Annotated in this window: 36 protein-coding genes and 1 pseudogene (1 of these 37 only partly in view); 28 read left to right on the top strand and 9 right to left on the bottom strand. The window is 43.0% G+C overall.

The features are described 5' to 3' along the window. Positions 1-137 precede the first annotated feature (137 nt). The 3 genes from JOC33_RS10340 to JOC33_RS10330 are packed head-to-tail and all read left to right on the top strand — an operon-like array spanning position 138 to position 2,986. On the top strand, positions 138-716 hold the full coding sequence (locus tag JOC33_RS10340; protein WP_205092393.1) for an ECF transporter S component: 579 nt from the start codon (positions 138-140) through the stop codon (positions 714-716). Positions 717-725: 9 nt separating this feature from the next. Continuing rightward, on the top strand, positions 726-2,180 hold the full coding sequence (locus JOC33_RS10335) for an ABC transporter ATP-binding protein (RefSeq protein WP_205092392.1): 1,455 nt from the start codon (positions 726-728) through the stop codon (positions 2,178-2,180). A gap of 11 nt (positions 2,181-2,191) precedes the next feature. Then, complete coding sequence (locus tag JOC33_RS10330) at positions 2,192-2,986, top strand: energy-coupling factor transporter transmembrane component T family protein (protein ID WP_205092391.1); 795 nt, start codon at positions 2,192-2,194, stop codon at positions 2,984-2,986. Positions 2,987-3,123: 137 nt separating this feature from the next. On the opposite strand, the gene JOC33_RS10325 is transcribed toward JOC33_RS10330, so the two are convergent. Then, on the bottom strand, positions 3,124-4,176 hold the full coding sequence (locus JOC33_RS10325) for a tellurite resistance/C4-dicarboxylate transporter family protein (RefSeq protein WP_239534085.1): 1,053 nt from the start codon (positions 4,174-4,176) through the stop codon (positions 3,124-3,126). Between the two features lie 408 nt (positions 4,177-4,584). On the opposite strand from JOC33_RS10325, the gene JOC33_RS10320 reads away from it, so the two are divergent. The 15 genes from JOC33_RS10320 (at position 4,585) to JOC33_RS10250 (ending at position 30,099) form a co-directional block, all read left to right on the top strand. Then, entirely contained in the window at positions 4,585-5,580 is a 996-nt protein-coding gene (locus JOC33_RS10320) for a substrate-binding domain-containing protein (RefSeq protein ID WP_205092389.1), read from the top strand. Then, a complete protein-coding gene (locus tag JOC33_RS10315; RefSeq protein ID WP_205092388.1) occupies positions 5,561-7,900 on the top strand; it encodes a beta-galactosidase in 2,340 nt (779 codons plus the stop codon). Before JOC33_RS10320 ends, JOC33_RS10315 begins: the two co-directional genes overlap by 20 nt. Before the next feature lie 89 nt (positions 7,901-7,989). Further along, positions 7,990-9,360, top strand: a complete 1,371-nt coding sequence (locus JOC33_RS10310; protein ID WP_205092387.1) for an ABC transporter substrate-binding protein — start codon at positions 7,990-7,992, stop codon at positions 9,358-9,360. Between the two features lie 27 nt (positions 9,361-9,387). Beyond that, the gene (locus tag JOC33_RS10305; protein ID WP_239534084.1) at positions 9,388-12,330 is read left to right on the top strand and encodes an extracellular solute-binding protein; all 2,943 of its coding nucleotides are present in this window, start codon (positions 9,388-9,390) and stop codon (positions 12,328-12,330) included. Then, entirely contained in the window at positions 12,323-13,210 is an 888-nt protein-coding gene (locus tag JOC33_RS10300) for a carbohydrate ABC transporter permease (protein ID WP_205092386.1), read from the top strand. The genes JOC33_RS10305 and JOC33_RS10300 overlap by 8 nt, the downstream gene beginning before the upstream one ends. A gap of 32 nt (positions 13,211-13,242) precedes the next feature. Further along, on the top strand, positions 13,243-14,121 hold the full coding sequence (locus tag JOC33_RS10295; protein WP_205092385.1) for a carbohydrate ABC transporter permease: 879 nt from the start codon (positions 13,243-13,245) through the stop codon (positions 14,119-14,121). An 18-nt stretch (positions 14,122-14,139) separates the two neighbouring features. Then, the gene (locus JOC33_RS10290; protein ID WP_205092384.1) at positions 14,140-16,161 is read left to right on the top strand and encodes a YIP1 family protein; all 2,022 of its coding nucleotides are present in this window, start codon (positions 14,140-14,142) and stop codon (positions 16,159-16,161) included. Continuing rightward, positions 16,154-18,424: a DUF5696 domain-containing protein gene (locus JOC33_RS10285; RefSeq protein WP_205092383.1), complete on the top strand. Its 2,271-nt coding sequence runs from the start codon at positions 16,154-16,156 to the stop codon at positions 18,422-18,424. Before JOC33_RS10290 ends, JOC33_RS10285 begins: the two co-directional genes overlap by 8 nt. Continuing rightward, positions 18,421-19,287: a carbohydrate ABC transporter permease gene (locus JOC33_RS10280; protein ID WP_205092382.1), complete on the top strand. Its 867-nt coding sequence runs from the start codon at positions 18,421-18,423 to the stop codon at positions 19,285-19,287. Before JOC33_RS10285 ends, JOC33_RS10280 begins: the two co-directional genes overlap by 4 nt. 17 nt (positions 19,288-19,304) lie before the next feature. Then, on the top strand, positions 19,305-20,264 hold the full coding sequence (locus JOC33_RS10275; RefSeq protein ID WP_205092381.1) for a carbohydrate ABC transporter permease: 960 nt from the start codon (positions 19,305-19,307) through the stop codon (positions 20,262-20,264). 170 nt (positions 20,265-20,434) lie between these two features. Next, positions 20,435-23,779 (top strand): GH36-type glycosyl hydrolase domain-containing protein, encoded by a 3,345-nt coding sequence (locus JOC33_RS10270; RefSeq protein ID WP_205092507.1) that lies wholly within the window; start codon positions 20,435-20,437, stop codon positions 23,777-23,779. A 111-nt stretch (positions 23,780-23,890) separates the two neighbouring features. Further along, on the top strand, positions 23,891-26,305 hold the full coding sequence (locus tag JOC33_RS10265) for a beta-galactosidase (RefSeq protein WP_205092380.1): 2,415 nt from the start codon (positions 23,891-23,893) through the stop codon (positions 26,303-26,305). Between the two features lie 169 nt (positions 26,306-26,474). Next, entirely contained in the window at positions 26,475-27,938 is a 1,464-nt protein-coding gene (locus JOC33_RS10260) for a sulfatase family protein (protein WP_205092379.1), read from the top strand. Positions 27,939-27,959: 21 nt separating this feature from the next. Next, the gene (locus JOC33_RS10255) at positions 27,960-29,243 is read left to right on the top strand and encodes a hypothetical protein (RefSeq protein WP_205092378.1); all 1,284 of its coding nucleotides are present in this window, start codon (positions 27,960-27,962) and stop codon (positions 29,241-29,243) included. A gap of 64 nt (positions 29,244-29,307) precedes the next feature. Beyond that, positions 29,308-30,099, top strand: coding sequence for an endonuclease/exonuclease/phosphatase family protein (locus JOC33_RS10250; RefSeq protein ID WP_205092377.1), 792 nt, complete (start codon positions 29,308-29,310; stop codon positions 30,097-30,099). Positions 30,100-30,167: 68 nt separating this feature from the next. Here the strand turns inward: JOC33_RS10250 and JOC33_RS10245 are convergent, their stop codons facing one another. Next, a complete protein-coding gene (locus JOC33_RS10245; RefSeq protein ID WP_205092506.1) occupies positions 30,168-31,292 on the bottom strand; it encodes an MBL fold metallo-hydrolase in 1,125 nt (374 codons plus the stop codon). A 319-nt stretch (positions 31,293-31,611) separates the two neighbouring features. Between JOC33_RS10245 and JOC33_RS10240 the strand changes: the two genes are divergently transcribed. The 6 genes from JOC33_RS10240 to JOC33_RS10215 all read left to right on the top strand — a co-directional run bounded on the left by JOC33_RS10240 (position 31,612) and on the right by JOC33_RS10215 (position 37,913). Next, positions 31,612-31,857: a hypothetical protein gene (locus tag JOC33_RS10240; RefSeq protein ID WP_205092376.1), complete on the top strand. Its 246-nt coding sequence runs from the start codon at positions 31,612-31,614 to the stop codon at positions 31,855-31,857. A 3-nt stretch (positions 31,858-31,860) separates the two neighbouring features. Next, positions 31,861-33,348: a sodium:solute symporter family protein gene (locus JOC33_RS10235; RefSeq protein WP_205092375.1), complete on the top strand. Its 1,488-nt coding sequence runs from the start codon at positions 31,861-31,863 to the stop codon at positions 33,346-33,348. Positions 33,349-33,531: 183 nt separating this feature from the next. Further along, entirely contained in the window at positions 33,532-35,520 is a 1,989-nt protein-coding gene (locus tag JOC33_RS10230) for a tetratricopeptide repeat protein (RefSeq protein WP_205092374.1), read from the top strand. Positions 35,521-35,523: 3 nt separating this feature from the next. After that, entirely contained in the window at positions 35,524-36,252 is a 729-nt protein-coding gene (locus JOC33_RS10225; protein ID WP_205092373.1) for a glycosyltransferase, read from the top strand. Next, a complete protein-coding gene (locus tag JOC33_RS10220; protein ID WP_205092372.1) occupies positions 36,249-37,376 on the top strand; it encodes a glycosyltransferase in 1,128 nt (375 codons plus the stop codon). The genes JOC33_RS10225 and JOC33_RS10220 overlap by 4 nt, the downstream gene beginning before the upstream one ends. A 12-nt stretch (positions 37,377-37,388) precedes the next feature. Beyond that, complete coding sequence (locus JOC33_RS10215; RefSeq protein WP_205092371.1) at positions 37,389-37,913, top strand: hypothetical protein; 525 nt, start codon at positions 37,389-37,391, stop codon at positions 37,911-37,913. Positions 37,914-38,189: 276 nt separating this feature from the next. Here JOC33_RS10215 and JOC33_RS10210 read toward each other — a convergent pair whose 3' ends face one another. The 6 genes from JOC33_RS10210 to JOC33_RS10185 all read right to left on the bottom strand — a co-directional run bounded on the left by JOC33_RS10210 (position 38,190) and on the right by JOC33_RS10185 (position 51,260). Continuing rightward, on the bottom strand, positions 38,190-40,085 hold the full coding sequence (locus JOC33_RS10210; RefSeq protein WP_205092370.1) for a tetratricopeptide repeat-containing glycosyltransferase family 2 protein: 1,896 nt from the start codon (positions 40,083-40,085) through the stop codon (positions 38,190-38,192). Next, positions 40,078-41,757, bottom strand: a complete 1,680-nt coding sequence (locus JOC33_RS10205; RefSeq protein WP_205092369.1) for a glycosyltransferase — start codon at positions 41,755-41,757, stop codon at positions 40,078-40,080. The genes JOC33_RS10210 and JOC33_RS10205 overlap by 8 nt, the downstream gene beginning before the upstream one ends. After that, the gene (locus JOC33_RS10200; protein WP_205092368.1) at positions 41,726-43,747 is read right to left on the bottom strand and encodes a TPR domain-containing glycosyltransferase; all 2,022 of its coding nucleotides are present in this window, start codon (positions 43,745-43,747) and stop codon (positions 41,726-41,728) included. The genes JOC33_RS10205 and JOC33_RS10200 overlap by 32 nt, the downstream gene beginning before the upstream one ends. Before the next feature lie 69 nt (positions 43,748-43,816). Further along, a complete protein-coding gene (locus JOC33_RS20320; RefSeq protein WP_239534082.1) occupies positions 43,817-49,054 on the bottom strand; it encodes a DUF6385 domain-containing protein in 5,238 nt (1,745 codons plus the stop codon). Positions 49,055-49,240: 186 nt separating this feature from the next. Further along, positions 49,241-49,879 (bottom strand): BMQ_0737 family morphogenetic spore coat protein, encoded by a 639-nt coding sequence (locus tag JOC33_RS10190; protein WP_205092367.1) that lies wholly within the window; start codon positions 49,877-49,879, stop codon positions 49,241-49,243. A 208-nt stretch (positions 49,880-50,087) separates the two neighbouring features. Beyond that, a complete protein-coding gene (locus JOC33_RS10185; protein ID WP_205092366.1) occupies positions 50,088-51,260 on the bottom strand; it encodes a M20 metallopeptidase family protein in 1,173 nt (390 codons plus the stop codon). Positions 51,261-51,393: 133 nt separating this feature from the next. On the opposite strand from JOC33_RS10185, the gene JOC33_RS10180 reads away from it, so the two are divergent. After that, on the top strand, positions 51,394-52,743 hold the full coding sequence (locus JOC33_RS10180; RefSeq protein ID WP_239534081.1) for a sensor histidine kinase: 1,350 nt from the start codon (positions 51,394-51,396) through the stop codon (positions 52,741-52,743). Continuing rightward, the gene (locus JOC33_RS10175; protein WP_205092365.1) at positions 52,724-53,344 is read left to right on the top strand and encodes a response regulator; all 621 of its coding nucleotides are present in this window, start codon (positions 52,724-52,726) and stop codon (positions 53,342-53,344) included. Before JOC33_RS10180 ends, JOC33_RS10175 begins: the two co-directional genes overlap by 20 nt. Before the next feature lie 73 nt (positions 53,345-53,417). Here JOC33_RS10175 and JOC33_RS10170 read toward each other — a convergent pair whose 3' ends face one another. Further along, positions 53,418-56,162 (bottom strand): pullulanase, encoded by a 2,745-nt coding sequence (locus JOC33_RS10170; RefSeq protein WP_205092364.1) that lies wholly within the window; start codon positions 56,160-56,162, stop codon positions 53,418-53,420. Positions 56,163-56,470: 308 nt separating this feature from the next. Between JOC33_RS10170 and JOC33_RS20565 the strand changes: the two are divergent. Together JOC33_RS20565 and JOC33_RS20560 are read left to right on the top strand one after the other, a co-directional pair. Continuing rightward, positions 56,471-57,070: pseudogene (locus JOC33_RS20565) on the top strand (Na+/H+ antiporter NhaC family protein); the annotation flags it as partial. Next, positions 57,044-57,671, top strand: the 5' portion of a protein-coding gene (locus JOC33_RS20560; protein WP_338054504.1) for a Na+/H+ antiporter NhaC family protein. It continues 311 nt past the right edge of the window; the window shows 628 of its 939 coding nt (coding positions 1-628); it begins with the start codon at positions 57,044-57,046; the stop codon falls past the right edge of the window. The pseudogene JOC33_RS20565 and the gene JOC33_RS20560, both read left to right, overlap by 27 nt.

Raw genomic sequence — 57,671 nt, 5'->3', positions numbered from 1 at the left:
AAGCCGATCCTCTCTGTGACAAAGAACGTCACGGCGAGGCTTGGCTTAAGCTTGTCGGGGGTGAACGAGGCGCTTCCGCTTTTGTACCGTTAGGAAAGTCCAAATCACAAATTTTTAACAAAAGGGAGAGAAGATGTATGGAAAAAGGGCTGAAACTGACAGACATTCTGGTGACAATTGTCATCTCTTTGATTTTTGGGGTGATTTATAAGCTGTGGGGGCCGTTGTACGGTGTCGTGGCAACGCTCGGTCTTCATATCGAGCAGCTGATCTATGGCATGTGGTTCATTGCGGCTGTGGTTGCCTATTTGATTATTCGAAAACCTGGTGTAGCTCTGCTTGCGGAAGTAGCGGCAGCCCAGGGAGAGTTCATTTTCGGCGGGGAATGGGGAGTAGCTACGTTAATATTCGGGCTTGGCCAAGGTTTGGCTGCGGAATTGCTGTTCGCCGCCTTCCGCTACAAGCGATTCGATATGCTGGCTGCATCTTTAGCAGGTGTTGCTTCTGCCATTGCTTCAATTGGAATCGATTTTTATTACGGCTATATCGGTGATCTCGCCCTTTGGAATTTGCTTATTCTGATTGGAACGAGGCTGCTTGGTGCTGTTCTCATTTCTGGAGTATTCGCTTATCTGCTTGTCCAGGCGTTAGAGAAAACCGGTGTCACAAACCTTGTACGCCCCGCTTCTGAAGAAGATTATCGGGCATTAGGGTAGGGTGATGAAATGAATATTGCCAGTGTGACGAATATGAGATTGAAATTTCCCGGAAAGGAATCTCTACTGTTCAGCGATTTCTCCCTCTCTATCAAAGAGGGGGAGAAAGTGTTAATACTCGGTCCGTCAGGCTGCGGGAAATCGACATTGCTGCAGGTGTTATCCGGACTGATTCCTAAGACAGTGGATGTGCCGATGAAGGCAGATGAAATCACGGTGCCACATTCGTGGGGATACCTATTTCAAGATCCGGATGCGCAGTTTTGCATGCCATATGTAGATGAGGAAATTGCTTTTGTACTGGAAAATCTCGAGGTTCCTCGTGAGAAAATGCCGGACTGCATCACCTCTTATTTGCGTCAGGTCGGCCTTGCTTTTGAAAATAACCATACGAAAATCAGCACCTTATCTGGTGGGATGAAGCAGCGGCTGGCACTTGCTTCTGTACTCGCCCTGGAGCCTGAGGTGATTTTCCTCGATGAACCGACTGCGATGCTCGACCCGGATGGAACTACACAAGTATGGGATACGATAAAACAAATCGGTGATGACAAAACGCTCATCATTATCGAGCACAAAATCGATCAGATCGTCGATGTTGTCGACCGGATTATTCTGCTTGGAAAAAATGGAAACATCATTGCCGAAGGACCGAAGCAGGTCATTTTTGAAGGGTACAAGCAGAAATTAAAAGAAGCGGGGATTTGGTATCCCGGTGTCTGGGATGATTATTTGGAGGAGAACCAGCCAGACAGAACAATAGAGCCAGTCAATAACCAACCACCTGCGATTACCCTGTCTGATTTTTCCGGCTATCGCGGAAAAAAGGAAATCGTTCATATAGATTACGCAGAAGCCCGGCTTGGGGAGTGGATAACGGTAATCGGTGAAAATGGAGCAGGAAAAAGCACACTTCTGCTTGCGTTGATGAACCTGGTGCAGTCAGCAGGTACGTACGATATCAATGGTCGTGACCATAAAAAAGTCACAAACTTCGCTGAGGAGATGGCGTTTGTTTTTCAAAACCCCGAATACCAATTTGTGACGAATTCCGTCTATGATGAGGTGGCGTTTACACTCCGGCTGGAAAAAAGGGAGGAGGCGGAGATTTCTTCACGAGTGAGCGATTCCCTTCACTTTTATCAGCTGGAAGAGGAACAGGACAACCATCCTTATCAGCTATCCATCGGTCAAAAACGGCGGCTGAGTGTCGCTGCTTCCCTCATAAAGGACCAGCCGATCCTGTTATTGGATGAACCGACATTCGGCCAGGATGCGAAGAACACTTTCGCCATCCTGGAGCAGCTTGAACAAGTGCGGAAAAGAGGAGCGGCTATTCTCATGGTGACTCACGACACCAAGGTTGTAGAGCATTTTGCCACCAGAGTCTGGCAGCTGGAAGATGGAAAACTTATTAAAAATGTGCCAGCTTCAGAGTATCCTCAAGAGCCGGTACATGCCTAGGAGGGAAAGGAATGGATTTTTCACACCAGGAAACCTGGCTCCATCACATTAATCCGAGTCTGAAATTGCTTATCCTTGTAGTCCTGTTCATCCAGATACTGATGATTCACAATATCAACTTTCTTCTTAATGAACTGATCGGTATGCTCATTCTTTACCTATTCTTTACCGGCCATCCATCGAAGCGGCTAGTCCTGATTTCCCTGCCATTCCTGTTGATTTTCCTCACTTCCTCTACGTCGATGATTTTTTTCGGGAAAGGGGAAACGACCTGGCTGCATTGGGGGCTGGTGCACATCACGGAGGAAAGTTTCACCAGAGGGCTGCACCTCGGGTTTAGGGGAATTGTCTTCGCTGTGTTAGGCGTTGTCTTTGCCTTGACGACAAGGCCGGTATTTCTGTTTTACTCCCTGATGCAGCAGCTGAAGCTGAAGCCGAAATTCGCATACAGCTTTATGGCTGCTGTCAGATTACTGCCACTGATGGCAGAAGAGATGCAGACATTGAACCATGCCTTAAAAGTCCGTGGTGTCCAAAGGAAAAAGGGGATCACAGGTTTTTATCACAAGCTTAAATCTTATTCGATTCCTCTCCTGTCCCAAAGTATCCGGCGTGCCCACCGGATCGCCGTTGCCATGGAAGCGAAGCGTTTTTCAGAAGCAAAAAGCCGGACTTACTATTACCGGTTAGGCTTTTCTAAATACGATGGACTGTTTCTGATTTATCTGCTGGGCGTGACGATGCTCGCCTATTACATGGCTGTACATTTTCCTTACTTTTCCACTACGGATGTGCGTTATCTGTGATGATTAACAGAAAAACTTGGCCTTGTCACAAAGTCCGTATGGCGAAAGCCTTTGTTTTACTTATACTTTAATCCTTCAACAACGTTCAACTTTCTTAACGTGTAAAAAAGCTGACCTTGTCACGGGTCAGCTTTTCTTTAGGCATTCTTTGATTGATAGTGGTTCAGTAAAGTGAAAAATATACGATGAACAAGTCCGATAAATCCCGGTATCCATGCCGCCAGGGCGACAAAAACCATGAATTTTGGAATCACGGTTAAAAAGGGGAGTTCCAATGCCTTGGATAGCTGATAAGTGCTTGATGTGTACATGGACAACGGGAACACCATCCCCCAGAATTGAGGATCGTATCCAAGCGGGTAGCGGTTGTATATATGACGCCAAAACATAAGGATGATTAATAAAGGAATCCACCACGTTCCGGCAATCCAGAAAAACAAGGTGAATCCTTTGATGAATGGTGTGATTTCACCAAGCAGCGACCACTCTTCCGCGTGCAAAATCAAGGTGGATCCCGCCAATGTCGCAATAGCGACCGCACCCATGTTGATCCAGTAGGGAGGGGTGAGGGCATCAAATTTGAAATTGACGAAGGTGAACCGGTAAAAGATAAGCGTCATGATGTTCAAGTAAAGCATACAGCCCAAAAAATACATACATAAAGTGATGAATAATATAATAGTCTGCCCATTTTCAACATAAGGGCTGAGAAGTGTGCCGAGAATCGAAATCGATTGGGTGGCCACGGATGCAATCAGCCACGCGCCGTTGACTCCCTCGGCAATCGTAGGTTTATCCCGCCGTACCGTTACTGCTGTAAAAAAGGTGTACATTATGATCAGCCATAGGAAAATGGCAAGTAACCATAAATACACAGGGAATGTATGATTGCCGGCGACAATGATTAACTGACTGCCGAAAACATTCGTGGCAGCAATCAACGTAAAGAAACCTGGCCCGCGGGCATGGCTTGTCAGGTCAGCTTTCAGATTCCGGAAATAAAATAGTATCCGGATAATGGTAAGCAGCCAAAGGGTGAGATAGGCAGCAACATTTATGTATAGCAGGAGTTCAGCAATGAAAATCATATCAAGCAGGTACGTACCGATCGACAGTGCACCTGAAGCCATAACTAGGGCGAAATATCCCGGAAATAGGTGTTCTGCCTGTTTTTTGAGATAACTGAGCAATAGTTTCAACCCCTAAATTTTGTAAGAAGTTTATTTTCTACACTTTATAGTACCTTACTTTTTACTAAGTATCTCTTTATTTGTCATTTCGTCATAAATATTTCATTTTTCCTAACAACTTCCAACCGCTCGCTTCATCTCCATATTCGACACATGAAGGTTCCTCCCCTTTTGAAAGTATGAAAAATAAATTCCACTCGCTAGCCGATATGCTGGTATAGAAATATTTCAAGCACTCCTGTGTAATTTCTCCCATGAGTAATAGTAAAAAATTACTGAATAGCAATTAATTGTGATAAAATTCAGAAAACAATATTGTAATCGCTTTCTTAATTCGTTATACTTTCAATTGAAACGTTTCAATTAAACTATTAATAGTAGCCGTAAGGTAAGAGAAGAGGGAAAAACGTGACTACGTTAAAAGATGTTGCGAGAAAAGCGAAGGTAAGTTTAGCCACTGCATCTTATGTTATCAATGGCAGTGACTTAATATCTCAACCAACCAAAGATAAAGTACTGTTTGCGGCAAAAGAACTCGGTTACCGTCCAAACGGAAATGCTAAAAACTTAAAGAAAAACAAGAATGAGATCATCGGCCTCTTCTTAAGTGGATTTACCGGACCGTTTTTTGGTGAATTGCTGGAAGGTATCCAGGATACTGTTATAGAGAAAGGTTATGAGATGGTAGTATGCGCTTCGGATGATAAACATCGGCTGTTGATGGAACGATATGTGGATGGGGCAATCATCTTAAACTATCATATTAAGGACGAATTGCTGAATTATTTAGCAAGTGATAAGTTTCCGATCGTAGTATTAGACCGAGAGATAGAAAATCCATTCATAAAACAAATAACACTGCCGAATTCACTTGGGGTAGAGCATTCGGTAAATCATCTAGTAGAACTGGGACATAAGCGTATTGGATTTATCACTGGTTCTGAAGAATCTTATGATGGTGAAATGCGTTTGAAGGGATTTAAAAAGACCCTGTCCCAAAGAGGGTTAATCTATAGAGAAATAGACTTAATCAGAGCTGATTTTACGGAAACTAGTGGTTTGTTAAGTATGAAAACATATTTAGATGAACATGAGGAGTATCCCACGGCATTCATTTCTGCCAATGACGAAATGGCAATGGGGGCGATCAAGGCTGTACAGCAAAAAGGTCTTCAGGTTCCGGATGATATTGCATTTGTAGGGTATGATGACATTGATTTGTCCAAGCATTTTCATCCCCCGTTGTCTACTGTCCGTGTTCAAAAAAAACTGTGGGGAATAACCGCGGCAGAAACGTTATTCAAAATGCTGGATAAAGAAACCGGTTTTGAAGTGGAAGATATTCCAATTGAATTTATTCCGCGTTCTTCAAGCTTGAAAGGGGGTGAAAGAGATTCGGGTTGAAAGTGAAAAGATCATCATTAATGGCAAAGAAACTATTGTTTTTGGAGGGGAGCTACATTATTTCCGAATCCCTAAAGAAGAATGGAAAGACCGTATCCGGCAAGTGAAAGAAGCGGGGATCAATATGATCAGCACCTATGTTCCTTGGATCTTCCATGAATACGAAGAAGGTTACATAGATTTGACAGGGGAGACGAGGGCAGAGCGGGACTTCCGGGCATTTTTACAACTTATATCCGAAGAAGACATGTACTGTCTTGTTCGCCCAGGACCTTACGTCATGGCCGAAATTGTTGATCATGGTGTGCCTACCTGGTTCCTGGAAAATTATCCGGATGCGATGGCGCAGACAGAAGATGGAAACCAGCACCCGACCCGTGTAGTCAGTTACATGCATCCTGCCTATTTAAGAAAAGTCGAAACCTGGTATCACGCTGTATGCTCTGTCATTAAACCATTTCAGGCAGCACAGGACGGCCCTGTAATCATGTTCCAGCTTGATAATGAAGTCGGTATGTTTCATTGGGTGACCAATGAAGGGGATTATAACGAAGTGACAAGAAAACATTACGAACAATACTTAGAAGAAAAACCAAATGTTGCATCGAGCAATCATGAGACACAAGAAAACATTGCCTCAGATTTTCCAGTAGATAGAGAAGAAAGAAATCAGGATTACTACTTATTTATGAGGGAGCATTACCGTACTTATCTGGAATTCTTAAAAGAAACAGCCCAAAAAGAAGGGATAACCGTCCCTTTCCTGATCAATATTCACGGTTTCCATACAATCGACTTTTTGAAAAGGGGCACAAGGTATCCAGTAGGAATATCGCAATTACTAGAAACATCCAAGATGAAGGACACCATGCTTGCAGGTGACTATTATATTGGAAATATTGAATACGACAATTATGTAGATGTAGTACTGGCTAACGCATTTACCAAAGCTATCCAGCCTTCGGATCAGCCGCTGTTCTCAGCCGAATTTCAGGGCGGGTCTGCATCGGATAAGCCCAGACTGCAGCCTGAAACCTTCGACTTGACCACCCGCCTTTGCTTTGCAAATGGAATGAATGCCGTCAATTATTACATGTTTGTCGGTGGAGAAAACTACGAAAATATCGGTCTGAATGGAAGAAGGCATGAATGGCAGGCACCACTGTCAGCTTCCGGAGAAAAACGCCCCCATTTCCATGTCATTCGCCACTTAGGAAAAATGTTCCACACCTATGAAAAGCCATTATTAAACGCCAGGCAAGTAACTAATACATGTTTTGCTTTTTATCCTGATTACTACATGACGGAGTATAGTAATCATTTTTCTTCACCCATAATTGAAACGTTTCAACGTGAGCGAGACTTGAATATTTTTAATGGTATGGCGAAGGGGTTGCGTGTAAATAATATTGTTTTTGAAAGTCTGAATATTCAAAATAACGGTCGGATAAATGTAGAAAAAACACCGACCTTGTGGATGTTCTCCATGAATTGGATGGGGAAGGAAGTTCAGCAGAAACTGGTGGATTATATAGAGGATGGTGGTCAGTTGATCCTGTTTCCATCTATTCCAACGAAAGATCTACAAGGCATGGAATGTACCGTGTTAAAGGATTACCTTGGAGCAAGTCCGAAAGGCAGAAAGACTGGATTTGCCAAAGTAGGTGAGCTTGATAGTGTTCAAGTCCAATATATGGAAGCGTTTGATGTGGAAGAAGGGGCGTTTGCCTGGTCTGAAGATGAAGCAAAAGAAGTTGTAGCTTTTGAGAAAAGGGCAGGTAAAGGGAAGGCCGTTGTATTTGGAATTGGAATGGATATAGATTTTGATTACAAAAAAGAGGTAATCAGACAACTTGCTGAACGGGTGAATGTCAGAAGTGATTTCTCTTTGGAGCAGGAAGTAGATATTTCCATTCGATCAATGACAAAGGACAGTTATTTCGTCTTTCTCCATAACTTTGATGGATACAAGAAGAAAACTACTGTCCATATGAAGAATCAAGCCTTGTTTGGCGGAGCAGCTGTTACGATTCCACCAAAAAGCGGCTTGATGCTTCCGGTTAATGTCCCGATAAAGGAAAATTTGACCTTGCTATATGGAACGGCAGAAGTGTTTGATTCAGCGGAATCTGTCAATTCTCTAACCATTAAAGTGCGTTTGAAGCAGGCAGAGGAATTGCTCGTAATCAATTCTGACAAGTGGGAACCTCACGAAAATCCTGGTATGGATGTAAAAAGAAGGTCGCAGGGTCTGTATGAAATAACATTGCACCCATCATTAAAAGAGGAAATGAATATAACTTTTACTGCATCGCCCTGATCTCTGATACAGAAATCATTAGTTGGAAGGTATGGAAGCTGTTTGTGATTCAAGTGAGATTTTCAAAAAAAATATAAGAGGTGTATGGAATGAAAAAATGGTTTTCTCTCGTAACATTGTTAACAGTCTTTACTCTTCTAGCTGCTTGCTCCAGTGATTCTTCATCGGAAAGTAAAGAATCATCCGATAGTGGAGAAGGAGAAATCACATTATCGATTGCTAGCTGGTCATTCGGTACAGAAGGAGAGCCGAACCTGAATCGAATGCTGGTGGAAGCCTTTATGAAAGAACATCCGGACATCAATGTGAAAATTGATGAATCAATTGCTGATCCTTGGCAGGAATCGTTAGCTTCTGCAGCAAGTGCAGGTGAAATGCCGGACGTCTTTTCCTTAACAAATGTCCCAACTGCCATTGCAAATGATTGGACACTGGATGTCACGAAATATGTGGAGGCAGATGAAGATTACAAATTACTTCCAAAATCAGTTAGGGAAGCTATTACGTATAATGGGAAAGTTTATTCCGTTCCCTCTTCTCAGCACATATTAGGCTACTTCGTAAACAAAGATCTTTTCGCACAAGCGAACCTAGATGTACCCTATCTTGGCATGAGCGTAGAGGAGTTTGAGTCGGCAGTAAGCAATATTACAAATATCAATCAAGGTGTCATCGGTTTAAATGAAGCTAACGCTATTCCGGAATGGTATCCAGCTGCTGTCAGCAAAGACCTGGGCTGGTATACATTCCATGATGGCTACTCTTTAGATAGTAAAGAATTTATCAACGGAATCGAGCTGGCGAAAAGAATTAATACTAATGGTTATTCGTATGCCACGCTGACAGAAGATGATAAGGCTAATTTTAATGGAAAAAACGGTAATGAAGTCTGGTTCAACAGTGGTGTCGGCATCAAATGGGATGGGACTTGGGCCATAGGCGGCTATGAACAAAATGCAGATTTCGAATGGGATTTCATCGGAATTCCAGGGGACAGGACGGTAGTCACTCATGATTACTTTGGCATTTCCAGTTCCACGGAGCATCCAGAAGCTGCGTATAAGTTAGCCAAGTGGATGGGCTTTGGCAAAGATGGGTACATGAAACGAATGGAAATTGCTGAAAAAGAAGAAGCTGTAAGTTTATCAGGTGTTCCATTGATCACCGACCAGGAAGTGCTTGACACCTATTTTGAAAATGTAGACGTGCCAGGCCTCGTTGAAGCTTATAAAAATATCGAAAATGCAGTTGTTGAACCATTTAAAACGACTCCTGGCTATGGCCAATCACGCTGGGAAGCTCCTACAGGCGTATCGGTAGGGGATAAGGCTAATGCAACAATTGGTGAATTGATCAATGCAAGTACGCAGGGTAAAGTGAAATTTGAAAATTACGCTAAGCAAATAAATGAGCTGGCAAATAAGAAATATCAAGAAGCACTGGAAGCAATGGGTCAGTAACGAAAGAAATGTTGAGGAGGTAACAACATGAAGTCAAAAGTGTTGTTTTGGTCGCTATTGGTTTTATATTTAATCCCATTAACCTTTGTTCAAGCGGAAGGTGAACAAGGTGATAAGGATGCTGCTGATTCTGCCGATCAAATCCGTGAACAAAGTTATCACCTCTTACTCAACGAATGGAAGAAAAAAGGTTTGGATAGCACCGCTTCATTGGAGCGTGCTATCCCCCCTTCTTCATTTTCAAATATGGAGGATGATGCATTATTACCAGCTTCAGAAAGTCAGGGGTATGGGGATCGTGTATTCTATTGGCGTAACCAAAATTCATTAACGGTTGAAGTCGAGGTGGAAAGAGAAGGTTTATATGAGATTGGGTTTGATTATTTCCCCAAAGGTAATTTGATTATGCCAATAGAGGGTGCTATCCAGGTTAATGGTGAATATCCATTCTCAGAGAGCAGGCAAATTAACTTTCCAGCCAAATGGAAGAACGCAAGCGAGGATTTTCAAAAAGATAGCTCAGGAAACGAAATCATCCCGGACCAGCAGCCAGTCCGCAGATGGCTGCATGTGAAAGCAGAAGATTCTACATATATGTACAAGCGTCCTCTTAAATTCCATTTAAAAAAAGGAAAAAACACAATTACCTTAATAAATCTAAGGGGGGAGATGTTAGTAGGGGAGGTGTATGTGACTTCTCCTGATCCCGTTCCTGCTTATGATGACTATATAGACAGTTATCCTGATGCAGAGAAGCGAAAGGGACTTAAGGTTTATGAGGCTGAGCATCCATCGGAGAAAAATAGCTCCTATATCAGACCGGTTGCAAAAGAAAATCCGTCTGTTTCTCCCTATGATGAAAACAATCTTCTGCTCAATACAATCGGTGGCGACTCCTGGAGTAAGCCAGGTCAGAAAGTCAGCTGGAAAGTTGACATCGATAAAGCAGGATTCTACAAGTTGACCTTTAAGGCTAATCAAAATAAAGAATCAAGGTCACCTGTATATCGTACAGTATTAATCAATGATCGAGTTCCCTTTAAAGATATGGAACAGTACCAGTTCAAATATAGTGAAAATTGGTATAACGAAACATTGAGTAAAGAAGATGGAAAGCCTTATTACTTTTATTTCCATGAAGGAATAAACAAGATCAGCCTTAAGGCAGACCCTTCTATCCATGCCCGTGTATTATTTGAAATTGATGAAGTGATGCAGGGCATTGATGAACTGTCTTTATCGATAAGAAAATTAGTGGGTAATCAACAGGGATCCCGTGACTGGAACATCGAAGAATACATTCCCGGTATTGAAAAGAAATTACTTGACTGGGCGGACAGGCTAAAGGAAGAAGTGGACTATCTTCTTTCTTTGAGTAACGGACAGGAATCAACGGAGATTGCTTCATTACAAATAGCGATTGATAGATTAGAAGCTTTAGCTGAGCAACCGGATGAAATACCGAACAGCCTTACCCAGCTATCTACAGGATCGAATTCTGCTGCCCAATTGTTGGGGAAGGTGGCAACGGACCTGACTGCACAACCACTATTACTCGACCGGATCTATCTTCACGGAGATACATCCATACCTGACGCGGAGGCTGGATTTTTTACCAAGGCGAAAGATTCTGTGGTCAATTTTTTTCAATCCTTTTCAGAAGATAATCTGGCGACAGCTGAAGTGTCCGAAGATACCCTTGAAGTATGGGTGAACCGTCCGAGGCAGTACGTGGAATTGCTGCAGAATATGACAGATCAGAATTTTACACAGGAAACGGGTATCAAAGTCAAATATTCTCTCATGCCGGATGAACAAAAACTAGTATTGGCAAGCGCTGCGGACACTCAGCCGGATGTAGCATTAGGGATCAGTAACTGGGTGCCTTACGAGCTGGCCATTCGTGGAGCGGCAGTAGATTTACGGCAATTTGAGGATTTTGAGAAGGTTGGAAGGCAATTTTCACCTGGTGCTTTTTTACCTTTAGTTGTGGAAGACGGCATTTATGCTTTGCCTGAAACCCAAGACTTCTTTGTGCAATTTTATCGAAAGGATATTATGCAAAAATTAGATATCCCCATACCTGGTACATGGGAAGAAGTCATTGAAATACTTCCTGAACTACAACGATATGGAATGAACTATTATATACCATTGGCTGGGGAGTCTGCGTTTAAGGCTTTCCAAACGACAGCACCATTTATTTATCAGTTCGGCGGAAAACTATATGAAGAAGATGGGATTGGTACGGCGATCGATGAAGAAAACGCTTTAAGAGGAATTCAATTCATGGCGGATTTAAGCACCATTTATAGTATGCCGCTTCAAGTTCCTCGATTTTATAACCATTTCCGATATTCTACCCTGCCAATTGGTGTAGCTCCTTTTAGTACTTATGTTGAACTGACAACAGCTGCTCCTGAAATCTCCGGGTGGTGGGACATTACCCCGCAGCCTGGCGTAAAACAAGACGATGGCACAGTTGTACGATGGTCACCTGGTTCTGGACAGGCTTCCATGATATTTAAAGGAACAGATAAAAAGCAAAAAGCATGGGAACTGTTGAAATGGTGGATGTCCAAAGAAACACAGACGGAATTTGCTACATCGTTACAAACGTTATTCGGACCTGAATATATGTGGAATACGGCGAATCTGGATGCTTTTGCACAGTTGCCACTGCCAGAAGAACATAAACAAGTTGTGTTGGAACAATGGAAGTATTTAAGAGAAGTGCCAAAGACCCCATATGCTTATATGGTAGAAAGAGAGATAAGCAATGTGTGGAATAGGGTGGTTTTCGAAGGGGAGAATGTCCGTGCTGCCGTAGATGACAGTGTAATACGCATCAACCGGGAAATGCGGAGGAAGCTAGAGGAGTTTGGTTATATGGAAAATGGCAAAGTGGTCAAACCATATAAAATTCCAACCATCGAAACGATTGAAAGGTGGCTAGGAGGAAATGAATAGCAAAAATTATTTTAGTACTTCCGTATTTCTGGCGCCTTATTTAATTTTGTTCACTACATTTATCATTATCCCGGTGGCTATCGCTGTCGGTTTATCATTTACGTACTTTAATACCATCGAGACACCAACGTTCATCGGATTGGATAACTACGTCAACATCATTACACAGGACAATATATTTATGCGTTACGTTTTACCTAATACTCTCATATTCTCGCTCATTGTAGGGCCGGGCGGATACATATTAGCCTTTCTGCTGGCCTGGATGTTAGCGCAGATTTCTAAAGGCCCGCGCACTGTCCTTGCTTTAATACTTTTTTCACCTTCGATGACAGCTGGGGTTGCGATGGCGGTTGTGTGGAAAATCATTTTCAGTGGGGATCAAACAGGATATTTGAATAATTTGTTGATCTCGACGGGGTTTATCAACGAACCCATTCAATTTCTTCAGTCACCTGACTATTTGATGACCATTATGATTCTAGTAACGTTATGGGGAAGTATGGGAGTAGGGTTTCTGGCGATGCTCTCGGGTGTGTTGAACATTGATAGAGAAATATATGAAGCCGCCTATATCGACGGGATCAGAAACCGCTTCCAGGAAATCATCTATATTACCATTCCATCGATGAAGCCTCAGATGCTGTTCGGTGCCGTCATGGCTGTCGTAACAACTTTCCAGGCAGGAGCGATCGGGGTGGAACTCTCCGGCCAAAACCCTACTCCCCAATATTCCGGTCAATTGATTGTAAACCATTTGGAAGATTACGGATTCATTAGGTATGAAATGGGATATGCTGCTGCTTTATCTGTATTATTACTGTTGTTTATCTACTCTTTTTCAAGGGTGGCTGTGAAATTATTCGGGGAAAAGGATTAAGTTTTTACTCATTCTGTAAGGAGGGATGAATAATGGCGTCATTTCATGGTACGAAAATAAATCCAGACAGATTTCATAAAAGCCAACTGAAGTTTTACTTCATTCTTATACCTATAGCGCTGTTAATGATCATGCCGATAGTTTATATTTTTTCACACGCGTTTAAACCCATTGATGAGCTGTTTGCTTACCCACCCAGATTCTTTGTCCAGAAACCAACGTTGCAGAATTTCCAGGATCTTGCGAGTAATACCACGGCCACGGGAGTGCCCATGTCACGATATCTATTCAACAGCATTGTCGTAACTGTCATTGTAGTATTTTTAACTGCACTGATCAGCACCATGGCAGGTTATGTCCTGTCAAAGAAACAATTCAAGTTCAAGAAAACCATCTTTGAAATCAATACCATTGCATTGATGTTTGTACCAGCAGCCGTTGTTATTCCGCGTTATTTATTGATTGACGAGGCAGGTTTATTGAATACTTTTTCCGCCCACATTTTCCCGTTATTAGCCATGCCGGTAGGACTGTTTCTTGTAAAACAGTTCATTGACCAGATTCCCAATGAATTGATAGAAGCAGCGAAGATAGATGGAGCGAATGATTTTCAAATTTTTGGAAAAATCATTGTTCCGTTAGTAAAACCAGCAATTGCGACGATATCGATACTTTCTTTCCAGGCAGTTTGGAACAATGCAGAAACATCGACATTATTTATAGATGATGAAAACTTGAAAACGTTTGCCTTCTTCATGTCAACCTTAGCTGGTGATACAGGAGGAAACACGGTAGCCGGCCAGGGGATGGCTGCCGCAGCTGCTTTGATCATGTTTGTTCCCAACTTGATAATATTCATCTTTTTACAAAGTAAAGTCATGAATACAATGGCACACTCTGGAATCAAGTAACTATGAGGAGGAAGGGAAATGAGCGAATTATTAATTGCCGTTTTTTGCTTATGGTCCATCATATTGTTTCCCGAACTTTCCTCTGCTTCCGTTTCTGTTCCATACGAAACAGAAACATTAACAGCTGATGGAAATGTTATTGAAACACAAACAGCCTATGTTCCTATTGGATTGTTCGCCAAAGGGGAAAATATCCTGAACCCAGAGGATATCTATATCGACGAAAATAATAATGTATACATTGCTGATTCCGGTACAAAAACCGTCACTAAGTTTGACGAAAATGGAAACGTCCTGCAAGTCTATGGAAAAAATCTATTAAAGGAACCACTGGGTGTGTACTCAGATAGAAACAACAACGTATACGTAGCGGATTATGGTAACCAGAAAGTATACAAATTCAAGGGAAATGGAGAACTAGTCCAGGAATATGGAAAGCCTGATTCTCCGTTGTTCGGGAAAGATGCCCCATTTAAACCAGAAAAGGTAGCTGTAGACAAACGCGGTAATATCTACATCATTGGAGAAAGCGCAAACAACGGTATTATTCAATTGAGTCAGGACGGCACATTTCTAGGCTATTATGGAGCTAATACGTTGAAACCATCGGTAGGGAAATTTCTGCAGGAATTGATCACTACAGAACAGCAGCAAGCAAGACTGTTTATGAAAAAACCTCCAGCTCCCAGTAATATATCAATAGATGAACAAGGATTAGTATATACGGTCACTTCGGGTACCGCCTGGGAGGCTATACGGAAACTTAATATTGCAGGTGGAAACTTATTACCACCCGATATAACCGAAGAGACTAATTTAGTAGATATTGCGACAGGAGCACTCGGAAATATTTATGCCGTTGGTAATGATGGCATTATTTATGAGTATGACAGCTCCGGGAACCTGCTGTTTTCTTTTGGGGGAAAAACCAATGAAACAAACCGGCTTGGTCTGACCATGCAGCCATCGAGTATTGCAGTGGATGATTTAGGCAGGCTTTATGTGACAGACCGGGAACAGGGGAAGATTCAGGTTTTTGAACCAACGGAATTTACTACCACCCTACATCAGGGTTTAGCACTTTTTGAAGAAGGGTTCTATGTCGAAAGCGAAAAATATTGGGATGAAATACTTAGGTTGAACTCATCTTTTGGCCTTGCACATATGGCGAAAGGAGAGGCGCTATATAAACAACAGAAATACGAGGAGGCATTAAAGGAATTCAAATTGGCCCATGATAAAGAAGGTTATTCCAATGCTTTCTGGGAACTGCGATACCGCTGGATGGAAGAGCACCTGGCAGGCACGTTTCTCATTGTCTTCGCTTTCTTTATTACCGGATCTGCAGTTAAGTTCGTCGACAGAAGAAGAAATTTTCTGCAGCCTGCAAAAGACATTTCCTCCGGTATGAAACGACAAGGTCTGATTCAAGAACTTCTCTTTTTACCTAGATTTATCAAACGTCCGATAGACAGTGTCTATTATTTGAAATCCTATGAACGTGTATCGATTCTATCAGCTACCATATTGTATCTCGTTTTAGTAGTGGAATACGTATTGACGATTTATTGGACGGGCTTTCTTTTCACCAATCGAATGACAGAGAATGTGAACATCTTCATGGAAATCGGGACTGTGCTGCTTCCCCTCTTCCTGTTTATTACTGTGAATTATCTCGTCAGTACCATCACAGACGGGGAAGGAAAGTTCAGGGATGTATATATTGGCACGATATATTCGCTTGCACCGACACTTTTATTCTTGCTGCCAATCACATTGGTTTCCAACATACTCACCTATAACGAAGCGTTCATTTATACATTTTCCATGCAGGTGATGATTGCGTGGTCGGTCATCATTTTATTCACTACGATCAAAGAAATCCATGACTTTTCCTTTTGGGGAACAGTCAGGAATATTCTCATCACATTATTCGGTATGTTCCTGACAGTATTGGTGTTTTTCGTGCTCTATGTGTTAGTTGATCAACTCTATCAGTTCGTTACTTCAGTTATAGAGGAGGTGCTTTTACGTGTTTAAACGATGGAAATGGCTTGTGCTGATACTAATAGTGTTTTTTCCGATTCAGGTAATTGCCAATACCCTTACTACTAATGAACCAGAAACAGAAGTTTCCGAAAAGGAATCAAGACGCTCGAATGACATGCTTCGATATAAATCGAATCAGTACACACAACCTGAAAGAAATGGCAATGCAGTAAAAGCGGAGACCTCGCTGGATGGGTACGAACTAATGGCCGAAAATGAAGAACTGGCGCTTTATGTCGAAGAAGAATCCTTGGCTCTGAAAATAGAAAATAAACAAACGGGTTATATATGGAGTTCAGGACTCGATGCCAACAAAGAATATGACTTGAACAAAACATGGAGGAGCATGGCTCATTCTGCCATAACCATCGACTATATCAAGGAAGAAGATAAAACTTCTTCAGAAAGTATTCTCACGAATCAATCGGATGTAACTTTGACGAAAGTCAAAAACGGTTTTACAGCCTCTGTTGATTTTAAGGAAGCCGGTATCACCATTCCATTGGAAGTGACGATTGAAGGAAGTTCGCTTGTGCTTTCTGTGCCGCATAGCGGTATAGAAGAGGGAGAGAATAGATTGGTTGCTATGCGTATCTATCCATTTCTAGGCGCAGTAGAGGGCAAGGATAAGAATGGTTATATGTTCATACCAGATGGCAGCGGTGCACTCATGCGTTTCGATGAAAAACAGGTAGCCTCTATATCTCCCTACCGGGCAGCAATCTATGGAGAAGATAAAGGGTTCCAACGAAGCAAAAAGGAAGTAAAAAAAGAAAGAGTAAAACCTCCCTATAAGGTAACGATTCCCGTGTATGGAGTTACCCATGGAGTCGATCACAACGGATTTGTCACCATCCTTGACGAAGGGAAAAATTTCGCTGAAATCATTGCTTACCCTTCTGGGGTCGCCACTGATTTCCATTGGATAACGGCCAAGTATAATTATCGCTACCAATACTTTCAGCCAACGAGTCAGGATATGGAAGGCTTTAATACTTTCCAGAAGGAGATGAATGAATTTGATATCAAAAAACGTATCTCATTCCTGAGCGATGAGGAAGCTGATTATGTCGGGATGGCACACACGTACCAGCAATATTTGATTGATAATGATATGCTCTCAGCTAAAAAGGATCAGGTGGATATCCGGCTGGAATTTTTAGGCGGAGAAGTGAAAGATGGCTTGTTGTGGGACTCTGTGTACCCGATGACACCAGTCAAAGACCTGCCTGGATTTGTATCTCGCTTAAAGAAGGAGAATGTTGATAATATGCATGTCGTCTATCGTGGCTGGGCAGAAGGTGGACTGACTGGAACCTTACCGGATAAGTTTCCACGTGAGGAAAAGCTGGGCAGTAAAGACGATTTTGAAGAAGTACATGATTTCTTCAAGGAAAAGGGCATTCCCTTGTATTATTACACAGATTATACCAAAGCTTTCGAGGGAGCTTCCGGTTTCTCCGGAAGAACGGATGTAGCAAGGAAAATCAATTCTGAGCCGATCAAAGGGAGCAGTGGAGAAACTGAGTACTACTATCTAAGTCCCCAGAAGGCATTGGAAATTGCCAAGCAAGACAGGAAGAAATATGAGGAAAATGATATAGCGAATCTTGCAGTCGATACGAGTGCCAACGCGCTGTTTTCGGACTTCAACCATCATACTCTTAGGCCAGAAGCCATTGATATGTATCAAGAAATGTTTGGTGTTTTACAGTCAAGCATCGATTCTATTGCTTTATATAGGCCGAATGACTATATGCTGTCTGAAACGGATCGTTACCTTGATATTCCGATGTATTCCTCCAATTATATTTTTGTAACAGACACAGTGCCTTTTATACAAATAGTATTGAAAGGATATATACCTTATTACGCATCCTTTTCCAACTACCATCATAATCCTGTAGACGAGGTTCTACGTATGATTGAATTTGGTGCCTATCCATCTTTCTATTTGACATCTGAACCTTCTCATAAGCTGATGCATACCCCATCCGAAGATTTGTACACTTCACAATTCGACGATTGGGAAGATGAAATTATTGAACAATATGAAATGGTGAAAGAAAGCCTTGGGCAGGTAGAAGGTGAAACCATCCGTTTTCGCACTGTGCATGATACCGGTGTCGTAGAAGTCGGGTATTCGAATGGGATATCTATTTTTGTCAATTATACGAGCGAGGACGTTCATGCCGCAGGAGTAAAGATAGAAGCAGATGGATTTAAGGTTATTGAGCGGGGGAATCAATCATGAAGCAGCTATCGTTAAAAAGGAAAAAAAGTTTGATAGGAATCTCTTTTTTATCACCCTGGATTGTTGGTTTCTTAGTCTTCACTGCTTTTCCGTTAGTGTATTCCCTTTACCTCAGTTTTCAAAAGGTCAAAATAACCCCGAACGGTATTTTGACGGAATATATTAAATTTGAAAATTATGCTTATGCCTTTACGGTGGATGCCGAATTTACACAAATACTGCTCAAATTTGTACGCGAATTAGTCATTTCCACCCCGATAATTATTGTCTTTTCTTTAATCATTGCTTTGTTATTGAATCAGCCGATTCGGATGAAAGGTTTTTTTCGGACGGTATTCTTTCTCCCTGTCATTATAGCCAGCGGTCCGGTCATCACTGATTTAATGGAGCAGGATGTTACATCGATTCCATCTATTGAAAATTACGCCATCTTTGAAACTTTTTTAGCGAATAGTGATGGCATTTGGAATACGATCCTGCTTTATCTCATGAATAATTTGATTATTATTTTATGGTATTCAGGGGTGCAGATATTAATCTTTTTAGCCGCACTGCAGAAAACGGACCGGCAAATTTACGAAGCAGCTAAGATAGACGGTGCATCCAATTGGGAATGTTTTTGGAAAGTGACACTGCCTACGCTGTTTCCGATGATCATTGTAAATTTGATTTATACGATTGTCACTTATTCTGTATTCGCACTGAATCCAGTAGTTGAGCACATTCAAAGTAATATGTTCGAACTTTCAACTGGCTATGGTTACGCTTCTGCACTTTCCTGGGTATACTTTCTAGTCATCACTGCTTTATTAGCCGTGAGTGTGGGGATTATGGCTGTGAGAGGTAATAAAAAGTACCGTTAAATAAAGGTGGAAAAATTATGCTGGAGACTAAATTATCGCAGGATCAAAGAAAAAGAATAGACAAGTATACGACCAAAACCAAGAGGTACCTGCTTGGGGTACAAGGGAATAATGGTTTTTTATTCAAACTTTGCGTGTACAGTTTATTGATTGTAATTGGGTTTGTTTATCTATATCCGATTATTTATATGGATTCGTATAGTTTCAAGTCATTAGAAGATTTATTGAATCCATTGATCAGCTGGATACCATCAACCTTTTATGTGGAAAACTATCAAGTTGCTTATCAGGTGCTGGACTTGATTCCAACACTGGTAGAAACATTGTATGTAACCGTAATTCCTTCGATTGCTCAAACTGCCGTCGCAGCCATCATCGGTTATGGTTTTGCAAGGTACGATTTTCCTCTTAAAAAAACTTTATTGGTGCTGGTGTTAATTACATTTATCATACCGCCCCAGGTAGTTATGATTCCGAGATATGTCTTCTTTAATGAATTGGAGTTGATCGGAAGTATTCTATCTTTTTTACTTCCGGCAATGTTTGGCCAGGGGTTGAATAGTGCCATTTTCATTTTGATATTCTATCAATTTTTCAGAATGATTCCTAAAGCATTAGAAGAAGCAGCCCACCTGGACGGCGCAGGAAATTTCCGTATATTTATGACAATCGCTATTCCGATGGCTGTTCCGGCTATCATCATTTCTTTTCTGTTTTCATTCGTGTGGTACTGGAACGAGACGGCCCTCGCCAGTCTGTATTTTGGAAACGAGTTGACAACCTTACCGATTCAGTTAGGAAAATTCAATGCAACATTCGAAAAATTATACACGGGGGATACGACTACCCAAAACATCAACGAAGGGATCAGTATGGCCGGGACAATGCTATCCATCCTGCCTTTGCTCATTGTTTATTTTTTTACACAACGTTGGTTTGTAGAAGGCGTAGACAGATCAGGGATCACTGGGGAATAGATTTCCATACAGCATTGATTTCCACGTTGACGTGCGCTTTTTGAAAGTAATTCACATGGTTTTTTCAGGCAAAGGATGAGTTGTAATAGTTTTTGTATGAGTTGAAACGTTTCAATTTTTGGTAACTAAGTTTACATGTATGACAATTACTAACAAGGGAATGTGATGTGATGATAACGAAGGATGCAACAATTAAGCTGACCGCAGGTGATCATAGTTTTTCCTTTTTTCCTAGCGGGGATATTTTCGAAGCTAACAACCAGTCAATCATGATCAACCAGCTCATGTCTAATCCAATAGATGGTTCGCTGAATAACCTCTACTTGCGTATTCATCAAGAAGGTGCTATGGAGTCCTTTCCATTAATAGGCATAAATTCGCAAAGTGAAGTAGGGTTTGGGGAGAATCATGTAACTTGGAAGGGGGCAATCGGAGACATACACTATAGCGTTATATTTCATTTAACGGAGCAAGGGGTTTGGTTTTGGGAGGTTACATTGGATGGCCATGGCCCTGAAGTGGATGTCATTTATGGACAGGATATGGGACTGGCGGATAAAGGCGCCCTCAGGAATAATGAAGCCTACATATCCCAATATATTGACCACCAGGTTTTCGAGGATGACCAAAGAGGTTATGTCATCTGCTCACGCCAAAACCAGCAGCAATCGACAGGGTTTCCATATTTACAGCAAGGTTCTCTGACAAAGTCAGCAGGCTATTCCACCGATGGGTTCCAATTCTTTAATAAGTCTTATAAGGAAACGAATCTTCCCGCTGCTTTATCAGATCACTCTCTCGCCAATGAGGTGTATCAGTATGAGTTTGCTTATACAGCCTTGCAATCAGAAAAAATAAAGCTATCCGGAAGAGAACAATTTATATTTTATGGTTTATTTCGGGAAAACCATGAAACAGCCGTTACCGAATTAGAATATGAATCTATTATTACAGATGCCTGGAATCAAATTAAAGCTTACGATCATATTTCATCAGAGTCTATGGACAAAGTTAAAATTGTGGATGAAATTGGCGATCCGTTGTGTGGGGATCCGATCACGAAAGAGGAGCTTGATCAATACTTTCCGAACCGTCATCAGGAAGAGTGGGAAGGGGAGGAACTGCTTTCTTTCTTCACCGACAGCTATGAACACGTGGTTTTAAGAGAAAAAGAAAAGCTGGTGGAACGTCCACACGGTCATATTATTATGTCTGGACAAAATCACCAATTACAGGAAAATACGTTAACCTCCACTTCCTGGATGTACGGGATCTTCCATGCACAACTGGTTGTAGGAAATACGAATTTTAATAAATTGCTTACCAATGCACGTAATCCGCTAAATGTGCTGAAGACTTCAGGACAGCGCATCTATGTAGAAATAGACGGGATTTACCAATTGCTGACGCTGCCCTCATTTTATGAGATGGGCTTTAATTACGCCCGCTGGTATTACAAAACACAGGCGGAGACATTCATCATTACAAGCTACACAACCATAGACACACCAGAGGTACGGTTACACGTGCAAACAACAAGCGGTAAAGAATATCGCTGCTTAGTGACTAATCAAATAGTGATGCACGGGAATGAATATGAAGTGCCGTACCATGTGGAGAAAAAAGGCCAGGTTATCACGGTGACAGCGGATGATAAGTCCATGAGTAACGAAGTGTATCCTGATTTAACATATAAATTCCATATGGAAGGCACTACGTTTGATTTAAGAGATGAACAGAAACTTGCCACAAATGTCAAAGCTGGATCCGCTTCCTTGATGGTCATGGAAGTAGATGCTTCAAATGAATGGGAATTGACAATGCAAGGCCTTCTTCACGGGGAAGAATTACCGGTCGAGAATCGGAATGCAGAGACAGAAATAGAACAGTATCGCAGGTATTATCGGTCTGTCATGAACGGATTTCATTTATCTCACCAGGAAAAATGGGCTAGTGAGATGAAAAAAATGAATGCCCTTGCGTGGTGGTACACACATAATATGCTTGTTCACTTCTCTGTACCACATGGTCTGGAACAGTACAGCGGGGCTGCCTGGGGAACGCGGGACGTATGTCAAGGACCAGCGGAGTATTTCCTGGCAACCCAAAAATACGAATCTGTAAAAGAAATTATTAAAACGGTATATACTCACCAATTTGAAGAGGATGGTAACTGGCCTCAATGGTTCATGTTTGACAAATATGCGCATATTCAAGCCGGTGAGAGCCATGGGGACATCATCGTCTGGCCATTGAAGCTGTTAAGTGATTATTTAACTGCTACTAGAGATTATCAGATTCTTCAGGAAAAAGTTCCGTACACCAAACGGGATGATAACTTTGCGCTTACGGAAGAGAAAGCCACGATTCAGGATCATGTCCAAAAAGAAATTAATTATATGAAGCATCATTTTTTACATGATACTTATTTATCCTCCTATGGAGACGGGGATTGGGATGATACCTTACAACCGGCAAATACCCAATTGAAACAATATATGGTAAGTAGTTGGACGGTCGCCTTGACTTATCAGGTGGTGGCTGCGTTATCTGAAGTCCTGCAAGAGGACAACCAACAGGACGCAGATGAGTTGGCATTATTGGCCTCCGGTATTAAACAAGACTTTAAAAAGTATATGCTGCAAGCGGAAGTAATCCCTGGCTTTATTTATATGGAGCAACCAGGGAAATCTGAAATGATGCTGCACCCCGATGATACAAGAACTGGGATCAGTTATCGTTTACTGCCTATGCAACGCAGTATCATCAGTGAACTATTGAACTCGGAACAGGCAGAAAAACATTACCAATTAATCAAAGAAAAGCTGTATTGCCCGGATGGTGTGCGATTGATGAACCGGCCGGCCAACTATGCAGGCGGTATCAGCAAACATTTTAAGCGTGCCGAACAAGCATCTAATTTTGGCCGGGAAATAGGCTTGCAATATGTCCATGCCCATATCCGTTTCGTCGAAGCGATGGCAAAGCTGGGAAAAGATAAGGAAGTATGGCAAGGATTACAAATGATTAATCCAATCGGGATCCAAAATGTTGTACCCAACACTGAAATAAGACAAAGCAATGCCTACTTCAGCAGTTCTGACGGGAAATTTAATACACGGTATGAAGCTGAGGAACATTTTGACAAATTACGAGAAGGTACGGTTGCAGTCAAAGGAGGGTGGCGTATTTATTCCAGCGGTCCAGGAATCTACATGAATCAGTTAATTTCTAATTGCTTAGGTATTCGTCAAGAAGGGGGAAGATTGGTGATCGACCCGGTGCTTCCTGAGAAATTTGATGGCCTGACCTTTGACTTTCAGGTGAACAATAAAGCTGTTTCATTCGTCTACCATCTGGGTCATGGTGAAAAACGCCTCCTGATCAATGGCCATCCCATCACTGAAGCCCAACCTGTTTACAACAGCTATCGTCAAGGAGGGCTCAGCATCAGTGAAGAAGAAGTAGAAAATAGGTGTACGCGTGAAAAGAATGTAATGGATGTTTATCTTTGATAAGAATTAACGTGATAGGAATAATAGATCCCCTATTTTAAGCAGGGTAGGGGACCTTTATATATAAAAGAAGAACATAGATAAACAGATTTTTCGAGAGGAGTAACGGCAATGATTGAGATAAAAAACAAACAAATCGTCATTGATGGAAAACCTCAGATTATTATGTGCGGAGAAATTCACTATTATCGACTCGATCGCTCTGAATGGCAGGATCGGATCAATAAGTTGAAAGATGCAGGATGCAATGCTGTGGCTGCTTATGTCCCCTGGCTGTGTCATGAGGAAATGGAAGGGGAGGTGGACTTAGAGGGGAAAACAAGACCCGAATTGGATTTGGCTGGATTCATCGATTTGTGTGCAGAAAATGATCTTTACTTCTTTTTACGGCCGGGACCGTTTATTATGGCGGAAATGAAAAATGAAGGCATCCCTTACTGGGTCATCGACAAGCATCCGGAAATCGTACCGGTTACATGGGATGGGAAGGAAACTTTAGCGAAAACTCTGGATTATATGGCTCCCAATTTCTTGAAAGAAACATATAAATGGTATGCTGCTGTAATGACTTTGGTGGCCCCAAGATTACATACCAATGGCGGGAACATCATCGGCGTCCAGCTGGATAATGAAGTGGGCATGCTTTCCTGGGTGAGTAACTGTCCAGATTTGACCGAAAATGTCCTTCATGATTTTGTCGACTGGTTAAAAAAAAGGTACGACGAAAGGACATTGAAGGAAACTTATCCGTTTAAACTTGATCATTCAGCAGAGTGTTACGCTGCCATTCGATCACCAGAAGAAGACTATGTGACGAGTCTTCATTTTGACCTTGGTTATTTCATGCGGAAACGGTTTGCGGATTATATTGCCAGATTAAGAGAATATGCGGAAGAATTCGGAATCAAGGATGTTCCATTTGTCGTTAATATCCATGGAACAGGCGGTGGGCGTGGGTTCACGTTTCCGATCGGAATCAGCCAGTTGTATGAATCGTATACCCAGTCCGCCGGTTACTTATCTGGATCGGACATTTACTTTGGCGATTTGAATATGGAAAGCTTTCAGGATCTCTATTTGATCAATGGGTTTATGGATGCTGTGCATAACCCGGATCAGCCATTGACTTCCGTCGAATTCAATTGTGGAGATGGTAATTTCGGCAATAATTTCAGTGGTCGTCTGGATCCGTCTGCCGCTGATTTTAAAACCCGGATGTGCATTGCGCAAGGAAACCGGCTGATTAATTATTATTTGATGACAGGTGGGAGAAATTATCGCTTGAAGAAAAAGCCGGGTGACGGTAATGACAGAATTGCTTCTACTGGGGAGCGTCATGGTTTTGCGGCACCAATCAATCCCGAAGGAGAGCTGAATTATACGTTTCCGCGTATGGCACGTGCTATTAAAGCAATGATGGCCGTATCAGATAAACTTGCAATCATGGATGAAGAACGAGATAACGTTGCTTTCGCTTTCATCCCTGACTATTATATGACTGAATCATGCTATCCGAACAGTACGAGGATGCGGGAAATTTATCAAAACCTGGAGGCAAATCGATCTACTGCTGCATGGGAAAATATGGCTCGAGCTATGCTTCTATCAGGCTATCGGTTTGGTTCGATAGATATTCAAAATAAACCGATTAATGTAGAGGATAATCCAGTACTGGCAGTACCATCCGCCCGCTATATGGATAAAGGGATACAAACTAAATTGACTGATTACATGGTAAATGGAGGGTCTTTACTTTTATATGGAGAGCTTCCGACACACGACATGGTCGGGGATCCATGTCATATACTGGCTGATGCCATGCATGTAAAACCAGGCAGAATGCATCTGGCAGGTCCGGGTCATGAGTTATCGGTTTATGCTGATGGTTGGGCAAAGGGAAGAGCTGAATTACGTGTGCACAAAGCACAAGTATTTGAAATGGATCAGCAGGCAGAGCCCATTTTCCGTGTCTATGGAACAGATGAAACGTGCGGATTTGATACCAAAGCTGGCCGAGGAAGAGCTATAGTAATCGCGACACCTTATACCTGTGATATCCGTTTTTTTAATCAGGCAATAGAAAAGCTTGGCGCTAAGGCAGGTTTAACGAATGATAGTGCGTATCATGGAATTTTCATGACTTCTACAGCTACAGAAAAAGGGGAAAGATTCCTTCATCTTCTTAATTTAGATGGATTTGATAAAGAGCTGCACATTTTGGAGGATGGCAACAAGCTGTTTGATGGCCGAAAGCTGGAGGTCCAATCTAAAGATGGCCTGATGCTGCCTATTAATATCGTAAGCGGTGACGTAACGATTGCTTATGCGACGGCAGAAATCAGGGAAATATCTGAGCATGCAATGGCATTTCGCCTCACTCAGTCAGAGGATGTGATTGTATTGAGGACAGATCGTCAAATTGTCCCGAGTAAGGATTATACTGTGCAAAGAAAAGGAGAGTTAACTTATGTTGTATCACAAAAGCATGCACAGGTGGATGATCATTTAGTTGTTAACTTCCAGTAGATTATCACATGTCAAAAGGGGTGATTTTTATAAAGGAATTCGTTTGTTTGGCAATGGTACCAGATAATTTATCAAGGCTTTCGAATGATAACTTCCCCCCAATAAAGATTCCAGGGAATGATGCATTCGAAGTTATCTAAAATTCTCTATTAATGAAAGGAAGAGGCATATGAAGATTCTTTATATTGATATTGACTCCTTACGTCCAGACCACCTCGGAACCTATGGTTACCACCGCAATACGTCACCCAATATTGACAGGATTGCTGAAAAAGGTGTGACATTCACCAATTATTATGCTTCTGATGCACCTTGTGCTCCATCGCGGAATGCTTTGTTCAACTCCAGGTTTGGTATTCATACCGGTTCGATTAATCATGGCGGATTAGAAGCGGATGTAAGACCAATTGGAGCAGATCGCCCGTTTAACCATCATCATAGCCCATATCAGGCGTGGGTAGAGGAACTGCGGTTCAAGGGGCATCACACGGCGATGATCAGCCCGTTTCCTGGACGGCATGCTAAGTGGAATGTACTGGAAGGTTTTCTCGAAATGCATGATACAGGCAAACATGCAGGAGAAACTGCTGGTGATGTATCCTCTGAGGCATTGCGTTGGATCAAGGGCAGGGGGACAGAAAAGGATGACTGGTTCCTGTATCTGAATTTCTGGGATCCCCACACCCCGTATCGCACACCAGAAGAATACGGGAACCCGTTTGAGGATGACCCAGCCCCTGATTGGCTGACAGATGATATCATTGCGAAGCACCGGGAAAGCTTCGGACCGATGAGTGCACGAGAGATTCCATCCAGGCACCAAATGCCGAATCTTCCAGAAGAAATAGCTTCCGTAGATGATTTTAAACGATGGATTGATGGGTATGATACGGCGATCCGCCATGTGGATGACCATATCGGTAAGCTGCTTCAGGCATTGGAAGAAGAAGGGATATTAGAAGAAACGACCATCATCATCTCTGCTGATCATGGGGAAAATCAAGGAGAACTGAATATTTACGGAGATCACCAGACTGCTGACCATATTACAAGCCGTATCCCGCTGATCATGTCTGGTCCTGATTTTAAACAAGCGCATGTAGATCAGGATTTTCATTATCAAATAGATGTCGGGCCGACATTGATAGATTTGATCGGTGGGGAACAGCGTGAGCGATGGGATGGGACAAGCTTTCTACCTGCCATCACTAAGGGAGAATCGGCAGGTCGGCCATATCTGGTCGTAAGCCAGGCAGCATGGAGTTGCCAGCGCGGTGTTCGTTTTGATAATTGGATGTTAATCCGTACTTATCATGATGGTTTGAAAGATTTCCCCGAGCTGATGTTGTTTGATATTGAAAAAGACCCCCATGAAACGAACAATCTCGTTGAAGACAGGCCTGAGATTGTCGGAAAAGGATTATGGCTCTTGGATGAATGGGTCACAGAGCAGCTGGCTTCTTCCGATTCCCCGACGGACCCGATGTGGAATGTCATTCACGAAGGCGGTCCTTTCCATACCAGGGGTGACTATCATAATTATGTTAAAAAACTGCGGGATGACGGCAGGAAGCAAGCGGCAGACCGTTTAGAACAACGTCATCAAAAGTTTCAAAAATTTTATAACCAATAATGGTAAGGGAGAAGTTGAGCTTTGACTAATACGACTGAGTTTTATGAAAAATTGCCAAGCAATGTAAAGGCGTTTTTCGACCGGCAATATGAGGATGCCTATCGCTTACTTGACGCATCACGTCAGCCTGAAACGGGTTTATACGGTGACAGTTATCGGACATTTGAGGAAAATCCGGAACAAAAATGTTCCATTGCTGCAACAGGAGTTGGTTTAATTGGCCTATGTGTAGCAGATATGGAAGGCTGGGAACAAGATGCCGCAGAAAAAGCAATACTTACTTTAAACACGGTGATGGGGAAAACCGATGGCTGTCTGCCGGCTCGTGATTCGAAAACAGGCTTTTTCGCTCACTTTGTTGATATGAAAACAGGAGAGAACTTAAATTCGGAAATTTCAACCATTGATACTTCCTTATTAGTTGCTGGTGCCCTATTTGCAGGACAGCATTTCAAAGATACTGATTCTGAAATTGATGCAATGGCGAATGAACTGCTGAGCAACATAGACTGGAGTGTAATCGTAGCAGATATAGATAAAGGTTCCATTAATATGGTTGTCAAAGATGGAGAAGGAATCATGCCGCTGCCAGCCTATAATGAGTATGTGTTAGTATCCCACCTTGCCAGGTTAGGCCAGCCTGAAAATGAAGCGATCCAGGATTTATGGTATGCCAACTTCGCAGAAGAAAAAATCAGTGAGTTACCACAGGTTCACTATCGCGATATTCCTGTGTTGACAGATCCTAATGGAGGTACTGATTCCTTTTTATCCTCCTTTGTCCACCAGTTTCCTTATTACCTGGTCCCGGAATATACGGAAAGTGCAGTTTATCAGGAGTTCTACAAAAACGCTTGTATGGCTGACCGGTTAAAGTGGAAGGAACTGGAGGATGTCCCTTCCTATGTATGGGGGTATGGTGCAGGTCCAAATGATGGATTACACGGTGGGTATCACGCTGATCAAATCAATAATGCACCAGGGGATGTGGCATCTGCTTATATCGTTGCAGGATTTTTGCCGGTTTATCCCGCTGGAATCTTTGACTTATATGCCTTATACCAGGTTCATCTCCCTTTTGATACGTATACAAACCAGCAAGATAGCGAAGATGAACGCAAATTTCGAGCCTCCTATCGTTATGGGCTGCATCGATATTCGTGGTGGCATTTGGAGAAGCCGGACAGATGGTACCCAACCAAAGTCACCCTGATTGATTGGAGTTCGATGTTGTTTGGGTTGACTGCTTTTAAACACGGAATGGCGTTTTTTACAGAGCGCGTCAGCCACCGGGCTATTCGTTAATGTATAAAAGGCAAGGACCAGCATCGTATGTTGGTCCTTGCTTAATTGGAGGGGGAGAGTAAGAATGGAAATGAAAGTTCTAACGTTCAATTTACGGGTGGATCTCCCACAGGATGGATTAAATGCCTGGCCATATAGAATAGAAAACGCAGCAAAAACTATCCAAAAGCATAAACCGCTAGTTTTCGGCACTCAAGAAATGCTATTAGGGATGATTAGGGATTTAGATGAATATTTGCCAGAATATCAATGGGTCGGGGAAGGAAGAAGAGGTGGAATGGAGGATGAATTCTGCCCCGTTTTTTACAATGCCCGTATACTGGACAAGGTAAAAAATGGACAATTCTGGCTGTCAGAACAGCCCAAGGTGCCAAACAGTATAAGCTGGAATAGTGATTTTCCGAGAATATGTACCTGGGGACATTTTCGATATAAGCATGAACCAAATCAAGAGTTTGTAGTTTTTAACACGCATCTCGATCATGTAAGTCAATCAGCACGGGAAAAAGGCATCGTTTTAATTTGGGAGAACCTGCTCCATTTCATCAATAAAAATATCCCATCAATTTTAACCGGGGATTTAAATAGTAACCCTGACAATAATGTTATTCAATTTTTACGAGGAGTTTCACCAATAGATGGAGTAACTGCCCATTTACAGGATACCTTTTCTGTGACAGATGCTGATGTCGGTCGCACTTTCCATGACTTTGAAGGGGGGATTACAGGGGAACCGATCGATTATATTTTCTGTACTTCTGATTTTAAAGTTTTAAAAACGGAGGTCGATCGAAATAAATACGGGGAGGCTTACCCATCAGACCATTATCCTGTAAGTACTACACTGGAGATTTGAGATAGGGATGTTCCGCAAAAGCATAAGAAAGAGGTCCAACCGATCAGGTATGGACCTCTTTTGGAAATTTATACAGCGCAGCGATTCGGACCGACTTCCATTTCGCGTTTTTCTTTCTCATCGGGATCTGTCTGCCCCATGTTAATTTTCCGAATTTCTTCATGACTGTTTGGCTGAGGCGGGAGATTATCGGTGACCATATGACGGAACTCTTCTGCATCATCCACATTCAACCGATCGTTTTTCTGATACAGGTTTTCCAGCTTTGCTTGAACGGTCCCATCTTCCTTGAATTCTTTCATATCTCCAAAGTGGGAAGGCAGAACGATCAATTCTTGCGATAAGCTCTGGTAGCGATCATAAAGCGTGGAACGAAGGTCATTTACCCACTTATCAGCCTGCCCGGCCAAATCGGGGCGACCAATCGATTCAATAAATAAAATATCCCCGGTCATCAGGTACTTGCCATCGACAATAAGGCTGGTGCTGCCAATTGTGTGTCCCGGAGAATAAAAGGCAGAGATATCCGTGGTACCACCAATGGAAATTCTGGTTCCATCCTCCAGCTTTTTATAACCAAATGTCAGGCCTTCATCATCCTGTGGCGGAAAATAATAATCTGCATCCGTTTGTTCTGCCAATTTCTTTCCGCCTGAAATATGATCGGCATGAAGGTGGGTATCGAAAACATATTTTATAGTTGCATTTTTTTCTTCAGCGAAGCGTTCAAACGTCTCTGTCATTCTCGTCGGGTCGATAACGGCCGCTTCCCCATCCGCAATTGCCATATAGGAGAGACACCCTTTTCCGATACGGAGAAATTGATACAGCTCCCCGCCACTGGATAAGTCCCCGATCTTCACCGGTTCCAGGTGCTCGCTCCATGCAGTCATTCCCCCTTCCAGGTACGTAACATTCTTTATCCCTTCCTTTTCAAGGAGTTCTACGCCTTTTTGAGAAGAAATGCCCCTGGCACAAATCACGTAAACCGTTTGATCTTCAGGGAGCTGTGCTTTTATTGCTTCCGGGTTCTTTTCCAGTTGTTTATAGGGAATGTTCAAACTGCTGACATTCCGACCTTCGATAGACCAATCCTGGTAATCTTCTTCTTTGCGAATATCTAATAAGAAAACGTTCTCGCTCGCTAATATTTTTTGAGCAAGCTCCTTCGAGTTAATAGGTTCTAGTGCCATCATTTTCCCTCCATGTTTTAGGTAGTGCCTTTCTCTAAATCGTTATTTCGATTACAAAAAGGTACGGAAAACAAATACCTCTCCCTGTATATAGTTAAACACTTCTTACAAATATCCTTTTACTAAAAGAAAAATTTGAAGGCTGAGAGGGGGATTTTAGCCTTCAGATACATTGGTAGGAACTGCTCCGAAATTACCGCGTCAATAGTCTGGTTGATTTTTTATTTATAAAAGACTAGGATAATACACAACATTTTGAAAATTATGACTAAATCATGCAACATATTCTATCAGGTGGTCGAAAAAGGAGGAATCAAGTGTGAGCAAGCCAAAAAAAGAGCCGATTAAAAACGGGAAACTATGGATAGTGATGGGAATACTATTTGTCTTGATTAACCCTTGGTATTTTCCGGCAGGCTCTTATCAGCCGTTATTCTGGGGAATACCTTACTGGGCGTTTATTATCATTGGTGCATCCTTGTTATTATCCGCATTTTTATCCTATATTTTGAAGTATCATTGGGATTTGGCAGAAGAAGAGGAAGAAAAGAAGGGGGCCGAGTAATCGATGGATTTAGCTTTTTCAGGTTGGTCCGGAGTCTTGATTTTATTGATGTACGGCGCAGTCATGCTTGCTGTCGGTATCGTCACTTATTGGAATAATAGAAATGTCCACCAGAGCATGGATGAATATTATCTTGGTGGACGAGGCCTGGGTGTGATGGTTTTATTTTTCACATTTTTTGCCACACAGTACAGCGGTAACACCGTGGTCGGTTATCCGCCGGCAGCTTACCGGATGGGCTTTGAATACCTTGTATCTGTTCCTTATTTCATCATGATCATCGTGGTCTATTTGATGTTTGCTCCTCGGATGTACATAGTGGGAAAGAAGTACAACCTTCTTACACCGGTCGATTGGCTGGAGAAAAGGTTTAAATCGAAACCGGTCTCTATTCTCGCTGCCATTCTGATGCTTTATGCACTTGGCAACTATTTATTGGAACAGTTTGTCGCTATCGGGCAGGGAGTTTCGGGACTTACCGGCGGGACAATTCCGTATCATGTTGGAGTGGTGTTTTTCATTGTAATCATGTTGATTTACGGCTGGCTCGGAGGAATGCGTTCTGTCGCCTACACCGATATGATGCAGGGAATCGCTCTTTTGTTTGGGGTTTTTATGCTGTTGATCGGTTCTATCATTTACTTCGGCGGGTTGCCAAAAGCTGCCGACTACATGCAAGCCTATTCGCCGGAAAAGTTAGGAGTTCCGGAAGGGCCGGGTGTCGTCAGCTGGTTCAGTTTATTGGTCCTTGTCGGTATTGGAGCTGCCGTCTACCCACACGCTGTCCAGCGGATATTTTCAGCGAAAAGTGAACGAACGTTGAAACGGTCTTTTACCAGAATGGCGTGGATGCCATTTCTGACCGCAGGTGTCGTATTTGTTGTAGGAATTATTGGTATTGCTGCGTTTCCTGATCTGAATATGGCAGAATCGGAGCAGCTGGTAGGGATGATGGCCAGTGCCATTGCAGGTCAGCACGTCATTTTTTATTGGGCGATGGTGCTGTTGTTCGGGGGTGTCATTGCGGCGATTGTGTCAACGGCGGATTCTGTTCTGCTCACATTTTCATCGATCGTCTCGAAAGACTTGTATGGGAGATACATAAACCCGGAAGCAACAGAAAAAAAGAAAATTCTGGTGGGAAAACTTGTGGGAGTAGCCGCGGTGGTCGTCCTCGTATTAATTGCCTGGTTTCCGCCAGGAACGCTTTTTCAAATTTTCGTCCTTAAATTCGAGCTGCTCATCCAGGTAGCACCTGCCATGATTCTCGGTCTTTACTGGAATCGTCTTCATCAGAAAGCTGTGTTTGTCGGAATGCTTGCAGGTACAATCATCGCTTCTTATATGACTTTTGCTGACATTACTCCATTAGGGATTTTCAGTGGGTTATGGGGGCTTTTAGCCAACCTGTTAATCTGTATTGTTGGCAGCCTGGTCATGACAGTTTCAGTCGCCGAGGAAGAAGAAGCAGAAAAAGTAATTGGTTTGTAGATGGTATTAAACCAGTCAATCAAAGGGTTGACTGGTTTTTTATGTGCTGGAAATGGTGATTTTGGCAGTTGTTTAAAAAAATCCTCATAAAATTTGGAGTTTAATTATGTTGGTAATGTTAGCTTTCTGTAAGCATAAATATGATAAAGAAATCAGTTAAACGCCTTTCCAGGAGAGTGAGTAGTGATGCCGGAAATCGCTCATACCATGCCAGTATTAATTCGCAATGATGAAGATATGGCCATGTTGAGAGAGTGTCTTGACAGCCTGAAGGGCAGTATGGATCACTTTGTTTTTTATAATCAGGGTGGGCTGTCTAATTATGACCTTTCCAGTCTGATTGATGCTTATCTCAAGGATTTCACCGTTTTGGGAAAGGGCACGAATGATGGCATTCCTTTTGCCAGGCAATCGTGTTTTCAATACATATGGGTTAACTTGCCGGCGATGCAGTATATTACTGAAATTCATCCGGACATGTTATTCCCGAAGGATTGGCCCCAAAAGCTTGTGGAATTTCTTGAGGACAATAAAGAAGAACCTTGCATTTCTCCTGGTATTCTAACTAAAGAAGGGCAATGGCATCCCCATGGCAAAGGGATATTTGGTGCACAGATTCCCTCTCGGACCGATGAACTTGTTGACCTGTTAGTAGAAAAACAAGAAGAAAAAGTGGTGGAGGGGTTTGTTCATCCAGTTATGCACCGTGCCAGCTGCTTAAAGAAAGCAGGTGGCTACATAGTGGAAGACTTGCCGGGAATGCAAGGGTATGAAGATGATTATTTACTGCTTTCTTATTATCATAGGTTGCGATTACCTGAAAATTGGAAACCAAAAGCGCTATTATCCATCTATGTGTTTCATCGTACTATGGCACAACGAGCAGATTTTTCCAATATGGAAGAAGAGTCGAACAAAAACTTACAGGGGTTGTTGAAACGATTTGGTACACAAGGAATTATGGATTTACAACATATACATTCCGTGAAGAAAAAGGAAAATATTCGGGGAAGCATTTACTTTTTTGGTACATCTAGTGATAAAGATGTGCCTTTTATCCGAGGAGTCAACCCTTATATCATTCACTCGCAAATATCTAAGGAAAGAAGTCTGGATCAATTTGAACAGGAAAAAGCCAGTGATGGAAATGTCAAAAATATCGCAGTGGTGGATCATCCTTATTGGCTGAATTCTGTTTCAAAAATCTGTCCTCAGCTAACAATTGCCCGAATTACTGAACATGTGTGGAACCCTACGAGTGCTTTATATAGGAAGGGGATTTGTGCAGTAGCTGACATAATTCTGACAGACTCAGAAGAAATCCATTGGCAATTGGCGTTATCCCATCCGTTTATCCTGCTTTGTCCATCATTAAATAAAAAATCGCATCTGCTAAACGAGGATGAATGGGGGATTTATTCTGATAGTGATTATTATTTAAAAGAAATCATCGAGTCCTCCTTCGAAGACGGGGATCGAACAGAAACCTGGCAAGGTATGATTAATAAACAAAGACAGGAAAGAATCCGGGGTTTACAAGATATTCTGGAATGGGAGCCGCATAACGAAGTAAACCTCTCCTTACTGGCTAAGTATTATTATATTACTCAGCAGTATGAAGAAGCGGAAAACTATTTTTTTCAAGCTTTTTTAAGAAATGTACTCGTTCACAAAATGGATGGTCTGAACAGGTATTACCCTGGAATTTGTCTGGCGCAATTAAGGCAGGGTAAGACGAAAGAAGCCTTGAATTCATATGGGATCCTTGCCCAGACGGATGACATGAAACAGCACTATCATCAGCTTCTTCCCTTATACAACAAAGAGGAATATGAGTGGTTACAGGCAGAAATCAGCAGACTTCTAGGGGATATACGCTATGCCAGAGACTTAATAGATCAAACTGCTTCCCCCGAAGCGGATGGAAGTCGATATCTTTTTTATAGAGATATGTTGGATTATAAAGGTTGTGAAGAAATCCTTCGTAAAAGGGGAGATGGTGTTGCTTCTGCCAAAGAGCATTGGCTGTTGCAAGGAGAGAAAGAAGAGTTGTTCGGTGAACCTCAACGAGCCTTGCATCATTACCTGCAGGCATCGATTTACGAAGAAAAAGCAATAGAAAACATTCTTCGATTGGAAGCGGTGGATCGTTTTATGGATGGGGGGGAGTAGAGGATGCATCCAGTCAGGAAAAAGGAAGGCAATAGGCTGACGGCTATCATGCAAGTTAGAAATGAGGAAAACAGGTACTTAGAAGAAGTGCTTGGTGACATTAGTGTGTATGTGGACGATATCGTTATTATCGATGATGCAAGCACAGACCGAACCGTAGAGATTTGCCGGTCTTTTCCAAAAGTCAAAGAAGTCATCGAGCTCGAAAATTCTCATTTCAGCAAAGAGTGGGAGCTGAGAAGCCGATTATGGCAGGAAGCATGCAAGTATGAGCCTGATTGGTTGTTATCCATTGATGCAGACGAGGTATTTGAACATTCTTTTAAGGAAAAAGCACGTACCTTGATCAATCAGGATAGCTATGATTGGGTGAGTTTCCGTATTTATGATTTGTGGGGAGGCAGAACCCATTACCGAGAAGATGAGCACTGGAACCTTCACAAACGTCATACGATGATGCTAGTCCGATATCTGCCAGGTTTCCCCTATTATTATTTAAAAATGAATCATCACGCCCATAGGCTGTCTTTGTCCTATCAGGCATTAAGAGGTTGTTTAACGGATATACGGGTAAAACATTATGGATGGTCAGGAGATGAAGCGGAGCGGCTGGAAAAGTACGAACGTTATAGGAAGATGGATCCTGATGGGCAGTGGGGGCATCAGGATCAGTACACGTCTATTCTTGACCCTTCTCCAAACCTTATTGAATGGAAGGAGGAAAGGGAGTGAAGAAAGTTTCTATATTGACGCATAGCTTTTTAGATGCCTACAATAATCAGATTCACAGAATCTACGGTGGAGGACTCGAACGGTATTTGTTTGAGCTGATTAAGATCCTGCATCGCTTAGAAGTGGATGTGGACGTCCATCAACTCTCTTATCATAAGCCCTTCCATACCCAGTTAGAAAAAACGGAGATAGCGGGAACAGCTGTGTTTGGGTACTATTGCCATGACTTGGACAGTATCGGTGAATTATTTCAGGAAATGGAACAGAAAGCAGAAGGTTCCATCATTTATGCAAGTTGTATCTGGCATCCGATACCGTATAGGGAAGGGAGTTTAGGCATCTGTCATGGGATCAATTGGGATCGTATAGATTTGACTGAAGAGGCGAAAAACGAGGTTAAGAAAAATGTCCAACATGCTGTAAACGCTTTATCAAAAATTGTGTCTGTTGACTCTCATTTTTTAACTTATTGCCGTTCAACTTGCCGGTATTCAGATCCCGAAAAAATTGAACTTATTCCCAACTTCGTTGATACTGCACGGTTTACACCGTCAGCAATTAAAAAAAATAAGAGTATGTCTCGAGTGCTGTATCCCAGGAGAATCAGCCATGAGCGTGGCATCCTCCTGATGATGGCAGCAACCGATATATGGTTGAAAGAATATGAAGACATCGAAGTGTATTTTACAGGCGAAGTGATTCACGGGACGGAAATTGCTCGTGTATTTGAATACTGGCTAGAAAAGCATCCACAAAAGGAAAGAATCTGTCATCAAATTCATCGTTTTGAAGAAATGCCCGAAGTTTATCAAGGTGCTGATATAGCAGTGATTCCGACTATATTTTCCGAAGGTACCTCCTTATCCTGCTTAGAGGCGATGAGCAGCGGCCTCCCGGTTATCGCAACAACCGTTGGCGGCCTGAACGATCTGCTGATAGATAAGTATAATGGACGGTTAATCATGCCTGCCGTAGATCAGTTGGTCGAAGCTGTCGGAAATTTTATAATTGACCAAAGAAAATGTGAAGAGATGGGAGAACGGGCAAGGGATACAGCTAAAGCGTTTGACCTGGGGATTTGGCAGCAGAAATGGGAAAGGGTATTGTGCGCTTACCTTGATTAAGGGGGAATAACGATGCCAAACTATAATGTTTTCACGAATTTGCGGAACCCTCTGACGACTGTTGATATTGCCGCTTCAAGTGCCGAGAATGGTGCTAACTACAGGGTGACAACGGGGGTGGTATCTGTAGCGGCGAATGCGTACATGGCCGTTCAGTTGTCAAATCCTACAACCTCCCGTTATACAGCACGAATCGGCCGTATCTTTGGAGGGGCTATTACCAATACATCGATTTTTTTAATTCGGGATGGAACTGTTGCTGGCGGTACAACGCTTACCCCCATTAATACAAATTTTGGCTATCCCAATAATAGCCAGTTAATCCCGAGCTTTTCTACAAGTCTCACGAATCCCGCTGTCGGAGGGGCTACCTTTAGTACGATGATTCAAACAGGCGGACCTGTATTTAATGATGAACTTGGAAAAATTATCATTCCTCCTGGAAACCGGCTTATCGTTGACCTTCTCAATTTAACGAACCAGACCAATACGCTCACACTAACATTAGGTTGGGCGGAAGTGAGTCCAATATCCTAAAATGTCTACTCAAAAAGCTGAAGGTATAGAAACGACATGATTTTAAAAAAACGGTCCCTATGGAGTTTTATGTCCATACAGACCGTTTTGTCTTTGGCGCATATCTATAAGAGGTCTGTGTAAACACACTCTATAGATCGATCTTTATCCAACGGCAGTTCCTGCCCCTTCGAGATCTTAAGTCCATCGTGTGTGATAAAAAGCGTCATGGAGAGGTATGGCTGAAGCCTGCGGGAGTATGCTTTTCATTGGCCTCGAGAAGAAGCCCTAAGATAATCAAATACCATTGTTCAGACAGGTTAAATGAGTCAGAAGATTGTTTATATCTATTATGGGTGGGGATGCTGTCTTAGATTGATAACTTAAAAGTGTTACTAATCTGGGTAAGGGCGAAGAAGGGGCTCTTTCCATCAATTTTTTGAGTAATTTTTGAGATTGTCTATGTTTTCCGCATTTTAATTGGAGGAGGGAGATTGCTAAACATTCCTCTACAGATTGTTTTTCTGTATTCACGGATAGGTGATCAGTGATTTTTTCCAAATCCTGAGCGGGAAAATTGGGAAACAAATACAGGTGTATCAAGGGGAGAGAGTTGCAGCTATCCAGTGACCTAGTAAATCGAATATAGCCGTTTACCATCCTGCCTTCCAGGAACATCCACTTGGCCAAAGTGACAGCCCCTTTATATTCATCGTTATAACCTTGCATCATACACGTATATAAATCCTTTATAAGAGAAAAGTCATGCACGTAAGTCTCGAGCCATTTCTGATGATCTAGGCTTTCTTCATAATAAACACACCAAATAAATAAGACTTCCTCCAGATGGAACGTCTTTTTTTGTCTTATCAAGTGGCTGGCAGCCGACTTTTTTTGTCCTTTTATTGATAACGTAAGAGCTTCAGCAAGGGGATGCCATACATGTAATTCTTTAAGAATGGGTTCAGGTATATGTTGTTTAGCCGTCTCCCATTTATCCCGCTGACTCGAGGCGACAAGTATTTTCATCATCGTGAGCCATTGACCAGTCTGCAAGGAATCCTTCCAGTTTTTGATGTCATTTATGAAAGTGGAGGTACTTACAAACGGTGCAGTTGACCAAAGGAGATACCTTCCCCATGCTGGTTGGTAGGCAGGGCAGGTATTCAATGATGCCCGGTAATGCTCTACAGCTGTTTCGAAGTTGAAAAGTTTTTCGTTAGCCTCACCAAGCGTGTATAACGTGCGAAAAGATCCTGTTCCTGCCTGAGAGGAATAGAAAGTGTGAGCAGGACAGGAGCATGACTGTTCAAGTGAATGAATAGCAGCAGGATAATGGTGTAGGTCCATGAGAATGGCTGCTTTGGCATCGTACAAGTCTGCAAAATCCGAATAATGCTCCAAACCTTGCTCTGCCAGTTCCAAGGCTTCTTCGTTCTTCTGAAAAGATCTCAGCAGGTGGACGGATTTTAACACGATATCTGGCGCGTAATCTGCAGAGGGGGAAATTCCCCTCAACAGCTGCATAAATATATCATATGCTTTTTTGTATTTTTCAGCTTGCAGGTATTCCACTCCTAAAGCATATGTCAGACGTGGATCCTTTGGGGTGGCTATCATTGATTTATTTATAATGGAAACATTACGTTCATGTTTCCTTTGCTTTTTTTCATTATTGTGGATATAACCGAAATGATGAAGGGTAATTTCACTATTCTTTATATTCCATCCATTCGTTTTTAGCGAGGTTGAAATCTCTTCATGAATAGCTCCCTGAAAACGAATGGAGGGGTGGTTCCGGAACAGACGGCAGCTGAAATCGGTAAAGTAACTGTTTTTGTCATAATGACCGTAGTAATTAAGGAAACGTACCATATATCCGCCCACATCATTATTTTCCATATAGGGTGTAATGTCGATCCCCTGCAAGATTTCATCGGCATCTAATACTAAAATCCATTCCTTTGTTGCATGATCCAAAGCGAAGTTACGAGCAGCACTGAAATCCCCTTCCCAAACATAAGGAATCACTTTCGCTTGAAATGCGTTCGCTATCTGGACTGTGTTGTCAGTCGAGCCCGTATCCACAATCACAACTTCATCCGCGATGTGGGTAATAGATGAGAGACAACGTGCCAAATTATTTTCTTCATTAAAAACAATCATACACACACTTAAACCCTGGTTATTCAATCCAGCCTTCCTCAAACGGTAAAGTAGTCTTTGCTGAGCGTATCAAGTCAAAATCCCCTTCCTTAAGTACATTGTCAAAATGCTTTTCCGCATTATACGACAGCGTCTGGACAAGCTGGATAATGGAGTGGGCTTTATAATCCTTATCCATTTGAGGATGCATGTCTTTCCATTTACTTAGGTATTGTTGAAATGCAGCATAAAATCCCTGGTTATACAAAATTCTCCCCTTGTGTTCTATCTTTAGAATAGAGGTGAGCGAATCACGATCAACAATAGGATGAATACTCTCGGGCAAGTCTGCCTGCCAGCGTTCCGTCTCGTTCATATACGGAGGGAGACCCTTTATTTCTTTCCTCTTTCCGAACCTATCTGAATGTAAAAGTAAACAGTCGTCCTTAATTCTTTTCCATTTTTCCTGCAAAGGAAGTGAAGGGGTTTCTTGCAGCCACTCATCTATGAGCATACTAACACTCTGGTAACAATGGGATCTTAAAAGAATGTTCATAAGGTTTTCTTTTTGCTTTTCAGTATGCATGTTAAATCTTTTGTTCAAAAGGGAAGGAATCTCAGCTTCTCTGTCTGTATTTCGTAACAGCTGGAATATTCGATAAAGCGGACGTTTCTCATGTTGCAATTGAAATGATTTAAAGTAATGGTCAATGGCATAGTCATCTTTTCCTTGACTTTCATATACGAGCGCCAATAAATAATAAGTGGCGAATGATCCAATTCCTGATTCCGTATGGTATTTAGTGGCGGGTTGAAGCTGGATGGCTCTTTGGAAGCATTTTTCAGCACCTGCACTGTCTCCCAATGTAATAAGGTACGTACCTTTGTAATGGTGCAGGTCAGTGTAATCGGGATATAGCTTTATTCCTTCATTACAAATAGTAATTGCTTCCTCTAAACGATGGAGTGCCCCCAGTGCCCTTGATTCGCATTTATAAAGAAGGTGAGCATAATTAACTTTAGGACCGACACGCTTCCTGGACATGCGAAAGGACTGAAGAGCTTTATCATAATCATTTAGCTGCATATATTCAATTCCAATATTGTAAAGGTGAAAGGGATTATCCGGGTTTTTTTCCAATTCCTTTTTCAAAAGGGTGATGTTACGCTCAATTTTATTTTTCTTAGCGCGAATTTCCTCTTGGTACCCATAATGGTCAATAATCACATCTGTCATGACAAAACGAGCTTCGGGTTTATTTTTCTGGATATCTTCTGCGATTTGTTCATGAATTGCACCGGAAAATCGATACTCTTCCCTGTTTTTAAACATACGAATGGCTGGATTAATACTCGCTTCTTTTCCTTTTTGGCCAAAATGGTTATACACCTTTAAGAAGAAGCCGTCTGCGTCTTTATATTCCGACAATCTTTTTATCTCATCGACGGAATCGGGGTTCAGTTCTTCATCGGCGTCAAGAAACAAAATCCAGTCTCCAGTGGCATGGACAAGCCCTGCATTCCTGGCAGCGGAAAAGTCATTTTGCCACGGGTGATGGATAAGGCTAGCTCCAAAGCTTTCAGCGATGGAGGTGGTATTGTCTGTAGAACCAGTATCTACGATAATGATTTCTGAAACCACATCTTTAATGCTCATCAAGCAATTACCGAGAAGTTCTTCCTCATCTTTAACGATCATGCACAGCGATATGCTGCTCATTTTGTAATCGAACCCTCCTTTGTCTCCCTCTCCAATTAGTCTGCCAACCATGTTTGGAAGAAAGTTGAATCGCAAGCTCTACTTTTTTTAAATATGCAGTAAACAATGGGTAATCCGGCAACTCTTTAATAGAATCGATTAAAAGAGATTTGGATTGCTGGTTATAGCAGAGGGATGCCCCAATTCGGGCACTTTCATAATTTTCTTTCGCATCAACAATTTTTTCAAATAAAATGGAGGCTCGCTCCCAATCCTTTTGATGGAAATAATATTCCCCTAGAAGAAAGGTTCCCTCCAAGTCGAGCTTGTTTTCATCGAGAAGGGAATGAAAAGTTTCGCTGGCTTCTTTGACATATCCTTCATAATAGGATGTCTTTGCAGCAAAAAGTTGAAAGACAGGGTGTAAACTAATTAATTTATTCCTTACATTAGGTGCCTGGAAGAGAATTGATTGATGGAGAAATTGTTTAGCGAACACAAGAAAGGAGAGTGGAGGGTTGCTGTTTTTTTGCTCTCCATTTAAAAGCATTTGGATGATTTCGTTATAAAAGTGTGCGTCAGGATTATTTTTGATCTCTTCGTACATTTTTTCAGGATATGGATAACTGTGTTCATTAAAAGTAACAATGATTGCTTGTAAGAGTGTGGCGGAAACGGGTTTCTGTAAAGAATCCAATCGCTCTGACGCCTCATGCAAGTGATTTAAATGGAGTAAACTGAAGATTTCTTTTTCCGGATTCCCATCGATATCCTTGCAGAAATCTAAAAATTCTTTATCGCAGCCTGTGGCAAAAAGAACATTCGCAACTTCCTGAAGGCACAGTTGTCTTAAGGGTGATTCCATTCTCAGGGAAGGCGTCAAAATATGAGTCAACTCTTTTTTGATGTCTGAACATTGTCTTCCGGAAGCAATCAGCAGGTCTGCTATTCCATATAATGCTTCATAGTGATAAGGACAATGCTGGAGAGCCTTTATGTAAAATTGAAGGGCATCATTACATGCATTCCACTCTAAAGCGATGTCTCCCATTAATGTCCAGGAAAGATAAGTTCCTTTGCCAGTTTCCATTGCATAAGGACGTGATGGAGTAGTTTTAGTGGCTTTCTCCAAAACCCGAATAGCTTTATCCATTTCTTTTTTTTGTCGAAATCCATAACCTAAATAATAATGAAGGTCTGGATAATCTTGATAATTGTTAATCTCTCTCTTAAGAAGGTCTATGGCTGAATCGTATTGCCCTCCTTTCATATAAAGTTTGGCAAGATCTTTCACCAAAGTTGGACGATAAGATTGGTTAGTATCAGTACGTTCTAAAGATTGCTTCACATGTTCTATCGCTTGGTTATCTAAAGAGAGCTGTTCATAAGTAATGCCTAAATGATATTGAAGATAGGGATCATCCGGACACTCTCTCAGGGACTTTTCCAATATCCGACGATTACGGTAAGCCTTTTCCACCCTTGCTTGTGCCGGAGAATAGCCTCTATGCAGGAGCTTCCCTTGTGTTTTTCCTATCACACTCATGGAAGTGTGTTTTTTTAAAATTGATGGGAGAATATCTTCATGAATGACACCAGTGAAACAATAGTCCTGGTTATTTCTAAAAATACGTATCGATGGGTGGACCACCTTTTCATAAGGCTTTTCGCCTGTTACGCTTTCAATGTCCATAAAAAACGCTTCTTTATCAGTATTTTCAAGATCAGCCCTGATTTTTTGAAATGACCCGGCAAAAACCTCATCAGCATCCATATATAGAATCCATTTCGTGTTTGCCTCAGAGAGTGAGTAATTTCGTGCATTGGAAAAATGATCATCCCATTTTTTATGCAATACTTTGGCACCCGCTTCTTCTGCAATAGAAACAGTATTATCGTCTGAACCAGTATCAACTACAATTATTTCATCAACTAGTGACTTGATGCTGTCCAAGCATGTCCGTATATTCTCCGCCTCATTCTTTACAATCATATGAAGGCCAAGCAACAACAAAATCGCCCCCTAACAAGAAGCATCCCTCTGCTTGAACAGAGGGAATACAATGGTTTCAATAAGAATTTATGAGCCTTGACCATTAAATATGACTGAGATCGTTCCAGTCGCAAGGGTTGTAGAAGAACGGTAAGCAAGCCTTGTGTACTTTAAAAAACGTTGCGGAACAAGCACATCTACTGAACCTGCTCTAAGATCTATGGAAGTGATATCCGTAAACCAGTTGACACCATTAGCACTGATTTGAACGATGGTATCTACTGTACCTGACGGGCTGGAATTATAAACAAAAAACGAATAATCTTCCAGTATGGATGTTGTGATAGCGGCCAATGGGGTGAATGTTGACGATGCTGTACCGACACCTATATTCAGAAAGCTTTGTTCAACAAAATTGTTTTGCGAAATAGCTGTTAATGTTCCGCCTGACACAGTCACGGAAGTAATTTCGGCAGTGACCGTTCCCCCAAGGATGGTGGCATTAATGAATCCATTGGTAATGGTCGCGCCCAGAACGCTATCGATAGTATCCAGCGTTCCGCCAATTATGGTAGCGGCCAGCACTTCTTCGACGGTATTGATGGTCCCGGCAGAAATGGTAGCCCCAAGCACACTCTCCACCGTATCTAAAGTTCCACCAACTATCGTGGCAGCGAGTACTTCTTCAATGACATTAAGCGTCCCGCCGGTCACAGTTACGGAAGCAACTTCGGCAGTCACTGTCCCCCCGAGAATCGTGGCGTTGATGAATCCATTAGTAATAGTAGCTCCCAGGACGCTGTCGATGGTATCAATAGTACCTCCAACCACCGTGGCAGCGAGGACTTCTTCAATGACATTAAGCGTCCCGCCAGTCACAGTGACGGAAGCCACTTCAGCAGTGACCGTGCCTCCAAGGATGGTGGCGTTGATGAACCCATTGGTGATGGTCGCGGCCAAAACTTCCTCGACAGTATTGATGGTCCCGGCAGAAATGGTAGCCCCAAGCACACTGTCCACCGTATCTAAAGTTCCACCAACTATCGTGGCAGCGAGCACTTCTTCGATGACATTAAGCGTCCCGCCAGTCACAGTGACGGAAGCAACTTCGGCAGTGACCGTGCCCCCAAGGATGGTGGCATTAATGAAACCATTGGTAATAGTAGCGCCTAAGACACTATCGATAGTATCCAGCGTTCCTCCAATGATGGTGGAGGCCAAAACTTCTTCGACGGTATTGATGGTGCCAGCAGAAATGGTAGCCCCAAGCACACTCTCCACCGTATCTAAAGTTCCACCAACTATCGTGGCAGCGAGTACTTCTTCAATGACATTAAGCGTCCCGCCGGTCACAGTTACGGAAGCAACTTCAGCAGTAACCGTGCCTCCAAGGATGGTGGCGTTGATGAATCCATTGGTGATGGTAGCACCTAAGACACTATCGATGGTATCGAGCGTTCCGCCAACGATGGTGGAGGCTAGAACTTCCTCGACGGTATTAATGGTGCCACCAGAGATAGTTGCCCCAAGTACACTGTCCACCGTATCTAAAGTTCCACCAACTATCGTGGCAGCGAGGACTTCTTCGATGATATTAATAGTCCCGCCAGTTACAGTGACAGCAGCCACTACGGCAGTGACCGTGCCTCCAAGGATGGTGGCGTTGATGAACCCATTGGTAATAGTAGCGCCTAAGACACTATCGATAGTATCCAGCGTTCCTCCAATGATGGTGGAGGCCAAAACTTCTTCGACGGTATTGATGGTGCCAGCAGAAATGGTAGCCCCAAGCACACTCTCCACCGTATCCAAGGTGCCCCCGACTACCGTGGAAGCCAGCACTTCTTCAATGACATTAAGCGTCCCACCGGTCACAGTGACGGAAGCCACTTCGGCAGTCACTGTCCCCCCGAGAATGGTTGCGTTAATAAATCCATTGGTGATCGTAGCTCCCAGGACGCTGTCGATGGTATCAATAGTACCTCCGACCACCGTAGAAGCCAGCACTTCTTCGATGACATTAAGCGTCCCACCGGTCACAGTGACGGAAGCCACTTCGGCAGTCACTGTCCCCCCGAGAATGGTGGCGTTGATGAATCCATTAGTAATCGTAGCTCCCAGGACGCTGTCAATGGTATCAATAGTACCTCCGACCACCGTGGAAGCCAGCACTTCTTCAATGACATTGATCGTGCCGCCAGTCACAGTCACGGAAGCAATTTCGGCAGTAACCGTGCCTCCAAGGATGGTGGCGTTGATGAATCCATTGGTGATGGTAGCGCCTAAGACACTATCGATGGTATCGAGCGTTCCGCCAACGATGGTGGAGGCTAGAACTTCCTCGACGGTATTAATGGTGCCACCAGAGATAGTTGCCCCAAGTACACTGTCCACCGTATCCAAGGTACCACCGACCACCGTAGCAGCGAGCACTTCTTCAATAGTATTGATGGTCCCGCCCAAGATGCTATCGATGGTATCGAGCGTTCCGCCAACGATAGTAGCAGCCTGTAATTCTTCGACGGTATTAATGGTGCCTCCAGAGATGGTAGCCCCAAGTACACTTTCAATGGTATCCAAGGTGCCCCCGACTACCGTGGCAGCGAGCACTTCTTCAATGACATTAAGCGTCCCACCGGTTACGGTAACGGAGGTGACTTCGGCAGTGACCGTGCCTCCAAGGATGGTGGCGTTGATGAACCCATTGGTGATGGTCGCGCCCAAGACGCTGTCGATGGTATCAATAGTACCTCCAACCAACGTGGAAGCCAGCACTTCTTCAATGACATTAAGCGTGCCGCCGGTCACAGTGACGGAAGCAACTTCGGCAGTCACTGTCCCCCCGAGAATGGTGGCGTTAATAAATCCATTGGTGATGGTAGCGCCCAAGACGCTGTCGATGGTATCGAGCGTTCCGCCAACGATGGTAGCTGCCAAAACTTCTTCGACGGTATTGATGGTGCCAGCAGAGATGGTAGCCCCAAGCACACTGTCCACCGTATCTAAAGTTCCACCAACTATCGTGGCAGCGAGCACTTCTTCGATGATATTAATAGTCCCGCCAGTTACAGTGACAGCAGCCAATTCGGCAGTGACCGTGCCTCCGAGAATCGTGGCGTTGATGAAACCATTGGTAATAGTAGCGCCCAAGACGCTGTCGATGGTATCAATAGTACCTCCAACCACCGTGGCAGCGAGCACTTCTTCAATAGTGTTGATGGTCCCACCGGTCACAGTGACGGAAGCAACTTCGGCAGTGACCGTGCCCCCAAGGATGGTGGCATTAATGAAACCATTGGTAATAGTAGCGCCTAAGACACTATCGATGGTATCGAGCGTTCCGCCAACGATGGTAGCGGCCAATACTCCTTCGATGGTATTGATGGTGCCAGCAGAGATGGTAGCCCCAAGCACACTCTCCACCGTATCCAAGGTGCCCCCGATCACCGTAGCAGCGAGCACTTCTTCGATGATATTAATAGTCCCGCCAGTTACAGTGACAGCAGCCAATTCGGCAGTGACCGTGCCTCCGAGAATCGTGGCGTTGATGAATCCATTGGTAATAGTAGCGCCCAAGACGCTGTCGATGGTATCAATAGTACCTCCAACCACCGTGGCAGCGAGGACTTCTTCAATGACATTAAGCGTCCCGCCTGTGACAGTAACGGAAGCAACTTCGGCAGTGACCGTGCCCCCAAGGATGGTGGCATTAATGAAACCATTGGTAATGGTCGCGCCCAGAACGCTGTCGATGGTATCCAGCGTTCCGCCAATGATGGTAGCGGCCAAAACTTCTTCGACGGTATTGATGGTGCCAGCAGAGATGGTAGCCCCTAGTACGCTGTCAATGGTATCAATAGTACCTCCGACCACCGTAGCAGCGAGCACTTCTTCAATAGTGTTGATGGTCCCACCGGTCACAGTGACGGAAGCCACTTCGGCAGTGACAGTACCTCCAAGAATCGTGGCGTTGATGAACCCATTGGTGATCGTAGCTCCCAGGACGCTGTCGATGGTATCCAGTGTTCCGCCAACGATGGTGGAGGCCAGAACTTCCTCGACGGTATTAAGGGTGCCACCAGAGATGGTAGCCCCAAGCACACTGTCCACCGTATCCAAGGTACCGCCGACCACCGTGGAAGCCAGCACTTCTTCAATGACATTGATCGTGCCGCCAGTCACAGTGACGGAAGCAATTTCGGCAGTAACCGTGCCTCCAAGGATCGTTGCATTAATGAATCCATTGGTAATGGTGGCTCCCAGGACACTGTCGATGGTATCAATAGTACCTCCAACCACCGTGGAAGCCAGCACTTCTTCGATGACATTAAGCGTCCCGCCGGTCACAGTGACGGAAGCAACTTCAGCAGTCACTGTCCCCCCGAGAATCGTGGCATTGATAAATCCATTCGTAATAGTAACACCCAAGATGCTTTCTATGGTATCCAGCGTTCCGCCAACGATGGTAGCGGCCAGGACTTCCTCGACAGTATTGATCGTGCCGGCAGAAACCGTAGCCCCAAGCACACTGTCCACCGTATCCAAGGTGCCCCCGACTACAGTGGAAGCCAGCACTTCTTCGATGACATTAAGCGTCCCGCCGGTTACGGTCACGGAAGCAATTTCTGCAGTGACAGTACCTCCGAGAATGGTAGCGTTGATGAACCCATTAGTGATCGTCGCACCCAGAACGCTATCGATAGTATCCAGCGTTCCGCCAACGATGGTAGCAGCCTGTATTTCCTCGACAGTATTGATGGTACCCGCAGAAATTGTAGCCCCAAGCACACTGTCCACCGTATTCAAGGTACCACCGACCACCGTAGAAGCGAGGACTTCTTCGATAGTATTGAGGGTCCCGCCAGTTACAGTGACAGCAGCCACTTCGGCAGTTACTGTCCCGCCGAGAATGGTAGCGTTGATGAATCCATTGGTAATTGTAGCACCTAGGACACTGTCGATGGTATCGAGCGTTCCGCCAACGATGGTAGCAGCCTGTATTTCTTCGACGTTATTGATTGTTCCGCCGGTAATTGTTACAGAGGGGATTTCAGTAGTAATCGTACCAGTAATAGCATTAATCGTTCCTCCGAGTATAGTAGCTCCCAAAATGTGTTCAACCGTATTAATTGTACCTCCGAGAAGACTGTCGATCGTGTCCAGCGTTCCCCCGACTACAGTTGCAGCCAATACATTTTTCACAACATCAACAGTGCAGCAGCATGAGGTATCGCATTTTGCATTGGCGATACCCTCTAAAGAGCAGTCTATTTTATTATGATTTTTCTTATTAGAATTGGGGTTATCGGAGCCTTTCGGACTCATATGTATCACTCCCTATATTTCTTGAAATGGAGTAGTGATATTTGAAGGTTCTTGACATATTACGCCAACTTAAAGAGGGAGGTTAAATTTAGGAAATGGTGAATATCCATTTCTTAATAATATACTAGGGAGGTGTTGGACTATATGACTATTGAGGAATTTGATTTTTAATGTCGTAGTGAATATTTACTTGAAGGGTATATTTCTGGGTGCGCATTCTTTAGCTTGCAAAAGAAGAGTTTCTTCCTTAATTGCTTGAATACTTTGGCTTATTGCAAGGTCTACGTTGATTTGTTGAAAAAATGAATTTCCTTGGCTGTCACTATTACATATTACATAAACATCACAGGTAAAATCCGAAATAGTGCAAACAATCTCCGACTCTTCAGGTTTACATAAAAGTACACTTCCTGTAACAGCGAATGGCTGAGGAAGCGATAAGCAATATTCGCCTAAATTATTGGAGAGTCGTACAACAAAAAAGCCTTGAGTGAGCAATTTTACTACCTGTAACGTGATGAGACTCCCATCATCTGTTTGAATCTGTGCTTCTTTACGTCCGTTAATGATAGGTAATTCACTGCATACCAGACCTTCAGTAGGGGAGACGGGATTCCCATCAGCGTCAGTCAGATAACACTCTCCTGTTAAAGATCCTTCTTCTTCTAAACCACTTAAAATTCCGCAATGAAAATCAAGAGTTTTTAATCCCTCATGTCCTTTGAAACGCTCCGTTGTATCCATTTGTTTTACTACCCAGTCGTATACTCGATTAGTTACTATGCAATAGCTTTCTGATTCCGCTGTTAATGGGTTGATTTCCACTTTATCCTCCCCTCTTTCATAAAAAGTAAGGTTATAAATAAATTATGAAATCTTGCAATCTTCCGTTCTTTTTTTCCGCATAAAACCTAGTAAAAGCATGCCCCTGCACTGATTTAAATTTTCTTATTATCAATAAGTGGATAGTGCTAATTTTTCTATAGAAACGAATTCACCCCCAGCCTAAGTTCGGCCGGAGGTGTCCATGGATTCACGATTTATCCAGTTGATTTAGTGCCCACGTAGCAAGGATGGAAGCTCCATATGGCATGGCGTCCTCATCCAGATCAAATTTAGGGTGATGGAGCGGGTATGAGGCATTTTTATCCTCATTTCTCACTCCCAGCCGGAAAAATACGGCTGGAATTTTGTTGGCATAAAAAGAAAAGTCCTCCCCGCCCATAGAAGGTTTAATGATGGAAAATTTGTCTTCCCCGAGTTCCTGTTCAACCGCTTCCTCGACTGATGGAACAAGGGAGGTGTCGTTGATAAGCGGCGGATAAAAGTAATCATATTTTAGATTGTAAGAAGCACCGAATGCTTCTGTGACGCCTTTTACCACTCGTTCCATCTTCTCTTCGATTTGATAACGGACATCAGGGTCCAACGTCCGAACCGTTCCTCCTACCTTTACTTTAGATGCGATAGCGTTATCCGCAGACCCTCCATGAATTTGTCCCATCGTAAAAACAGTGGGAGCCAGGGGATCGATTTGCCTGCTGACCAGCTGTTGGAGCGAGCTGATGACTTCCGCTGCTACCGTGATAGAGTCTATGGCACGGTGAGGATGAGCGGCGTGTCCGCCTTCTCCGATAATTTCAAGATTAAAAAAGTCAGCTGCAGCGCATGCTTCTTTTCGTGTACATGTCACATAGCCTGTCGGCACATCCGGGTTCACGTGCAAACCTGCAATAGCATCGACTTTTGGATTTTCGAGTACGTTGTCTTCGATCATTTTTTGTGCTCCAAACCGACCTTCTTCGGCGGGCTGGAAAATCAGTTTGACATTCCCTTTTTGTGGGGGATTATCTTTCAATAGTTGTGCTGCACCCAACAGCATGGTCGTGTGGGCATCGTGTCCGCACAGGTGGGCGGTTCCTTGATTTTTCGATTTATAGGGAACATCCTTCTCATCTTCTATTGGTAAAGCGTCCATGTCACCTCGGAGTGCCACGGTTTTCCCCGGCTCTCTGCCTTCGACTAAAACCGTTACCCCGGTGTTGGCAACTATATCAATATTGGTGTAACCCATTTCTTTTAATCGCTCTACAACAAATTTGCAAGTTTCATATTCTTCAAGTCCCAGTTCAGGATTCTTATGGAGATGGCGCCTCCAATCTATCCAATGGGGGAGATGTGATTCAGCTTTCTTTAACAGTGTCATGGTGATCGCTCCAATCCATATTGCATTATATATTGCTGTATAATAGAATTTAACGTTAAGTGTTTCACATTCCAATTACAGTGGCAATTTATTTTCATTTTTTTCTTAAACCGGAGAGAAAGGGGGGACAATCATGCGCGCTGTCTGGATGAGAAAAAGTATCTTGTTTAAAGTGTTTTTGATTCTTCTAGGAATTAGTATGCCCTTATGGTTAGGGGTAGAGGAAGTCGGGCTTTACAGACTTATGGGGGAACTCCGTGTTGATCCGGACGGGAATACGCTGATGCTTGCAGCGTTTGTATTGGTGATGCTGAATACCATACGTGCGCTTCCGCATTATCTTGGCGCGCTGCTTTTAGGAGATGAACTGGGCTACCGGTTCCATAAACCTTGGCTGAAAGTAATTATCCCAGTATTCATCATTCCAGCCGTTTACCTGTCGATCAATTCCTACAGTCCGCTCAACTATCATTTTGGCGGACCTGCGCTGCTGCTCCTCTTGTCAATTCTTCTACTGCATATTTTGGGAAAAGGGCGTCTCCGTCCAATTTTGAAATCATTTGTGTTAGTACAAATTTTATTCGGCATCCAGTGGCTCGATACGGTAACCCTTTTATCTGCTTACGGCTTTGGAGGCGGCCCGATTTCCAGTGAATTGAAATCGATTGCCATTAATATTGATTATGGATTTACGCTATCATTATATAGTCTTATGCTTTGCAGTATCTTTGTGGTCAATGCAGTCGTCCTTGCCGTTTATTTGACTGTTTCAGAGCAAAAATGGAAAATCAGCCGTGATCTTGATATCGTACGCGGCGAGGTCATCGCATCCCGATCGGGGCGTGAGGTCCTTCACCTTGTCCATGATTTAAAGACACCGCTTGCTTTGATTGAGGGCTTGAATTCTCTGATCGAGTTGAAGACGAAGGATAAGGAAATCAAAGAGTATACAGAAAACATATCGGAATCCATCACTTCCACCAGCAATATGGTATCGGAAATTCTTTACCAGGAAAAAAAGAACTGGTGCTCACTGAAGCGTCTGATTGAATATATACGGGCAAACAAAATAGACGATCATGCGATCACTTTTACATTTGAATTGGAAGCAGACGAGCAGCTTGAACTTTTCATAAACAAAATCAGGATAACAAGAGCAGTCGTCAACCTGATTGATAACGCCTGTGATGCGGTCAGTGAAACAAATAACCCTACAGTGATTATTCGAACAGCGCTGATCGATAATGAGCTATGGCTTGGTGTGTTGGATAATGGGAAGGGGATTTCTAAGAAGGACCTGAAGAAAATCTATCAGCCGGGATTCAGTACGAAATCCCACCCTGGTGTCGGTTTGACCTTCGTTAATAATGTTATAGAGGTTCACCAGGCAAGGATGAAGATTGAGAATAGGCAGGGGAATGGAACTGCTTTTTGGATGATTTTTCCTGAGGAGGTTTTAAGGTATGAATATACTGATCATTGATGATGATCAATCATTAAGATATATGCTGCGGGAAATCTGCAAATACGCAGGCTGGGACTCAGTTGTAGCAGAAAATGGGGTGGAGGGCCTGGATAAATTCAGGGAAATCAAGCCAGATCTGGCCCTTGTTGATTACCATATGCCTGAAATGGATGGGCTGAAGACTGTGAAGAAATTAAGGGAAGAGGATATTCACACGCCGATCATTGTACTTACTGTGGATGAGCGTCAGGAAATTGCCGATCAATTTTTGCAGGCGGGAGCATCTGATTTCGCGTTGAAGCCGGTGAAAGCGCCGGATATCATAGCCAGGATTCAGCTGCACATTCGTCTTGCCAACATCCAAGAGTTCCAAAATAACGAGGTAGACGTATATACAACCAAAGGCATCAGCAAGCAGACAATGAACCACATTTCTGAATACCTGCAACAGCAGCAGGACGCTATTCCGGTTGATCAAATTTCAAAACGAGTCGGTCTTGCCTATCCGACAGTTTATCGCTATCTAATGCATCTACTGGAAATCGGAAAAGTGAAACAGACTGTCAGCCATCAGAAAATCGGACGACCTAAAAAGTTATACCAATGGTTCACAAAGTAGAGGGAGTTCTTTTCCTTGAATGAGAAACACCCTATCAAGCATCAGCTCGATAGGGCAATAGGTTAAAGAAAGTTCATTTAACTTTTATTACTACGGTTGTCAGGGGATCCAGTGTCAATTGATCTTTTGTAAGCATAAAACCGGTGGGTTCCTTTATTTTTTGCGTGCCAGCTTCGTCCCGATCCACTAACACTTTTCCTTTCCTTAAATCTACGTCGAGGGAAAGGGAACGCTTTTTATTATCTGCATTGATAAACACATAATAGGTACCGGTGTTATCCGTTGATACATTCTTATATCCGATTAACAAATCGGTCGGCTGAATTTCAGGAGCTTCTATTAAAGTTACATTCTGATTGACTGTTTCTTCAGTAGCTAGCCGGAAGGCATCACTGGACCTTCTCAAATCTATCAGTCCTTTGGTATACTGCATGGTCTGTTTTTGTAGACCATCTTCGGTCACTTTTTTCCAATCGAAATGATTGATGGCATCCGTGGAATCATAAGAGTCATGGATGAAGTAAGGATTCTTGAATGGATTCCCGTTTTCATCGACCATATAAGTCGCTTTAGCTTCTGGTACACCTTCACCGAGCCACTGTTTGGTCCTTCCGTATTCCTGACCGGCATGAAGGAAAGAAACTCCTTGGCTTGTGAGAATCATTGCATTCCCGAGCCGGATTCTCCTTTGTATTTCTTCTTCATGCTCTGCGGGATCTTTTTTGATCGATAAGGCAATGACATCATGAAGTGTAAGGTTATCATGGGCCGCAATATATTGGACGATGTCTCCAGGGTCATCCTCACTGACGTTTCCTGGCTGACCTTTAATATTCTCGAAAATCGTAGCGATATCTCGTGGACCGCCAGTAAGAAAGCGAGGTTCCCCTTCGCTGCCAAAACCTGATTTCAATTCATTACGGATTTCATCTGAAAAGACACCTGCGCTATCGGTTTCGTCCATCCAATCCTGATCAGCTGGGGTGACTTCGTTTTTTGGACCGCCATCTCCGACAAAAGTACGCCAGCCTTCCCCAATCATTAAGATATCTGGATTGATTTTCCTTGCTTCGTTATAAGCTGTCTGCACACTTTCGGCATCCAAATCACCCATTAAATCAAATCGGAAGCCATCCACTTTGAATTCTTTCACCCAATATTTCACAGAATCGACCATAAGCTTACGGGACATTTGATGGGTGGTTCCAACCTTACCTCCACCGTACCCGGTTTTTGTTTCGCCTTTTTCATTCATGAAATGGTAATAATCCGGCATAATGTTTTCCAGGATACTGACTTTCGCCGTATGGTTATAGACTACATCTAAAATGACGCCCATTTTTCTTTTATGGATCTCTTTGATCAATTGCTTAAATTCCGCAATTCTGGCTTCCGGATCTTCCGGTCGTTCGGAATACATTCCAGATAAAGCGAAGTAACTGTGTGGATCATATCCCCAGTTGTAATTATTACCTGAAGAAGAGTAGTCCATTTCACGCTCGTCATTTTCCAGTTCATCTCCAAAATAGTATTTCATGACAGGAAGGAGCTGGATGTGGGTGACCCCAAGTTCTTTTAAATAATCCAGTTTTTCAATGAATGCCGAGAACGTACCGAATTGTGCGTCCAATTCATCTGCAATAGAGGGGTCGGAAGTGAAATCCCGGACGTGGACTTCCCAGATGACAGCATCTTCTCGTTTTTCATAATCCTTGATTTTAGCAAAATGCAGCTTCGGTCCAATGGAAGACGGGTCGACAATAGCAGCTTTCCCGACGGTATCAAGGTCATTGTCGGAAGAGGCAGCCATCGATTTCGCATAGGGGTCGAGCGTAAGGTGCTGTTCTACTTCTGTGGTCACTTTATATTGATAATAGAATCCTTTTAAATTCTTCAGACCGGAATTGGAGGAATCGAGGGTGACGCTCCACACCCCATTCCTATCCTTATTCATCGGAATTTCCTCGCCAATGACCTCGTATTGGTTATGTTTATCATATAGAACGACGGAGACATGCTGGGCAATCGGGGACCACAGTTTCAGGGTTGCGGTGCCATCTTCATGCAGCGTTGCACCGAGGTCGTCTCCTTCATATGAATAATTTCTGTCAAGAAGTTCCCAGGCAACATCAACTTCGGTCTCGTTTCCTTTATAGGAAAGTGTGTAGCGTGACAAAATATCCATTGGTTTAGCAGTAGTGATCGTCAGGTTTTGTCCTGCGAGATCGATGTTTTTTAGCGTAACTTCCTGGCCGCTTTGATTCGTCAACGTCACATTTTCCGGTGAAAAATTCTCAACTACCTGGCTGATACGGGCGTTGATTTCTGTTTCGGTAGTCATTTCGGCATAAGTTAGATCCGTGGTAATGGCCGGTTTTTCCAAGTAGATATGTTCATCTCCTTGTACCAGCCAGAATTCGCGCTCCCCAGTAGAGGGGAAACTGCGGTCATTTGGCGTATCTTTTGTATCACCTTTATGTACGATGAAATTCAACCCGTTTGTAATATCAATGACTGGTATATCGACATACATTCCCCAGTCAGAATGCATGTCAAAAAGAATCGGATTTCCCCAATCGACAGTAAAATCGATGGCAGGATTGTCTTCTTGTTGATTCCATAAGTGCAGTCCCCACCCTTCATAGTTGGCATCCATCCGCTTATAGTGAATACGGACGTGCTCCTCAGGAATTGCTGGTTCTTCTATTTCTTCCGCATGACTGATTACTCCCCCGGAAAAAGATAAGGGAGCCATGGCTGTGAAAGCCAGAAAAAACATGAAACCGCCTGTTAAAGCCAGCAACTTATTTTGATACATAACTTTTTCGCTCCTTTTCATTGTGCAAACGTTTTCACTAAACTGTAACTATCATTCTAGCATACATTTTTCCATTCTGGATAAGTTATTGGAATTTTAGGAAAATAGATAGAAAAAGCATGGAATAGGTCCTATTAAGGGAAGGACGGCTGCTGCTGTCTTTATGGATAGGAAATCAAAAGGTATATTTTTTTCTTTTTTTTCTGTTTGTTTAAAAAACTTTGTTGCTTATAATGCAAGTTACAGTATTCGGACTATTGTAATATTTCAAAAATAATAGATGGGTAGTCCGGAAGTCATACAGAAAGGAGAAATATGTTATGGAACACTTTGGGATATGGTCGCTTTTGCCATCAGTTGTCGCATTGTCCCTGGCCATTGGAACGAAGCGGGTCGTGCCATCCCTGTTGGCAGGGATACTGGTCGGAACAATGATGATTGATGCGCGAGTCAACGGTATCATCCATGCCATTCTTTATTCGATCGTAAATCTTTTCGGTGCTATTGCCGGCCACCCTGCTGATCCGGATGCGGGGATGAGAGGAATGGGACTGGTGAAAGATGCCGGTCGGGCGGAGCTTGTCATTGTCGTCCTTCTATTAGGTGCATTTATTGGCGTATTAAATAAGTCCGGAGGTGCTTTTGCGTTCGGGCAGTGGCTTGCAAAGAAAGTACGTACGAAAGAAGGGGCGCAGATTTCCACGGCTGCCATGGGAAGCTCCTTGTTCACGAGTGCTTATTTCAGCTCTCTAGCAACAGGTACAGTATTCCGTCCGATCTATGATCAGATGAAAATTTCGAGGGAGAAGCTTGCATTTTATCTTGATTCGACATCTGCTCCCATCAACGTTCTTATCCCGATCTCTGGCTGGGTAGCTTTTATGGGAGCGTTGATGGTAGATAACATCCCTAGTGTCGAGGATCCGATTGTGGGTTTGGCACAGACGATTCCGTATAATTTCTATAACATTATCATTCTTATAATGGTCTTCTTATTTGCATCAGGGAAATTAAAAGATTATGGACCTATGAAACAAGCGGAAAAGCGTGCGCAGGAAATGCGGCACTATCATCAGGATGACTTTTCAAATGAAGTGGCCGCTACAAAAGAGGAATCCAATACCAAAAGCGGCAGTGTCTCAGATATGCTGGTGCCGCTGGGAATTTCGGTATTCATTTTGGTTATCCTCGGATTATGGAATTACACGCTGCCGATGTTTACGGAGGTACCGACGCTGAAATTCGGCGGTAATATGATGCTGATTATCAGCTTCAGTATCGGTATCATCATCGCCTTTTTCAAATATACGAAAAAGAATTTGATGAGCGCAAAAGAATTTTCAGATGATCTATTTGAAGGAGCCAAGTCGGTTATATTCGGCGCTGTTATCATCATACTTGCCGTAACCATTGGAGACTTGATGCGTGCCGCCGCTCCAGAAGGGACGGGTGCAGCACTATATATTGAACAAGTGGCTCAGGGTGTTATCCCTAATGCGATCATCCCGG

It is taken from the genome of Thalassobacillus pellis (assembly GCF_016908295.1).
Classification (GTDB): Bacteria; Bacillota; Bacilli; order Bacillales; family Halobacillaceae; genus Thalassobacillus; species Thalassobacillus pellis.
This window is presented reverse-complemented; position numbering and strand designations above follow the sequence as displayed.

Excerpts from the sequence above, each read along its gene's own strand:
- JOC33_RS10170 (WP_205092364.1), bottom strand. The coding sequence starts at position 56,162 with ATGTATCAAAATAAGTTGCTGGCTTTAACAGGCGGTTTCATGTTTTTT.
- JOC33_RS10295 (WP_205092385.1), top strand. The coding sequence starts at position 13,243 with ATGGCGTCATTTCATGGTACGAAAATAAATCCAGACAGATTTCATAAA.
- JOC33_RS10275 (WP_205092381.1), top strand. The coding sequence starts at position 19,305 with ATGCTGGAGACTAAATTATCGCAGGATCAAAGAAAAAGAATAGACAAG.
- JOC33_RS10175 (WP_205092365.1), top strand. The coding sequence starts at position 52,724 with ATGAATATACTGATCATTGATGATGATCAATCATTAAGATATATGCTG.
- JOC33_RS10265 (WP_205092380.1), top strand. The coding sequence starts at position 23,891 with ATGATTGAGATAAAAAACAAACAAATCGTCATTGATGGAAAACCTCAG.
- JOC33_RS10290 (WP_205092384.1), top strand. The coding sequence starts at position 14,140 with ATGAGCGAATTATTAATTGCCGTTTTTTGCTTATGGTCCATCATATTG.
- JOC33_RS10180 (WP_239534081.1), top strand. The coding sequence starts at position 51,394 with ATGCGCGCTGTCTGGATGAGAAAAAGTATCTTGTTTAAAGTGTTTTTG.
- JOC33_RS10245 (WP_205092506.1), bottom strand. The coding sequence starts at position 31,292 with ATGGCACTAGAACCTATTAACTCGAAGGAGCTTGCTCAAAAAATATTA.
- JOC33_RS10185 (WP_205092366.1), bottom strand. The coding sequence starts at position 51,260 with ATGACACTGTTAAAGAAAGCTGAATCACATCTCCCCCATTGGATAGAT.
- JOC33_RS10310 (WP_205092387.1), top strand. The coding sequence starts at position 7,990 with ATGAAAAAATGGTTTTCTCTCGTAACATTGTTAACAGTCTTTACTCTT.
- JOC33_RS10330 (WP_205092391.1), top strand. The coding sequence starts at position 2,192 with ATGGATTTTTCACACCAGGAAACCTGGCTCCATCACATTAATCCGAGT.
- JOC33_RS10300 (WP_205092386.1), top strand. The coding sequence starts at position 12,323 with ATGAATAGCAAAAATTATTTTAGTACTTCCGTATTTCTGGCGCCTTAT.
- JOC33_RS10215 (WP_205092371.1), top strand. The coding sequence starts at position 37,389 with ATGCCAAACTATAATGTTTTCACGAATTTGCGGAACCCTCTGACGACT.
- JOC33_RS10205 (WP_205092369.1), bottom strand. The coding sequence starts at position 41,757 with ATGAGCAGCATATCGCTGTGCATGATCGTTAAAGATGAGGAAGAACTT.
- JOC33_RS10335 (WP_205092392.1), top strand. The coding sequence starts at position 726 with ATGAATATTGCCAGTGTGACGAATATGAGATTGAAATTTCCCGGAAAG.
- JOC33_RS20320 (WP_239534082.1), bottom strand. The coding sequence starts at position 49,054 with ATGAGTCCGAAAGGCTCCGATAACCCCAATTCTAATAAGAAAAATCAT.
- JOC33_RS10250 (WP_205092377.1), top strand. The coding sequence starts at position 29,308 with ATGGAAATGAAAGTTCTAACGTTCAATTTACGGGTGGATCTCCCACAG.
- JOC33_RS10260 (WP_205092379.1), top strand. The coding sequence starts at position 26,475 with ATGAAGATTCTTTATATTGATATTGACTCCTTACGTCCAGACCACCTC.
- JOC33_RS10225 (WP_205092373.1), top strand. The coding sequence starts at position 35,524 with ATGCATCCAGTCAGGAAAAAGGAAGGCAATAGGCTGACGGCTATCATG.
- JOC33_RS10305 (WP_239534084.1), top strand. The coding sequence starts at position 9,388 with ATGAAGTCAAAAGTGTTGTTTTGGTCGCTATTGGTTTTATATTTAATC.
- JOC33_RS10270 (WP_205092507.1), top strand. The coding sequence starts at position 20,435 with ATGATAACGAAGGATGCAACAATTAAGCTGACCGCAGGTGATCATAGT.
- JOC33_RS10280 (WP_205092382.1), top strand. The coding sequence starts at position 18,421 with ATGAAGCAGCTATCGTTAAAAAGGAAAAAAAGTTTGATAGGAATCTCT.
- JOC33_RS10340 (WP_205092393.1), top strand. The coding sequence starts at position 138 with ATGGAAAAAGGGCTGAAACTGACAGACATTCTGGTGACAATTGTCATC.
- JOC33_RS10235 (WP_205092375.1), top strand. The coding sequence starts at position 31,861 with ATGGATTTAGCTTTTTCAGGTTGGTCCGGAGTCTTGATTTTATTGATG.